At 18.6% G+C, this 57,671-nt stretch carries 47 protein-coding genes, 3 tRNA genes, 3 rRNA genes and 1 pseudogene (1 of these 54 running past the window's edge); 24 read left to right on the top strand and 30 right to left on the bottom strand.

What is annotated here, in order from left to right; genetic code table 11:
* Positions 1-684 carry the 3' portion of a PCRF domain-containing protein gene (locus NARSGI1_RS00270; protein ID WP_130616831.1) on the top strand. 414 nt of this gene lie to the left of the window's left edge, so only the last 684 of its 1,098 coding nucleotides appear in the window; the start codon falls outside the window, past its left edge; the stop codon is at positions 682-684.
* Entirely contained in the window at positions 671-1,507 is an 837-nt protein-coding gene (locus tag NARSGI1_RS00265; RefSeq protein WP_130616830.1) for a peptide chain release factor N(5)-glutamine methyltransferase, read from the top strand. The genes NARSGI1_RS00270 and NARSGI1_RS00265 overlap by 14 nt, the downstream gene beginning before the upstream one ends.
* 6 nt (positions 1,508-1,513) lie before the next feature.
* On the opposite strand, the gene aspS is transcribed toward NARSGI1_RS00265, so the two are convergent.
* The 4 genes and pseudogenes from aspS to NARSGI1_RS00245 all read right to left on the bottom strand — a co-directional run bounded on the left by aspS (position 1,514) and on the right by NARSGI1_RS00245 (position 6,490).
* A complete protein-coding gene (aspS, locus tag NARSGI1_RS00260; RefSeq protein WP_130616829.1) occupies positions 1,514-3,214 on the bottom strand; it encodes an aspartate--tRNA ligase in 1,701 nt (566 codons plus the stop codon).
* Complete coding sequence (gene rnc / locus NARSGI1_RS00255; protein ID WP_130616828.1) at positions 3,201-3,911, bottom strand: ribonuclease III; 711 nt, start codon at positions 3,909-3,911, stop codon at positions 3,201-3,203. The genes aspS and rnc overlap by 14 nt, the downstream gene beginning before the upstream one ends.
* A gap of 10 nt (positions 3,912-3,921) precedes the next feature.
* Positions 3,922-4,602, bottom strand: a pseudogene (gene lepB / locus NARSGI1_RS00250) (signal peptidase I); the annotation flags it as partial.
* Positions 4,603-4,717: 115 nt separating this feature from the next.
* On the bottom strand, positions 4,718-6,490 hold the full coding sequence (locus NARSGI1_RS00245; protein WP_130616826.1) for a GTP-binding protein: 1,773 nt from the start codon (positions 6,488-6,490) through the stop codon (positions 4,718-4,720).
* 20 nt (positions 6,491-6,510) lie between these two features.
* Between NARSGI1_RS00245 and ung the strand changes: the two genes are divergently transcribed.
* Positions 6,511-7,170, top strand: a complete 660-nt coding sequence (ung, locus tag NARSGI1_RS00240; RefSeq protein WP_130616824.1) for a uracil-DNA glycosylase — start codon at positions 6,511-6,513, stop codon at positions 7,168-7,170.
* A 1-nt stretch (position 7,171) separates the two neighbouring features.
* On the opposite strand, the gene grpE is transcribed toward ung, so the two are convergent.
* Positions 7,172-7,825: a nucleotide exchange factor GrpE gene (grpE, locus tag NARSGI1_RS00235; RefSeq protein WP_130616822.1), complete on the bottom strand. Its 654-nt coding sequence runs from the start codon at positions 7,823-7,825 to the stop codon at positions 7,172-7,174.
* Positions 7,826-7,932: 107 nt separating this feature from the next.
* On the opposite strand from grpE, the gene bamE reads away from it, so the two are divergent.
* From bamE to metG, 3 genes are all read left to right on the top strand, one after another.
* Positions 7,933-8,283, top strand: a complete 351-nt coding sequence (gene bamE / locus NARSGI1_RS00230) for an outer membrane protein assembly factor BamE domain-containing protein (RefSeq protein WP_130616820.1) — start codon at positions 7,933-7,935, stop codon at positions 8,281-8,283.
* A complete protein-coding gene (gene smpB / locus NARSGI1_RS00225; RefSeq protein WP_130616818.1) occupies positions 8,270-8,746 on the top strand; it encodes an SsrA-binding protein SmpB in 477 nt (158 codons plus the stop codon). Before bamE ends, smpB begins: the two co-directional genes overlap by 14 nt.
* A 315-nt stretch (positions 8,747-9,061) precedes the next feature.
* The gene (gene metG / locus NARSGI1_RS00220) at positions 9,062-10,684 is read left to right on the top strand and encodes a methionine--tRNA ligase (protein ID WP_130616816.1); all 1,623 of its coding nucleotides are present in this window, start codon (positions 9,062-9,064) and stop codon (positions 10,682-10,684) included.
* On the opposite strand, the gene NARSGI1_RS00215 is transcribed toward metG, so the two are convergent.
* Together NARSGI1_RS00215 and NARSGI1_RS00210 are read right to left on the bottom strand one after the other, a co-directional pair.
* Positions 10,676-11,764: an ATP-dependent helicase gene (locus NARSGI1_RS00215; protein WP_269771057.1), complete on the bottom strand. Its 1,089-nt coding sequence runs from the start codon at positions 11,762-11,764 to the stop codon at positions 10,676-10,678. The two genes, metG and NARSGI1_RS00215, sit on opposite strands and share 9 nt — an antisense overlap.
* Before the next feature lie 32 nt (positions 11,765-11,796).
* On the bottom strand, positions 11,797-12,591 hold the full coding sequence (locus tag NARSGI1_RS00210; RefSeq protein ID WP_130616812.1) for a UvrD-helicase domain-containing protein: 795 nt from the start codon (positions 12,589-12,591) through the stop codon (positions 11,797-11,799).
* A 73-nt stretch (positions 12,592-12,664) separates the two neighbouring features.
* Between NARSGI1_RS00210 and NARSGI1_RS00205 the strand changes: the two genes are divergently transcribed.
* The 7 genes from NARSGI1_RS00205 (at position 12,665) to NARSGI1_RS00175 (ending at position 19,417) form a co-directional block, all read left to right on the top strand.
* Entirely contained in the window at positions 12,665-13,018 is a 354-nt protein-coding gene (locus tag NARSGI1_RS00205; protein WP_130616810.1) for a MaoP family protein, read from the top strand.
* A 54-nt stretch (positions 13,019-13,072) separates the two neighbouring features.
* The gene (rho, locus tag NARSGI1_RS00200) at positions 13,073-14,335 is read left to right on the top strand and encodes a transcription termination factor Rho (RefSeq protein WP_130616808.1); all 1,263 of its coding nucleotides are present in this window, start codon (positions 13,073-13,075) and stop codon (positions 14,333-14,335) included.
* Between the two features lie 155 nt (positions 14,336-14,490).
* Positions 14,491-16,089 (top strand): 16S ribosomal RNA (locus tag NARSGI1_RS00195).
* A 66-nt stretch (positions 16,090-16,155) separates the two neighbouring features.
* Positions 16,156-16,228, top strand: a tRNA-Glu gene (locus NARSGI1_RS00190).
* 9 nt (positions 16,229-16,237) lie between these two features.
* Positions 16,238-19,171, top strand: a 23S ribosomal RNA gene (locus NARSGI1_RS00185).
* Between the two features lie 21 nt (positions 19,172-19,192).
* Positions 19,193-19,330 (top strand): 5S ribosomal RNA (gene rrf, locus NARSGI1_RS00180).
* Together the 16S, 23S and 5S rRNA genes with 2 tRNA genes alongside form the textbook arrangement of a ribosomal RNA operon.
* Positions 19,331-19,344: 14 nt before the next feature.
* Positions 19,345-19,417: transfer RNA gene (locus NARSGI1_RS00175), tRNA-Trp, on the top strand.
* 2 nt (positions 19,418-19,419) lie between these two features.
* On the opposite strand, the gene tilS is transcribed toward NARSGI1_RS00175, so the two are convergent.
* From tilS to NARSGI1_RS00160, 3 genes are read right to left on the bottom strand one after another with little or no spacing between them, the layout of a single operon-like run.
* Entirely contained in the window at positions 19,420-20,814 is a 1,395-nt protein-coding gene (gene tilS, locus NARSGI1_RS00170; protein ID WP_130616806.1) for a tRNA lysidine(34) synthetase TilS, read from the bottom strand.
* 6 nt (positions 20,815-20,820) lie between these two features.
* Positions 20,821-21,249 (bottom strand): MarR family winged helix-turn-helix transcriptional regulator, encoded by a 429-nt coding sequence (locus NARSGI1_RS00165; RefSeq protein ID WP_130616804.1) that lies wholly within the window; start codon positions 21,247-21,249, stop codon positions 20,821-20,823.
* 4 nt (positions 21,250-21,253) lie between these two features.
* Positions 21,254-22,111: a 5'-3' exonuclease gene (locus NARSGI1_RS00160; protein ID WP_130616803.1), complete on the bottom strand. Its 858-nt coding sequence runs from the start codon at positions 22,109-22,111 to the stop codon at positions 21,254-21,256.
* 31 nt (positions 22,112-22,142) lie between these two features.
* Here NARSGI1_RS00160 and rpoH point away from each other — a divergent pair, with 31 nt between their 5' ends.
* A complete protein-coding gene (gene rpoH, locus NARSGI1_RS00155; protein WP_130616801.1) occupies positions 22,143-22,979 on the top strand; it encodes an RNA polymerase sigma factor RpoH in 837 nt (278 codons plus the stop codon).
* Here rpoH and dnaB read toward each other — a convergent pair.
* Together dnaB and NARSGI1_RS00145 are read right to left on the bottom strand one after the other, a co-directional pair.
* A complete protein-coding gene (dnaB, locus tag NARSGI1_RS00150; RefSeq protein WP_130616799.1) occupies positions 22,976-24,364 on the bottom strand; it encodes a replicative DNA helicase in 1,389 nt (462 codons plus the stop codon). The genes rpoH and dnaB overlap by 4 nt on opposite strands.
* 86 nt (positions 24,365-24,450) lie before the next feature.
* Positions 24,451-24,523, bottom strand: a tRNA-Phe gene (locus NARSGI1_RS00145).
* A gap of 133 nt (positions 24,524-24,656) precedes the next feature.
* Between NARSGI1_RS00145 and NARSGI1_RS00140 the strand changes: the two genes are divergently transcribed.
* From NARSGI1_RS00140 to NARSGI1_RS00130, 3 genes are read left to right on the top strand one after another with little or no spacing between them, the layout of a single operon-like run.
* Positions 24,657-24,947, top strand: coding sequence for a co-chaperone GroES (locus NARSGI1_RS00140; RefSeq protein ID WP_130616797.1), 291 nt, complete (start codon positions 24,657-24,659; stop codon positions 24,945-24,947).
* Positions 24,948-24,977: 30 nt separating this feature from the next.
* On the top strand, positions 24,978-26,621 hold the full coding sequence (gene groL, locus NARSGI1_RS00135) for a chaperonin GroEL (protein WP_130616795.1): 1,644 nt from the start codon (positions 24,978-24,980) through the stop codon (positions 26,619-26,621).
* A gap of 22 nt (positions 26,622-26,643) precedes the next feature.
* Positions 26,644-27,213, top strand: a complete 570-nt coding sequence (locus tag NARSGI1_RS00130; RefSeq protein WP_130617008.1) for a hypothetical protein — start codon at positions 26,644-26,646, stop codon at positions 27,211-27,213.
* On the opposite strand, the gene NARSGI1_RS00125 is transcribed toward NARSGI1_RS00130, so the two are convergent.
* Genes NARSGI1_RS00125 through infA form a run of 16 tightly spaced genes read right to left on the bottom strand, consistent with a single transcriptional unit; the run spans position 27,208 to position 46,135 of the window.
* Positions 27,208-28,623 (bottom strand): hypothetical protein, encoded by a 1,416-nt coding sequence (locus tag NARSGI1_RS00125; protein ID WP_130616793.1) that lies wholly within the window; start codon positions 28,621-28,623, stop codon positions 27,208-27,210. The two genes, NARSGI1_RS00130 and NARSGI1_RS00125, sit on opposite strands and share 6 nt — an antisense overlap.
* The gene (gene secA, locus NARSGI1_RS00120) at positions 28,616-31,036 is read right to left on the bottom strand and encodes a preprotein translocase subunit SecA (protein ID WP_130616791.1); all 2,421 of its coding nucleotides are present in this window, start codon (positions 31,034-31,036) and stop codon (positions 28,616-28,618) included. Before secA ends, NARSGI1_RS00125 begins: the two co-directional genes overlap by 8 nt.
* Before the next feature lie 7 nt (positions 31,037-31,043).
* Entirely contained in the window at positions 31,044-32,174 is a 1,131-nt protein-coding gene (gene ftsZ, locus NARSGI1_RS00115; protein WP_130616789.1) for a cell division protein FtsZ, read from the bottom strand.
* 26 nt (positions 32,175-32,200) lie between these two features.
* Positions 32,201-33,466: a cell division protein FtsA gene (gene ftsA, locus NARSGI1_RS00110; RefSeq protein WP_130616787.1), complete on the bottom strand. Its 1,266-nt coding sequence runs from the start codon at positions 33,464-33,466 to the stop codon at positions 32,201-32,203.
* Between the two features lie 38 nt (positions 33,467-33,504).
* On the bottom strand, positions 33,505-34,233 hold the full coding sequence (locus NARSGI1_RS00105) for a cell division protein FtsQ/DivIB (RefSeq protein ID WP_130616785.1): 729 nt from the start codon (positions 34,231-34,233) through the stop codon (positions 33,505-33,507).
* 8 nt (positions 34,234-34,241) lie between these two features.
* Positions 34,242-35,648, bottom strand: a complete 1,407-nt coding sequence (gene murC, locus NARSGI1_RS00100) for a UDP-N-acetylmuramate--L-alanine ligase (RefSeq protein WP_130616783.1) — start codon at positions 35,646-35,648, stop codon at positions 34,242-34,244.
* The gene (locus NARSGI1_RS00095) at positions 35,645-36,709 is read right to left on the bottom strand and encodes a UDP-N-acetylglucosamine--N-acetylmuramyl-(pentapeptide) pyrophosphoryl-undecaprenol N-acetylglucosamine transferase (protein ID WP_130616781.1); all 1,065 of its coding nucleotides are present in this window, start codon (positions 36,707-36,709) and stop codon (positions 35,645-35,647) included. Before NARSGI1_RS00095 ends, murC begins: the two co-directional genes overlap by 4 nt.
* Positions 36,681-37,844, bottom strand: coding sequence for a putative lipid II flippase FtsW (gene ftsW / locus NARSGI1_RS00090; RefSeq protein WP_130616779.1), 1,164 nt, complete (start codon positions 37,842-37,844; stop codon positions 36,681-36,683). Before ftsW ends, NARSGI1_RS00095 begins: the two co-directional genes overlap by 29 nt.
* Positions 37,845-37,849: 5 nt before the next feature.
* Entirely contained in the window at positions 37,850-39,196 is a 1,347-nt protein-coding gene (gene murD, locus NARSGI1_RS00085; RefSeq protein ID WP_130616777.1) for a UDP-N-acetylmuramoyl-L-alanine--D-glutamate ligase, read from the bottom strand.
* 1 nt (position 39,197) lies between these two features.
* Positions 39,198-40,208, bottom strand: coding sequence for a phospho-N-acetylmuramoyl-pentapeptide-transferase (mraY, locus tag NARSGI1_RS00080; RefSeq protein ID WP_232513718.1), 1,011 nt, complete (start codon positions 40,206-40,208; stop codon positions 39,198-39,200).
* Positions 40,209-40,214: 6 nt separating this feature from the next.
* Complete coding sequence (murF, locus tag NARSGI1_RS00075) at positions 40,215-41,591, bottom strand: UDP-N-acetylmuramoyl-tripeptide--D-alanyl-D-alanine ligase (RefSeq protein ID WP_130616775.1); 1,377 nt, start codon at positions 41,589-41,591, stop codon at positions 40,215-40,217.
* Positions 41,579-43,057, bottom strand: a complete 1,479-nt coding sequence (locus tag NARSGI1_RS00070; protein ID WP_130616773.1) for a UDP-N-acetylmuramoyl-L-alanyl-D-glutamate--2,6-diaminopimelate ligase — start codon at positions 43,055-43,057, stop codon at positions 41,579-41,581. The genes murF and NARSGI1_RS00070 overlap by 13 nt, the downstream gene beginning before the upstream one ends.
* Before the next feature lies 1 nt (position 43,058).
* Positions 43,059-44,690 (bottom strand): penicillin-binding transpeptidase domain-containing protein, encoded by a 1,632-nt coding sequence (locus NARSGI1_RS00065; RefSeq protein ID WP_130616771.1) that lies wholly within the window; start codon positions 44,688-44,690, stop codon positions 43,059-43,061.
* On the bottom strand, positions 44,690-44,983 hold the full coding sequence (locus NARSGI1_RS00060; protein WP_130616769.1) for a cell division protein FtsL: 294 nt from the start codon (positions 44,981-44,983) through the stop codon (positions 44,690-44,692). The genes NARSGI1_RS00065 and NARSGI1_RS00060 overlap by 1 nt, the downstream gene beginning before the upstream one ends.
* 9 nt (positions 44,984-44,992) lie before the next feature.
* A complete protein-coding gene (gene rsmH, locus NARSGI1_RS00055) occupies positions 44,993-45,925 on the bottom strand; it encodes a 16S rRNA (cytosine(1402)-N(4))-methyltransferase RsmH (protein WP_130616767.1) in 933 nt (310 codons plus the stop codon).
* Positions 45,926-46,135 (bottom strand): translation initiation factor IF-1, encoded by a 210-nt coding sequence (infA, locus tag NARSGI1_RS00050; protein WP_130616765.1) that lies wholly within the window; start codon positions 46,133-46,135, stop codon positions 45,926-45,928.
* A 73-nt stretch (positions 46,136-46,208) separates the two neighbouring features.
* Here infA and NARSGI1_RS00045 point away from each other — a divergent pair, with 73 nt between their 5' ends.
* Genes NARSGI1_RS00045 through lysS form a run of 7 tightly spaced genes read left to right on the top strand, consistent with a single transcriptional unit; the run spans position 46,209 to position 54,073 of the window.
* Positions 46,209-46,667, top strand: coding sequence for a DNA translocase FtsK 4TM domain-containing protein (locus tag NARSGI1_RS00045; protein ID WP_172596825.1), 459 nt, complete (start codon positions 46,209-46,211; stop codon positions 46,665-46,667).
* Between the two features lie 11 nt (positions 46,668-46,678).
* Positions 46,679-47,281, top strand: coding sequence for an outer-membrane lipoprotein carrier protein LolA (locus NARSGI1_RS00040; protein ID WP_130616761.1), 603 nt, complete (start codon positions 46,679-46,681; stop codon positions 47,279-47,281).
* Positions 47,282-47,297: 16 nt separating this feature from the next.
* On the top strand, positions 47,298-48,563 hold the full coding sequence (gene serS, locus NARSGI1_RS00035; RefSeq protein WP_130616758.1) for a serine--tRNA ligase: 1,266 nt from the start codon (positions 47,298-47,300) through the stop codon (positions 48,561-48,563).
* Between the two features lie 29 nt (positions 48,564-48,592).
* Positions 48,593-49,885: a 3-phosphoshikimate 1-carboxyvinyltransferase gene (aroA, locus tag NARSGI1_RS00030; RefSeq protein WP_130616756.1), complete on the top strand. Its 1,293-nt coding sequence runs from the start codon at positions 48,593-48,595 to the stop codon at positions 49,883-49,885.
* Between the two features lie 21 nt (positions 49,886-49,906).
* Complete coding sequence (locus NARSGI1_RS00025) at positions 49,907-51,508, top strand: 30S ribosomal protein S1 (RefSeq protein ID WP_130616754.1); 1,602 nt, start codon at positions 49,907-49,909, stop codon at positions 51,506-51,508.
* Positions 51,509-51,514: 6 nt separating this feature from the next.
* Positions 51,515-52,603 (top strand): peptide chain release factor-like protein, encoded by a 1,089-nt coding sequence (locus tag NARSGI1_RS00020; protein WP_130616752.1) that lies wholly within the window; start codon positions 51,515-51,517, stop codon positions 52,601-52,603.
* A gap of 12 nt (positions 52,604-52,615) precedes the next feature.
* Positions 52,616-54,073: a lysine--tRNA ligase gene (lysS, locus tag NARSGI1_RS00015; protein ID WP_130616750.1), complete on the top strand. Its 1,458-nt coding sequence runs from the start codon at positions 52,616-52,618 to the stop codon at positions 54,071-54,073.
* A 2-nt stretch (positions 54,074-54,075) separates the two neighbouring features.
* On the opposite strand, the gene NARSGI1_RS00010 is transcribed toward lysS, so the two are convergent.
* A complete protein-coding gene (locus NARSGI1_RS00010; protein ID WP_130616748.1) occupies positions 54,076-56,493 on the bottom strand; it encodes a DNA gyrase subunit B in 2,418 nt (805 codons plus the stop codon).
* A gap of 7 nt (positions 56,494-56,500) precedes the next feature.
* Positions 56,501-57,622 carry a DNA polymerase III subunit beta gene (gene dnaN, locus NARSGI1_RS00005; protein ID WP_130616746.1) on the bottom strand — a complete coding sequence of 374 codons (1,122 nt, stop codon included), beginning with the start codon at positions 57,620-57,622 and terminating at the stop codon, positions 56,501-56,503.
* Positions 57,623-57,671 lie beyond the last annotated feature (49 nt).

Below are 57,671 nucleotides of genomic sequence, written 5' to 3'. Positions count from 1 at the left end.
AAATATTTTAATAGAAATTTATGGAAATTTGATATACTTAATAAAGTAGAAAATGAAAATGGAGGTATAAAAGAAATTTTTATAAAAATTAATAATAATCTATCTTATGATAAACTTAAATTCGAATCTGGAGGTCATAGGGTTCAAAGAATACCAAAAACAGAATCTCAAGAAAAAATACATACATCTACTTGTATAGTAGCTGTAACTCCAATAGACAGTGATGTAGATAATTTTAGTTTAAATATATCTGATTTAAGAATTGATACATTTAAATCTTCTGGAGCTGGAGGTCAACATGTTAATACTACAAATTCTGCAGTTAGAGTAATACATTTACCTACTGGGATAAATGTAGAATGTCAAGATGAAAGATCACAACATAAAAATAAATCTAAAGCATTAAATATATTAAAAGAAAAAATAATTTCATTTAATTTAAAAAAAAAAAAAGATAATGAATCTATATTAAAAAAAAAATTATTTGGATCTGGATATAGAAATGATAGAATAAGAACTTATAATTATATTAATAATATGATAATTGATCATAGAATCTCTTTAAGATTAAATAAACTAGAAGAAATATTAAACAGTGGTAATTTAGATATAATAATAAATTTTATAGAAGATAAATATATATCTAATAAATTTGAAATGTTTTTAAAAAATGTTAACTTATAATGATTGGTTATGTATATCAAAAAATATATTAATTAAATTTAATATATCAAACTATAATTACTATTTATATAGTATATTAAGTTATGTTAATAATATACCATTAGATAATTTATTTTTATATAAATATAATTATTTATTAAATAAGAATTTGTTAATTATGAATAATTTATTATCTAAAGTAATAAGAAATATACCAATAGAATTTTATATTAATAAAATATATTTTTGGTCATATTTTTTTGAAATTAATAATAATTCATTTATACCAAGAATAGAAACAGAATGTTTAATTGATTTTATATTAAATTATATAGATAATAATAAATTTTATAATATTTTAGATTTAGGTACTGGAGTTGGAAATATAGCTATATGTTTATCTAAAAATATAAAAAAATCTTACACTATAGGTATAGATATAAATTTAAATTCTATAGAATTAGCTAGAAAAAATTCATTAAACTTAAATTCAAAAAATATACATTTTATATTATGTGACTGGTTTAATTTTAATTCAAAAATAAAATTTGATATAATAGTTAGTAACCCTCCTTATATATCTTTAAATGAATTGAATTTATGTAATAAAAGTATTTTATATGAACCTAAAAAATCACTTATATCTAATAATTCAGGTTTATATGATATTAAATATTTAATAAATAAATTTTATAATTTTTTAAAAGATAATGGATTAATAATATTTGAACATGGATTTAATCAAGATTATTTAATAAAGTTATTATTATCATCAAAATTTAAAATTTTTAATAAGTTAAAAGATAATAATAATATTAAAAGATTTTCTTATGGTATAAAGTAATTATATTTAAAATATTTTATTAGGAGAATCAGTCATTATATCTTTAAATGATGATGTTTTAGGAAAAGGAATAATTTCTTTTATATTATCTAAATTATTTAGTAACATTATTAATCTATCTAATCCAAAAGCTATCCCTGAATGATTTGGAGTTCCATATTTTAGAGCTTCTAAAAAAAAATTAAACTCATTATTTTTATTTACATTTATTATATCAAATATAGTATTTTGTATATTTTTATTATTTATTCTTTCTGATCCACTTGCTATCTCAAATCCATTTAATACTAAGTCATATGAATTAGATAATATTGATAATATTTTTTTTTTATTATTTATATTATATATATTATTAATAGTTTTTGGTAATGTAAATGGATGATGATTGCATTCTATTTTATTATTTACTTCTTTAAACATAGGAAAATTTGTTATCCATATTAAAGATGTTTTTACATTATTTATATACATTTTAATTTCTTTAAATAAAGAATTTCTTATATTTAATAAATTTTTATATATTTCATCTTTATCTCCAATTAATATAATAAATATATCATATTTTGTATTATTATTTATTTTTAATAAATTTAGTTTAAATAAATTATTAAAAATTTTATTTAAAAATTTTGATATTTTGTTTTTATTAGTTATAAAAAAATTTATATTTTTAAAATTAAAATTTTCTAAAATTTTATAATAATTTATATTAATATTAGGTAAATTAAAAAAAGAAATTATTTTATTTTTTTTATTAAATATTTTTTTATTTATAAATTTGTTTATATCTTTATTTATTCTAAATATTTCATTTATATAAAATAATTCTATAAAATTTCTTAAATCTGGTTTATCTGTTCCATATTTTATAATAGAATCTTTAAATTTTATTTTTTTTATTTTTTCTATATTTATATTATTTATTTTTTTAAATAAAAATTTTATTAATTTTTCTGATATATATATTATATAATTTGATTTTAAAAACGAAACTTCAATATCTAATTGAGTAAATTCAGGCTGTCTATCAGATCTTAAATCTTCATTTCTAAAACATCTAGCTATTTGATAATATTTATTAACTCCAGACATCATTAAAATTTGTTTAAATATTTGAGGTGATTGAGATAATGAATAATATTTATTTTCATAAATTCTACTGTTTACTATGTAATTTCTAGCCCCTTCTGGTAAATATTTAGATAATATTGGTGTTTCTATATTAATAAATTTATTTTTATTCATAAATTTATGTATTTCATATGTTATATATGATCTTATTTTTATTAAATTTAAATTTTTTCTTAAATATAGATATCTAAATTTTAGTTTATTCTTTTCAGAAAAATTATTTATATTTATAGGTATTTCATCTGAATAATTTATTACTAATATATTTGTAGCAATTATTTCTAAATCTCCATTTAATTTTTCATAATTTATTTTATCTATTGGTCTATTTTTTAAAAAACCATATATTTTTACACAAGATTCATTTTTAATTTTTTTTAGTATATAAAAAATTGAATTATTATTTATATTTTTTTTATTGAAGTTTATTTGTATTTTTCCATAAAAATCTCTTATTTCAATAAAATAACAATTATTATTTATATATCTTTTATCATCTATCCAACCGTATATATATATATATTTATTTATATATTTATTTAAGCTATTACAATCACATTTTCTAAAATAATTCATAATTCAAATTAAATAAATTTAATATTTGTAACATTTGTTTTGCGGCTAATTGTTCTGATTTTTTTTTATTTTTATCTATACCATATGATGATATATGCAATTCTTTTATTTTACATATAATTAAAAATATATAATTATTTTTCTTATTTTCTATATTATCTAATACAATATATTTAGGCAAAGATATTTTATTTTTTTGTAATAAGTTTTGTAATAAAGACTTAAAATCCTTATTTGTATTTTTAAAATTATCTATATTTAAAAAAAAATCATAATATAAATTATCTATTATAATTTTAACCTTTTTTATATTACTATCTAAAAATATAGCTCCTATAATAGCTTCTATAGAATTTGCTAATATTGAATTTTCTATATATTTTTTTTTATTATATTCAGATTTTCCTAATAATATATAATTATATATTTCAAATTTATTTGCTATTTTTGTTAATGTAGTAGATTTTACTAATATAGATTTTAAATTACTCATTTCTCCTTCATTTAAATTAGAAAATTTTTCATATATTTTATTAGTTATTATAAAATTTAATATAGAATCACCTAAAAATTCTAATTTTTCATTATTTATATTACTAAAACTAGAATGAGATAAAGCTTGTAGTAATAAAATCTTATTTTTAAAAATATATTTTAATTTTTTTTCTAAATTTAAAATTTTTAAAAATATATTCATAATTATATATTTATTTTTTAATAAATTTTAAATTTTTAATTATTAAAATCTTATATACTTCTTTAATATTAAATAATATAAATTTTACTTTTCCAATTAATAATTTTTTTTTAACAAAACCCCAATATCTACTATCAAAACTATTATCTCTATTATCACCTAATACAAAATAAGCTCCCTCAGGGACTATCCATTCTACGGTATTTTTTTTATTAGAATTTAAATAGTAATTATATAGAAAATCTATTTGTTTTTTATATATTAAAATATCATATTCACAATTACCTATTTTTTCTTTTATTATTTTAAAATTTTTATAATCTAAATTAGAATTTAAGTTTAAATTTTTTATTTTATCTAATATAAGTGAATTTATATTATTATAATTATAATATTTTATGTAATTATTATTATTGAATTTTACTATTATTTTTTTATTTATTCTATTATATATAATTTTATCTTTAGGTAAGCCTATTATTCTCTTAATATAGTTTTTTTTATTATCAATAGGAAATTTAAATACTATTAAATCACCTCTTTTTAAATTATTTAATTTTATATATTTACTATTCTTTTTTACTAAAACTATATCTCCTGAAGATAAAGTTGGAAACATTGAATTTGATGATATATAAAATAATTCATATAAAAATTTTTTAATAAAAAAAGAAAGTATAATAATATATAATAAATATTTAAACTCATTTATTTTTTTTATTATATACGTATATAATTTTAAATTATATTTTTTATATAAAAAATAATTAAATATAAAAAAAAATAATAAAATAATATTTATCATTTTATATTTTAATAATTGAATATATATCATTACTTGTAATATTAACTAATCCAGTTTTATTCATATATTTTTTTTTTATTTTTTGATTTTTTAATAATTTTTTTTTTCTATTTATATCACCGCCATAACATTTAGATATAACATCTTTTCTAAATCTCTTTATTATGCATTTTTTTACTATATTTTTATTAATTAATATTTGTATTTTTATATCAAATTGTTTTCTGCATATATTTTTCTTTATTTTATTAATCAAATTTTCACAAAAAATATTATAATTTTTATTTACTATAAATGTTAATTCATTTATTTTTTTATTATTTATTAATACTTCTAATAAAAATAATTCAGTTTTTTTAAAATATTTAAAATTATAATTAAAAAAAACATATCCTTTAGATATTGATTTTAATTCGTCAAAGAAATTATAAATTATTTCAGACATAGGAATATCATATATTAATTCTATAAAATTAATATTTATATTTCTTGAATAAATTAATTTACCTCTTTTAATAAAACATAATTTATTTATATTATTAATATATTTATATATTGTTATTATAATACATTTACATATAGGTTCTCTAAATTCTTTTATATTAAAATTATTTATATCATTAATATTACTTAATTTTATTATTTTTTCTTCTTTAGTTAATATTTCATATAATACATTAGATTTTACTATTTTAATATTTATATTAAATTCTCTTTTTAATCTTTCTTTAAATATCTCTATATGTAAAGTTCCTGAAAATCCACATTTAAAACCATTTTTTGATATTTTTAAATTTTTATCAAAATATAATGATGTATCATTTATACTTATTTTTTTTATAGAATTATATAATATATTATATTCATTTATATTATCAACAATAATATTCGCATATATTTTAGGAAATGTATTATCTATATCTTCTATAAAATTATAATATTTTTTTGGTATATTTTTGGTTTTATTAGATATTAAAATATTATTAAAATTTATATTATCTTTTTCTTTTATAGAACAAGATATCCATCCTATATCTTCGTCTAATAATTCATCACATTCTATTTTTATATTATTATTTATAATACCTAATTTATTTACTTTATATAATTTATCATCTTTAAAAAATTTAATAGTATCCTTTTTTGTTAATTTTCCTTGTTTTATTTTTATTAATAATAATATTCCTAAATATTTATCAAACCAAGAGTCTATTATTATTGCGATAAAATCATTATATATTTTTTTAGGATAGGGTATTTTATTTATTATATTATTTAATAATTCATCTATTCCTATTGAATATTTTGCAGATACTAATATCGGTTCATTTTTTATATTTAATATATCTATTATTTCTTTTTTAGTATTATTTATATCAGAATTTATAGAATCAATTTTATTTATTACAGTAATAATCTTTACATTATATTTTATAGCATTATTATATAAGTATAATGTTTGTGATTCTATACTTTTAGTAGAATCTATTAATAGTATTGCCCCTTCACATACTAAAAAATATTTATATATTTCATTTAAAAAATCTGTATGACCTGGAGTATCTATTAAATTTAAATTATATATATAATCATTTAATTTATATTTAAAATTTATATTTTTAGATTTTATAGTTATTTCTTTTTCTTTTTCTAATTCTGTATTATCAATATTATTTTCTAAATTAGAATTAGAAAATTTTAATATACTTTTTGATAAAGTAGATTTACCATGATCTATATGTGATATAATACAAAAATTTCTTATATTTTTCATTTTAACTATTTTTCTTAAAAATGAATTTAAATTGGAAAAATTTTTTTATTAAAGAAAAAAAAAAAATATATTTTATTAATTTAAAAAAATATTTATATAATGAAATAAAAAAAAAAAAAATTATTTTACCTTCATTAAATGATATATTTAATGCATTTAAATTTACAAATTTTAATAACTTAAAAGTTGTAATAATAGGACAAGATCCATATTATAAAATAAATCAAGCTAACGGTTTAGCATTTTCTGTTAATAAAAATATAAAAATACCTCCATCATTATTAAATATATATAATGAGTTATATAGAAGTATAAGTTATTTTAAATATCCTAATCATGGATTATTATTAAATTGGTGCAATCAAGGAGTTTTATTATTAAATAGAATATTAACAGTTGAAAATAATAAACCTAAATCTCATATAAATATTGGTTGGGAAATATTTACTAATAATGCTATTAGTTTTATAAATAACAATCTTAATAGTATTATATTTATGTTATGGGGATCTTATGCCAAAAAAGTAAAAAAATTAATAAATAATAAAAAACATTATATATTAGAATCATCACATCCTTCACCTTTATCTGTTAATAAAGGTTTTATAGGATGTAATCATTTTTTTATATCTAATAATATTTTAATTAAAAATAATAAAATTATAAATTGGAATTTATAATTTATTTTTTATTAGTCGATACTTTTACCATAGCGGGTTTAATTAGTTTGTCATTTAATATATATCCTTTTTCTAATATTTCAGTAATATAATTATCTTTATATTTATCTGAAAATTCTAATACAACTGCTTGATGTATATTATGATCAAATGGAACATTTATTTTATCTATTGAAAATAATCCAAAATTGTTTATTACCTTTATTAATAATTTTAATGTTAATTCTACACCTTCTATTATATTTTCAATTTTAGAATCTTTATGTTCTAATGTTCTTTCTAAATTATCTATTATAGGTATCAAATCTAACATAAATTTTTCTAATGATAGTTTACGTATTTTATCTATTTCTATTGAGTGTCTTTTTTTTATATTTTCTATTTCAGCTTTAAAATAAAGATTATTATTAATTAATTTATTGTTTAAATTTTCTATATTTTCTTTTAATTTTAATATTTCATTAATATTATAAAAATTGTTTTTATTTTCTTCTTCTAAATTGTTTTTATTTTCTTCTTCTAAATTGTTTTTATTTTCTTCTTCTAAATTGTTTTTATTTTCTTCTTCTAAATTGTTTTTATTTTCTTCTTCTAAATTGTTTTTATTTTCTTCTTCTAAATTGTTTTTATTAGTTTTATATAAATCATTTATCATTTTTATTAACACCTATTGATTATTAATTATAATTATTTATAATTTTATTATAATATACTTTTTTTATATAAAAAAAAGTATTAAAATTTTAAATTAATAAATAGAATATGAATTATTTTTTAATATTTTTTTTAGTTATAAATATATTTAATATATCAAACTGTAATAATTTAATCGTTAATAAAAGTTCTAATGAAAAATTAATTAATAGATGTTCATATTATGGCGTTTATATAGATGATTATCATGCTAACTCTTTAAATATTGGAGATGATAAAAAAAAAGTTATAGAAAAAATTGGTTCTCCTATATTAATTAGTCCATTTGATGAAAATATATGGATATATCTATATTATAAAATAACTTTTTTTGGAAATATAAAAATAATAAAAAAAATTAAATTAATTTTTTTTAATGATGTTTTAGTTAAAATATACATAAAGGATGATAAAAAATAATACTATTTTTAATTTACTAGAGAATAATAAAATTTTATTTAATTATGATATAAAGTCAAAAATAGAATCTGGTATAGTATTACAAGGATGGGAAGTAAAATCTTTTTTTTATAAAAAAGTAGATATAAGTAATTGTTATATAAAAATAAAAAATAATGAAGCTTTTTTAATTAATTCTATTTTTAATCCAATTAGTAATATATCTAATATAGATTCATGTATTACAAACAGAAATAGAAAACTTTTGTTAAATAAGGATGAAATATATAAATTATATATAAAGTCTAAAATAAAAGGTTTTGCAATAGTTGTTTTATCTATATATTTTAAGAATTCTTTTATAAAGTTAAATATAGGTATAGCTAAAGGGATAAATAAATATGATAAAAGAGAAAATATAAAAAACAGAGAGTGGGATAGAAAAAAATTATACATTTTAAAAAAAAGTAATAAAAATTATTAATGGGGCTGAAAATAGGTGTAGACATATTTATTTTATAACATTAAAAGACATGTCAAGTTTATGAAAATCTTGTAAAAAATTCTTTAAACTTAATATTTGCAAAAAATAATATGATGTTTAATAGTTCAAATTTATCAATAGCTTAGGTTTTTGATATATTGAAAATTTAGTAATATTTTTTAAATATTAATTATTTTTCTTTATAATTAATATATTTTAATAAAAAAAAAGAAATAAGCATGTTAATAACTTTTATTTATAATTATTTATGGAAGTGAGTTCGAATCTCACCAGCTCCACCATATTGTAAATTTAATGAATTTATTTAATAAAAAAATTTTAGTAACTTGCGCTTTACCATATTCTAATGGATCTTTGCATTTAGGTCATTTATTAGAACAAATACAAGCTGATATATGGATAAGATATAAAAAAATAACTAATAATTCTATCTATTTTATATGTTCTGATGATTCACATGGGACTCCAATAATGTTAAAATCAATAGATTTAAATATTAAACCAGAATTATTAATAAACAATTTTAATAAAGAACATATAAAAAATTTTAAAGATTTTTCAATATATCATGATTATTACTATTTAACTAATAATCATGAAAATAAAAGATTAATAAATAAATTTTATTTTATACTTAAAAAAAATAATTTAATAAATTATAAATATATATATCAGTTTTATGATGTTTACAATAATATATTTTTACCTGATAGGTTTATACTTGGTAAATGTCCTAAATGTTATTCTAAAGATCAATTTGGAGATCATTGTAATAAATGTAATTCAGTATATAATTCCATTAATTTAATAAATCCTAAATCTACATTAAGTAATTCTATTCCTATATTAAAAAAAACTAAACATATATTTATTAATTTAAATAATTTTAAAAATAAAAATAATGTTTTAATAAAAAAATTATTTTGTCAAAAAGAAATTATAAATAAAATTAATGAATTTATTATATGTGATATGGAATCATATAATATATCAAGAGATTATCCTTATTTTGGATTTAAAATCCCTAATGAAATAAATAAGTATTTTTATGTATGGGTAGATGCTCTTATTTCATATATAAGCACATTTAAAAGATTTTGTCATAATATTAATGATATAGAATTATTTGATAAATTTTGGAATTTAAATTCTAATTATGATATTTATCAATTTATAGGAAAAGATATTATTTTTTTTCATAGTATAATTTGGCCATATATTTTAGATTTATTAAATTTAAGAAAACCTACTAAAATTATAGTGCATGGACATTTAACAATTAATGGATATAAAATGTCTAAATCTACCAATAATTTTATAACTGTTGATTCTTATATAAAAACATTTAATTCTGATTATTTAAGATATTATTTTGCATCAAAATTATCATTAAATATAAATGATATAGATTTTAATATTAAAGATTTTTATATAAAAGTAAATTATATTTTAATAGATAAAATAATAAATATACCATATAGGATAAAAAATTTTTTAAATAATATATTCCAAAATAAACTTTCTGATGAAATAGATACTAATTTATATAATGATTTTATTTTTAGATCAGATTATATATGGAAATTATATGAAGATTTTAATTTTTTAGAAGTAGTAAATATAGTTATTGATCTTTCTAATATTTTAAATAAATATATATCAAATAATGAACCTTGGAATTGTAATAATATAAATAAATTACATAAAATATGTTCTACAAGTATAAATTTGTTTAAAATAATAGTTTTATATATTAAACCTATAATACCTACTATATCATATGATTTAGAAAAATTTTTAGGTATATCATTGACTAAAAATAGTTTGAAATTTATTTTAAAATATAATAAAATAAATTTTTTAAATAAAAATATATTAAAAAAAATAAATATTTTAGATCTTAATAAATTAATTTAATACTTTAATACATTCAATTGGAATTTCATATATAAATCTTGATGGTTTATTTGTTATTAATTTACCGCAATTTAATCTGAATTTAGAATAAGTTAATATTAAATTTTTCATAGCTCTTGTTATACCAACATATGCTAATCTTCTTTCTTCTTCAATATTTGAATTATCTATTGACTTATTAGATGGGAAAATGCCTTCTTCCATACCTATTATAAATACACATTTAAATTCTAAACCTTTAGAAGAATGTATTGTCATAAGTTTAACTTTATTTTCAATATTACTAATATTAGTATCTTCATATTGAATTATCATGTTAGATATAAATTCTTCTAATATATTTTTATTATATATATTTTTTTTTTCAAATCTATATGCTGAATTTATTAATTCATTTAAATTATCTAATTTAGAAGAATTAAAATTATCCTTTTTATATAAATCAAATAATTTTGTATATTCTAATATTTTGTGTATTTTTTTATGTAATGGTATATCTAATATAATTTTATCTAAATTGTTTATTATATCTATAAAATTTTTTAATTTTTTTGTATGTAATTTATACTTATCATTATATACTAAGTAATTAATAACATCCCAATAAGATTTGTTTGTTAAAGATGATTCTTTTTTTATTATATCAATAGATTTTTTACCTATTTTTCTTGATGGAGTATTTATTATTCTTTCTAATGAAATATTATCATTTCTATTTAATATTAACATTAAATATGATAATATATCTTTTATTTCCTTTCTATTTATAAATTTTAATCCTCCATATATTATATATGGTATTTTATTATTTATTAAAAATTCTTCTATTATTCTAGATTGATAATTATTTCTATATAAAATAGCAAAATTATTTATATTATTAATATTTTTTTTTATATATTCTGATATAAATTTTGCTTCATTTATTTCATTTTCGGCTTTATATAAATAAATAAAATCTCCAATTTCATTTTTAGTCCATAATTTTTTTTTTAATCTGCTTTTATTATATGAAATTAAATTATTAGCTGCTTTTATTATATTATTAGTAGATCTATAATTTTGATCTAGATAAAATATTTTAGAATTAGAAAAATCATTTATAAACTTATTCAGAGATTCTCTATTTTAGCTCCTCTCCATTCATATATTAATTGATCACTATCACCTACTATCATTATATTTATATCATTATTATGTAACAATAATTTAATAATTAAATATTGAATTTCATTAGTATCTTGAAATTCATCTATTAGTATATTAGTTATTTTTTTTTTATATAAATTTAATATATTAATATTTTTATTTAATAATTCATATGTTCTTATTAATATTTCAGAAAAATCTATTATGTTTAATTTATTACATTCACTCTGATATAATATATATATCTTTTTAAAAATAAAATTTTCTTCATATAAATTTTTATAGTTTTCATTTATTCTTATTCCTTTATTTTTGCTTATATTTATATATTTTAATATTTTTTCTATATTTAATTTATTTTTTAATTTTAATGATTTAATTATATTTTTTATTATTCTCAATTGATAATTATCATCTATAATTTGAAAATTATTTTTTAATCCAGCTTCTTTATAATGTATCTTTAACATCCTATATAAAATAGAATGAAAAGTTCCTATTATAATATTATTATATTTATCTGATAATATATTTTTAATTCTATATTTTATTTCATTGACAGCTTTATTACTAAATGTTACTATCATTATAGAATTTGGATTTATTTTTTTTTTATTTATTAACCAAATAATTCTATATATTAGAATTTTTGTTTTTCCGCTTCCAGCTCCAGCTATAACTACTATATTTTTATCTTTTGATAAAACTATATTTTTTTGATTTTTATTTAAATTTAAAAAATATGATATATATTTCATTATTTTAATTAAATGATTTATTTGAATATTTTAATAAAATCATTTTAAACTTTTCTTAAAACATAATATTTAAATGAATAATAGTTTTTTTTCTAAAAAACGTTTTTTTGATAAAAAAAATTATCCCTATGGATTTTCTAGATGTGGTTATTTTACCATAAAGGAATCTTTATTACTTGAAAAATTTGGTAATGCATATATGGATCTTTCTAATGGTATTAGAAAACCTATAAATGATGAAGAAAAAAGATTTATAGATGTTTTTAAAGGAAAAATTAATGCTATTAGTGAACATGAAATAGTATGGCAAAAATATATAAATGTAATAAATTATTCTAAAAGGTTTTATTCTTTATCAGAAAATTATCAAAATGAATCATCATTTTTAAATGATGATGAATATAGTAATGATATTCTAAATTTATAAAAATTAATAACTAAAAATAATTTATAGTTATTTAACAATTATAAAAGAGTAATTATGAATTTAACAGAATTAAAAAATATAAAAATATCTGATTTAATATCTATAGGAGAAAAAATGGATTTAATAAATTTAGCTAGAATGAGAAAACAAGATATTATATTTAATATTTTAAAACAACATGCAAGAATAGGTGAAGATATATTTGGAGATGGAGTATTAGAAATATTGCAAGATGGATTTGGTTTTCTTAGATCAGTAAATAGTTCTTATCTAGCCGGTCCTGATGATATATATGTTTCTCCAAGTCAAATAAAAAAATTTAATTTAAGAACTGGAGATACTATATCAGGAAAGATTAGACCTCCAAAAGATAATGAAAAATATTTTGCTTTATTAAAAATAAATCAAATAAATTTTGATAGTCCTGAAAATTCAAAAAATAAAATATTATTTGAAAATTTAACTCCATTACATGCTAATATTAGATTAAAAATGGAAAAGGGTAATGGAACTATCGATGATTTAACATCAAGAGTTTTAGATTTAACTTCTCCTATAGGAAAAGGTCAAAGAGGATTAATAGTAGCTCCACCTAAAGCTGGAAAAACTGTATTACTACAAAATATAGCTAAAAGTATATATAGTAATTATCCAGAATGTGTTTTAATAATATTACTTATAGATGAAAGACCAGAAGAAGTTACTGAAATGAAATATTTAATAAATAGTATAGATGTTATCGCTTCTACTTTTGACGAACCGTATTCTAGACATATTCAAATATCTGAAATGGTTATTGAAAAAGCTAAAAGATTAGTTGAACATAAAAAAGATGTAATAATATTATTAGATTCTATAACTAGATTAACTAGAGCATATAATTCAGTTATGCCTTCATCGGGTAAAATATTAACTGGAGGTATAGATTCTAATGCTTTAAATAGACCTAAAAGGTTTTTTGGAGCAGCTAGAAATATTCAAGAAGGAGGAAGTTTAACAATTATAGCTACAGCTTTAATAGATACTGGGTCAAAAATGGATGAAGTTATATATGAAGAATTTAAAGGGACTGGTAATATGGAGCTTCATTTATCAAGAAAAATATCAGAAAAAAAAATATTTCCAGCAATAGATTATAATAAATCTGGAACAAGAAAAGAAGAATTACTTATAAGTAATGAAGAATTGTCTAAAATATGGATATTAAGAAAAATAATTAATTCAATGAATGAAATAGATGCTATAGAATTTTTAATAAATAAATTATCTATAACTAAAAATAATAGTGAATTTTTTAATCTTATGAAAAAAAAATAATATATATTATATTTACTTAATTAAATATATATATTATATTATATATATATTTATTAATTATTTTTCTATTAAATAATAGAATGATTATATAAAATTTAAATATATTTTAGTTTACTATAATATGTTTTTATTTTTATATAGTATTTTATTATTTATTTATTAAGAGTTTGATCATGGCTCAGATTGAACGCTAGCGGCAAGCTTAACACATGCAAGTCGAGCGGCTAACATAATATAATTGTAATTTATTATTATTATATTGATGGCAAGCGGCGTACGGGTGAGTAATATCTGGGAATCTGCCTTATGATGGGGGACAACTATTGGAAACGATAGCTAATACCGCATAATATCTTTATATCTTAAAAGATTTTAGATTAAAGTAGGGGATCTTTTAAAAGACCTTATGTCATTAGATGAGCCCAGACGAGATTAGCTTGTAGGTGAGGTAAAAGCTACACCTAGGCAATGATCTCTAGCTGGTCTGAGAGGATGGTCAGCCACATTGGAACTGAGATACGGTCCAAACTCCTATGGGAGGCAGCAGTGGGGAATATTGCACAATGGGGGAAACCCTGATGCAGCTATGTCGCGTGTGCGATGAAGGTCTTTTGATTGTAAAGCACTTTCAGCATAGGAAGAAGTTAATATAACTAATAATTATTATTAATTGACATTACTTGCAGAAGAAGTACCGGCTAACTCCGTGCCAGCAGCCGCGGTAATACGGAGGGTGCAAGCGTTAATCGGAATTATTGGGCGTAAAGGGTGCGTAGGTGGTTTATTAAGTCAAATGTGAAATTTTTAAGCTTAACTTAAAAACTGCATTTGAAACTAATATACTAGAGTTTTATAGAGGGGAGTAGAATTTCAAGTGTAGCGGTGAAATGCGTAGATATTTGAAAGAATACCAGAGGCGAAGGCGACTCCCTGGGTAATAACTGACACTGAGGCACGAAAGCTTGGGTAGCAAACAGGATTAGATACCCTGGTAGTCCATGCTGTAAACGATGTCAATTTGAAGAATGTAAATATTTTTTAAATTTATATTTTTCGTAGCTAACGCGTTAAATTGACCGCCTGGGAAGTACGACCGCAAGGTTAAAACTCAAATGAATTGACGGGGGCCCGCACAAGCGGTGGAGCATGTGGTTTAATTCGATGCAACGCGAAAAACCTTACCTACTCTTGACATTTAAAGTAATAAAATAGAGATATTTTAGTGCCTTGAAAAAGGAATCTTTAAACAGGTGCTGCATGGCTGTCGTCAGCTCGTGTTGTGAAATGTTGGGTTAAGTCCTTTAACGAGCGCAACCCTTATTCTTTGTTGCCAGCGTAAAGTCGGGAACTCAAAGAAAACTGCCAGTGATTTAAAACTGGAGGAAGGTGAGGACGACGTCAAGTCATCATGGCCCTTATGAGTAGGGCTACACACGTGCTACAATGGTATATACAAAGAGAAGCAACTTCGCGAGAACAAGCAAATCTCAAAAAGTATATCATAGTCCGGATTGGAGTCTGCAACTCGACTCTATGAAGTAGGAATCGCTAGTAATCGTAGATCAGCATGCTACGGTGAATATGTTCTCGGGCCTTGTACACACCGCCCGTCACACCATGGAAGTGAATTGCAAAAGAAGCGAGAAAACTTAATCAAGTAAAATTGAAAAGATCTTTCCACTTTGTGTTTCATGACTGGGGTGAAGTCGTAACAAGGTAACCGTAGGGGAACCTGTGGTTGGATCACCTCCTTGTTTATTTTATTTTAGGTGTTTTATAGAAAAAATAATTAAAAATTTTTAGTAGTAAAATGTATTAAAGTCTCTTTCGTTTAGTAGGTTAGGACATTGCTCTTTCACGGCAATAACAGGGGTTCAAATCCCCTAAGAGACAAAAAAAAGGGGTTAAGAAATTAAGCGTATATGGTGGATGCCTTGGCAAACAGAGGCTATGAAGGACGTGCTAATCTGCGAAAAGTATCGATGAGTTGATAAGAAACGTTATTAATCGGTAATATCCGAATGGGGTAACCTAAATATAATTAAAATTATATTTATTATTAAATAAATAAAATAGTTTAATAAAGCAAACCAGAAGAACTGAAACATCTTAGTATTCTGAGGAAAAGAAATCAAAAAGAGATTCCCTTAGTAGTGGCGAGCGAAAAGGGAAAAGCCAAATAAGCTATACAATATATATTTATTATAATAATAATTTTGGAAAATTTAGCTATAAAAGGTGATAGCCCTGTGTTTTAAAATTTATATATATTGGCTTATTTTAAGTAAATCGAGAAATGTTATCTTGATTGAATATGGGGGAACCATCCTCTAAGGCTAAATACTACTGTTTGACCGATAGTGAACTAGTACCGTGAGGGAAAGGTGAAAAGAACCCCGGTTAGGGGAGTGAAATAGATCCTGAAACCGTATACGTACAAGCAGTAGGAGCATTATATTTTTTTATGTGACTGCGTACCTTTTGCATAATGGGTCAGCGACTTATATTCTGTAGCAAGGTTAACTTTTAAAATAGGGAGCCGTAGGGAAACCGAGTCTTAAATGGGCATTAGTTTCAGGATATAGACCCGAAACCTGGTGATCTAACTATGAGCAGGTTGAAGAATAAGTAAATATATTTGGAGGACCGAACCGACTAATGTTGAAAAATTAGCGGATGACTTGTGGTTAGGGGTGAAAGGCCAATCAAACCAGGAGATAGCTGGTTCTCCTCGAAAGCTATTTAGGTAGCGTCTTATAATTAGTTTATAGGGGTAGAGCTCTGTTTTGTACTAGGGACTTATGTTACCAGTTCAATGCAAACTACGAATACTATAAATTTTATTATTGGAAACACACTATGGGCGATAATGTCAATAGTGGAAAGGGAAACAACCCAGATCGTAAGTTAAGGTCCTTAAGTTATGATTAAGTGTAAAACGAAGTTAGAAGTCTTAGACAACTAGGATGTTGGCTTAGAAGCAGCCATCATTTAAAGAAAGCGTAATAGCTCACTAGTCGAGTCATCTTGCGCGGAAGATTTAACGGGGCTAAAATCATACACCGAAACTACGACAATTTATTTTTAATAAATTGGGTAGAGGAGCGTTCTGTAAGTCTGTGAAGATTTATCGTAAGGTGAATTGGAGATATCAGAAGTGCGAATGCTGACATAAGTAACGATAAAACAAGTGAAAAACTTGTTCGCCGAAAGACTAAGGTTTCCTATCCAACGTTAATCGGGATAGGGTTAGTCGATCCTAAGGTGAGGTTGAAATACGTAATCGATGGATAACAGGTTAATATTCCTGTACTTATTAAAATTTGTGATGGAGTGACTGAGAAGGCTATGTTAGCTAAGTGAAGGTTATCTTAGTTTAAATATTTAGATGTAAGAAATAAGTAAATCTTTTTCTTTTTAACATTGATATATGATGATGAGTTAATAAAATAACGAAATAATTTATGCCACGCTTACAAGAAAAGCTTCTAAACTTTAAATTTTAATAAATCGTACCTTAAACCGACACAGGTAGTCAGGTAGAGAATACTAAGGCGCTTGAGAGAACTCGGGTGAAGGAACTAGGCAAAATGATGTCGTAACTTAGGGAGAAGACATACTAATATGTAAGTTATTTTATATAGCTGAAATTAGTCTAAGATAACGGCTGGCTGCAACTGTTTATTAAAAACACAGCACTGTGCTAACATGAAAATGGATGTATACAGTGTGACGCCTGCCCGGTGCCGGAAGGTTAATTAATTAAGTTATTTAATTATATTGTAAAGTATATTTAAAGAAGCTTTTGATAGAAGCCCCGGTAAACGGCGGCCGTAACTATAACGGTCCTAAGGTAGCGAAATTCCTTGTCGGGTAAGTTCCGACCTGCACGAATGGCGTAATGATGGCCAGACTGTCTCCACCCGAGACTCAGTGAAATTGAAATCGCTGTGAAGATGCAGTGTACCCGCGGCAAGACGGAAAGACCCCGTGAACCTTTACTATAACTTGATATTGTATATTTGATATTAATGTATAGAATAAGTGGGAGACTAAGAAATATTGACGCTAGTTAATATAGAGTCGTAATATGAAATACCACTCTTTAATATTTGATATACTAACTTTAATCCGTTATCCGGATTGAGGACAGTGTCTGGCGGGTAGTTTGACTGGGGCGGTCTCCTCCTAAAGAGTAACGGAGGAGTACAAAGGTTAGCTAATCACGGTCAGATATCGTGAGGTTAGTGCAAAGGCATAAGCTAGCTTAACTGCGAGAACTACAATTCGAGCAGATGCGAAAGCAGGTCTTAGTGATCCGATAGATCCTATATGGTAGAGGCTATCGCTTAACGGATAAAAGGTACTCCGGGGATAACAGGCTAATATCGCCCAAGAGTTCACATCGACGGCGGTGTTTGGCACCTCGATGTCGGCTCATCACATCCTGGGGCTGAAGCAGGTCCCAAGGGTATGGCTGTTCGCCATTTAAAGTGGTACGCGAGCTGGGTTTAGAACGTCGTGAGACAGTTCGGTCCCTATCTGCCGTGGGCGTTGGAAGATTGAAAGGAGCTACTCCTAGTACGAGAGGACCGGAGTGGACATACCTATGGTGTTCGGGTTGTCATGCCAATGGCATTGCCCGGTAGCTACGTATGGAAAAGATAACTGCTGAAAGCATATAAGCGGGAAGCTTACCTTAAGATTAATCTTCCCAGTAATAATTTTAATTATTACCTAAAGGGACGTTATATACTATGACGTTGATAGGTTAGGTGTGTAAGCATTGTGAAATGTTGAGCTGACTAATACTAATATCCCGTGAGACTTAACTCTTATAAAAAAAGAATATTTTTATTTGATAATTATAACGTGATAGAACCACCTGAATAAAAATAATATTTTATTTATTTTTTCCATTCCGAACTCAGAAGTGAAATGTCATAGTGCCGATGGTAGTGTATTAATTTATGTGAGAGTAGGAAATTATCAAATAAAATTTTTATAGTAGAGGAGTAACTTAAAAGGAAAAGTACTGGTCTCCAAAATCAGTAGTTGAGAGTTCAAATCTCTCCTCCTCTGTTCTATAAATTTTTTATTTTATAAATTAAAAACCATTCATTATCTATATTTCTACTAATACCTTCATATGTTATAAAATAACCTATTAAAGATATAAGTTTGTCATTAAAAAATAACATAGGTATTTTATTTCTTTTACAAATTGGTATATCAAATATACTATATATTTCCTTTAAAGTTTTTTTATTATTAAATCCTATTATTTTATATTTTATTTTACTATTAAAAAAATTTTTATTATTAAATTTTATAATTATAATCTCTTTATTATTTATTTTTCTTATTCTATGAAATAAAAAATTATAATTATCAATATAATTTTTAATTAAATTAAAATTATCTGATATTTTTATTATGCCTGAATTATATGGTAATTTTATAAATTTATTTATTTTTTCTATATATATATTTTTATAATATTTTAAATTATTATTTAAATTTTTTATACAATATATAGTATTATTATATTTATTTAAAATAATATTTTTTATTTTTAAAGTAGATAAAGGATTATCATTTAATATGATATCATTATATATCCTAATTAAATCATAATATGATATATATAAGTTATGGTATTTTTCTAACCATATTCTTATAATAATTTTAGTTAAATTAATATTTTTAATATTTAACAAAAATATATTTATAGATTTATCTTTTTTATTTATTAAATTATTTATTATTTTTTTTATGTAAATATTTAATACATTTTCATATAAATCACATATATATAAAAATTTATATGAAGAATTTAAAAATCCAGGCCATCTTTTATTTAATATATTTAATATTTTATATCTTATAAAATTCCTATCAAATTTTAAATTTTTATTACTTTTATCTTCTATCCATGATGTATTTAATATTTTTGAATAGTTAAGTATATCTAGCTTACTTAAATTAATTAATGGTCTAAATATTTTAAAATTATATATTGAAGTTAATTCTCTAATTAATATTGATTTTATTCCTTTACCTCTTTTCAATGAAAGAAAAATATTTTCTATTTGATCATTTTTATTATAACCAGTCAGTAAAATTTCATTTTTATTTATTATTTTAGATATTTCTTTATATCTTAATTTTCTTAAATTTTCTTCTATATTATTTTTTTTTTTTAATAAAATATCTTTTATATATAAAATTATTTTTTTATTATTACAGTATTTTATACAATGATTTAATATATAAGAATTTTTTATAAAATATTTATGATTTATATATATAGCTTTTATATTTAAATTACTATTTATAGTATTTTTTATATATATCATAATTTCTAATAATAAAGTTGAATCCATTCCTCCGCTAAAAGATATTAATAATGTATCAATATTAAATTTATTTATTATATAATTTAATTTTTCATTTATTCTTTTTATTACAATAAACATATAAAATTATTTTTTACTTATATTTATTAAACTACATATTTCATTAAATTTTTCTAATTGAAATTTAGTTAATGAAGAAAATATATTATTTAATATTTTTTTATTATAATTTTCAGCATTATCTAATTCTTTTATACCTTTATCTGTTATATATATATTTTTTATTCTTCTATCTCTAATATTTTGTTTTCTATATATAAAATTTTCTTTTTCTAAAAAATCTATAACAGTAACTACTGTTCTAGATGAAAATTCCATATACTTTTTTATATCTGTAGCACTTACTTTATTATTATTAATAATAAATTTTAATAATTTTATTTTTGATACAGATAAACCCTTATCATATAATTTATTATTTATATCTTTTTTTAATTTATTTATTATATTAAACAAAGAATCAATTATTAAAGACATATTAATTGTTTTTTCCATAGTATTAATAATTTAAAGTTTTTTTAATAATTTTATTTATTTCTAAAATATTATATTTATTAATTTTTAATTTTTCTATTTTACAGCCTATAAATATATTTGTGTTTATTTTAATTAATTCATATGCTAATAAAACGTCTGATTCATAATCTTTAAGTTTTTTTATAATAGAATTAATATTTTTTATATTTGAATATTTATATAAATTATTTATATTTCTATATATAAAATTAATATTTCCTATATTTTTTAATAGTATTTTAGCTGTTTTAGGTCCTATTCCTAATATACCTTTTATATTATCTGATACATCGCCTACTAATGATAAATAATCTATCATCATATTTGGGTATATACCGTATTTATTATATACAATATCTGAATCTATTATTTTATTATTATATATATCTAATATTTTAATACTATTAGAAATTAATTGATACATATCTTTATCTAATGAACTTATCAGAACATTAAAATTGTTCCTTTCGCATTGTTTAGATAAAGTTCCTATTATATCATCAGCTTCTATCCCAGGAAAAGATATTATATTTATACCTAATTCATCAACTATTATTTTTTTTATTATATTAATCTGATATATTAAATCTATAGGACATTTTTTTCTATTACTTTTATATTTATTACTTAATATTTTTCTAAAATTTGTTCCTGGAGAATCTAATGTTATTACAATATATTCAGGATTAAAATTTAACAATATTTTTTTTATTATAAAAAATGTCCCATATATCGCTTCACAATTTTTATATATATTTTTATTATTTAAAAATGCATAATAAGATCTATATATGTGAAATGTTCCATCTAATATAAATACTTTTTTTTTTTTATTTAACATATTTTTATATTAAAATTATAAATAAATTAAAATGAATGATTTTTATTTGCATAAATCAAACTTAAGATTTTATATAAAATCTATAAATTTATATCCTACATTATCTTCTAAAGAAGAAAATATATTATTAAATAACTTATATTATAAAGGAGATTTAGAATCTACTAAAAAATTAATATTATGTAATTTAAAATTTATTGTACAAATAACTAAAAAATATTCAGGATATGGATTACCTCAATTAGATTTAATTCAAGAAGGAAATATAGGTTTATTAAAAGCAGTTAAAAAATTTAATCCAAATATTGGAGTTAGATTAATATCTTTTGCTATATACTGGATAAAAGCAGAAATAAATGAATATATATTAAAAAATTGGAAAATAGTTAAAATAGCAACCACAAAATCACAAAAGAAATTATTTTTTAATCTAAGAAAAATAAAAAATAAGATAGATTGGTTAAATATAAATGAGGCTAATATTATAGCTAATAAATTACAAGTTTCACTAAAAGATGTATTTGAAATGGAATCTAGAATGTCTTATAAAGATTTATATATTGAAGAAAGAGAAGATATTAATAATAAATTAAAATACAATGTTAATAATTTATTAAATTATAATGATGAATTTAAAAAAATAGAGAATAATAATTGGAATAGTAATATAAATAACAAAATTAATAATGCATTATTAAAACTTGATAATAGAAGTAAACATATAATAAAATCAAGATGGTTAATAGAAAATAAAAAAACAACATTAAAAGAATTATCTATTATATACAATGTTTCAATAGAAAGAATAAGACAAATAGAAAAAAATGCTATAAATAAAATAAGAAAAAGTATAAAAGATATCTATTAATATTTTATGTTTATATAATTATCAAATCTTGATAATTTACTATTAAAAGTTAATTTAATTGATCCTATAGGTCCATTTCTATGTTTTCCTAATATTATTTCAGCTGTTCCTTTAAAATCACTATTTTCATTATATACTTCGTCTCTATATATAAACATTATTAAATCAGCATCTTGTTCTATTGATCCAGATTCTCTTAAATCTGAATTAACAGGTCTTTTATCAGATCTTAATTCTAAACTTCTATTTAATTGAGATAATGCTATTATAGGAATATTTAATTCTTTTGCTAATGATTTTAATGATCTTGATATTTCTGATATTTCTAAAGTTCTATTATTAGATAAAGATGGGATTTTTATTAACTGTAAATAATCTATCATTATTAAACTTAATCCATTATTTTCTCTAAATAATTTTCTTGCTTTTGATCTTAAATCATTTGGAGTTAATATTGAAGAATCATCTATATACATATTATTATTATTTATTAATATATTATATATATTATTCATTTTTACCCAATCATTTTTATCTAACTTTCCAGTTTTAATTTTATATTGATCTATTCTTGACATAGATGATAGTATTTTTATCATTATTTGTTCTCCTGACATTTCTAAACTAAATATTAAAATTGGTTTTTTTTCTATTATAGAAATATTTTCACATAAATTTATTGCAAAAGTTGTTTTACCCATAGATGGTCTTGATGCTATTATTATTAAATCAGATTTTTGTAAACCTAATGTCTTTCTATCTAAATCATGATATCCTGTAGATATTCCTATTATATCTTTTTTAGAATTAATACATATTTTTTTTATATTATTTATTGTATTTTCAAGAACTTTTTTTATATCTTTAGGATTATTATTTGTTTTTGATCTTTTATCTGATAAAAAAAATAATTTAGATTCTACTATATCAATTATATCATCTACATTTTTATCTTTAGGATTAAAACATATGTCTGAAATTTCATTTGAAATAGTTAATATACATCTCATTATAGATTTTTCTCTTATTATATAAGAATATGCTAATATATTTGCTACGCTTGGTATATTTTTTGAAATTTCAGCTAAATATGAAAATCCTCCTATTGAATTTAAAAATTTTTTTTTATTTAATGAATCTGATATTGTTATTAAATCTATAGGATTTCTTGAATCTATTAATAATTTCATTTCATCAAAAATCATTTTATGATTTATATTAAAAAAATCATCACTATCTATTATTTCTATTACAGAAAACCATTTACTATTATCTATCATTAACCCGCCTAATACAGATTGTTCTGCTTCAATAGAATATGGAAATATTTTTATATTTTTAAAATTATTTTTTTCTAAGAATAGTTTATTATTATTTTTTATCATAATTATATTTTAATAAAAATAAAATTATAAATATACCTTATATTATAAAATTAATAATATATAATTATAAAATAATAAAATAAAAATGCCTGAAGTTGGAATTGAACCAACGACACATGGATCTTCAGTCCATTGCTCTACCAACTGAGCTATTCAGGCCTTATATAAAAATTTTAATATTTAATAAATAAATTGTCAATTAAAAAAAATCACTTGAAGTATTAAAAAAATGACCTTATATTATTAATTATATTAAATTTTATTTTTAATTTTTATTTAAGAGAAAAAAAAAATGAAAATACGCCCATTATATGATAAAGTTATTATAAAAAGAAAAGACATAGAATCTAAGTCATCAGGAGGAATAGTTTTAACTGGGTCTTCTAATAAATCTAATAGAGGGGAAGTTATAGCTATAGGCAAAGGTAGAATATTAGATAATGGTGATATAAAACCATTAGATGTAAAAATAGGAGATATAATAATATTTAATGATAGTTATGGAATAAAAACAGAAAAAATAAATAATGAAGAAATTTTAATAATTTCAGAAAGTGATATTTTAGCAGTTGTAGATTTTTAAAAAAAAATTAATAATTATTAAGAGAAAAACATGATAGCTAAAGAAGTAAAATTTGGTAATGACGCTCGTATAAAAATGTTAAGAGGAGTAAACATTTTAGCGGATGCGGTTAAGGTTACATTAGGACCTAAAGGTAGAAATGTTGTATTAGATAAATCATTTGGATCACCATTAATTACAAAAGATGGAGTTTCTGTAGCAAGGGAAATAGAACTAGAAGATAAATTTGAGAATATGGGAGCTCAAATGGTAAAAGAAGTAGCTTCTAAAGCAAATGATGTTGCTGGAGATGGAACGACCACAGCTACTCTTTTAGCGCAGTCTATAGTTAATGAAGGATTGAAAGCAGTTACTGCAGGAATGAATCCTATGGATATAAAAAGAGGTATAGATAAAGCTGTTAGTTATGCTGTTATAGAATTAAAAAATATGTCAATATCATGCTCAGATTTTAAATCTATTGCTCAAGTAGGAACTATATCAGCTAATTCTGATGAAACTGTAGGTAAATTAATATCTGAAGCTATGAGTAGAGTTGGAAAAGAAGGAGTTATAACTGTGGAAGAAGGATCAGGATTACAAGATGAATTAGATGTAGTTGAAGGAATGCAATTTGATAGAGGTTATTTATCACCATATTTTATAAATAAACCTGAATCAGGAACTATAGAATTAGAAAATACTTTTATATTAATAGTTGATAAAAAAATATCAAATATAAGAGAAATTATATCTATACTAGAAAATGTTGCAAAATCTAATAAATCTATATTAATAATAGCAGAAGATGTTGAAGGAGAAGCGTTAGCAACTTTAGTTGTTAATAATATGAGAGGGATAGTTAGAACTGTTGCTGTTAAAGCTCCTGGATTTGGAGATAGAAAAAAATCTATGATGCAAGACATAGCAATATTAACTGGGGGGATATTAGTATCTGAAGAAATAGGAATAGAGTTAGAAAAAATAAATATAAAAGATTTAGGACAAGCTAAAAAAGTTATAATAAGTAAAGATACTACAACTATAATAGATGGATTTGGAGATAAATTATCTATAGATAAAAGAATAAATCAGATAAATAAACAAAAAGAGGAATCAACTTCAGATTATGATAAAGAAAAATTACAAGAAAGAATTGCTAAATTAGCTGGGGGAGTTGCTGTTATAAAAGTTGGGGCTGCAACTGAAGTTGAAATGAAAGAAAAAAAATCTAGAGTTGAAGATGCATTAAATGCTACCAGAGCTGCTGTTGAAGAAGGAGTTGTTCCTGGTGGAGGGGTAGCATTAATTAGAGTTTCTAATAGTATTAGTTCATTAAAAGGAGATAATGAAGATCAAGATGTTGGTATAAAAATTGCAATAAAAGCTATGGAATCACCTTTACGTCAAATAGTTTCTAATACTGGAGAAGAACCATCAATAATAGCAAATAAAATAAAAATGGAAAAAGGTAATTTTGGATATAATGCATATACTGAAAAATATGGAAATATGATAGATATGGGTATATTAGATCCTACTAAAGTTACTAGATCAGCTTTACAATATGCTGCATCAGTTGCTGGATTAATGATAACTACAGAATGTATGATAACAGATATGAATAAAGATGATAAATCATCTGACATAAATAATTCAAATATGCCTCAAAATATGGGAGGAGGTATGATTTAATAAAATTTTTATATAATTTCTAATGAAAAATAGTATTAGAAATATTTTAATAGATAATTTAAATATAGGAGACAAGATAATATATAATGATGAACCTTTTATAGTTATAAAAAATGAATTTATAAAATCAGGTAAAGGTTTATCATTTAACAGAATAAGAATTAAAAATATTATTTCTAATAAAATTTTAGATAAAGTATTTAAATCTAAAGATAATATAAAAAAAGCTTATATTATAGAAAAAAGTTGTTTTTTTCTATATAGAGTTAAAAATATTTTTTTTTTTATTTCATGTGAAGATGAATCTCATATAAAAATAGATATTAATTTAATAAAAAATAAATATATTTTTATATTTAAAAAAATTAATTATAAATTAATTTTTCTTAATAAAATTTTTATAAATATAATAATACCTAAAATTATAAATTTTAAAGTTATAAATATTATTTGTGTAAATAATAATTATGTATTATCTGATTTAGGAAATAACTTAATGATAAAATCTCCACTTTTTATAAAAAGTGGAGATATTATAAGAGTAAATATAGAAAAAAAAGAATATATATCAAAAGTTAAAAATAATTTATAAATTTCTATATTTTTTATAAAAATTTATTATCCCGTTCATAGAAGAGTTATATTCGACTATTTGTTTTTCTGTTATTAAATCTGAATTTATTTTTTTAGTTAATACTTTATTTAATATATTAGTATTATTAATATTATTTAATATTGTTTCTATCTTTTTTTTAATAAAAAAATATATTTTTGTTCTAAATTCATATATAGAATCTAATATACCAATATTAAAAGGATTAATATTTTTTATTATTATAATATTTAATGATTTATCAAAATAGTTTGTATTTTTTATATATTTATTATTAAAAAATGTTATATTTTCTATAATAGAAAATATTTTAGATATATATTCATCTTTTATATTATTTATATATAATAAATAATCAAATGATAAATTTTTATTAAAATAATTATTTTTTATAAAATTATTATTTTTTATTTTATAATTATATTTTTTAATAAAAAAAATACTATTTTTTATATTTGATACTATATATTTATTTTTTTTATTTAAAAAAAACACATTCCATATATCTATTATACCTAATATAAAAGATATATTAGAATTTAAATTATTATATATATAATTTCTAAAATATATAATTCCATATATAAGATCATAAAAAACATTTAAATTAGTATATATTGATATTAATAATCCAATATTTAAATAAAAATTTATATTATTTTTAATATTTTCTATATATTTAAAATTATATATTTTATATTTTAAAAAAATATTAATTATATTACTTTTATTTTTTATAAAAAATAAAGTATTATCTAATATATTAAAATTAAATTTACTATTTAATTTTAATATGTAATTTATATTAATATCTTTTTCTATAAATGCAAAAAATAATGAATTATTTAAATTTATATCATATTTATTTAATATAACATCTATATTATTAATATTAATTTTAAGTAAAATTAAATTTTTCTTTTTATATTTATTTAAAAATTTTATTATATAAAAAAAAAATAAATTATCATCATATATATTTATTAAAAATAAAATTTTTTTTTCATATAAAGAATATTCATATTTTAATTTTAATAAAATATTTATTTTTTTTTTGCTTAAAAACTTACTAAAAATATTTATCTTATCATTACTAATAAAAAATTTATAAATATCTTTATCACTTATTATTAAATTATTTTTTATATTTATTTCATTTTTTATAAATTTATCTATATTAAAATTAATAGATAATTTTATTAATAGTTTTAATATTTCTAAATTTAAAAAATTTCTAGAATAATCTATTAAAATATCATTCTTTAAAAAAGAAAATTTACTAAATCTATCATAGTCATTATTAAATAAATAATTTAAATTATTTTTATTTATTTTTTTAAGATTAATAAATAATTTGTTTATTATATAAATATGTTTTTTATTATTCATTATTAATTAAATTCATAGTTTTATATAATATTAATGTGCTTTTATATTTCCATAATTTTATCATTGATACAAACATTTCAAATGAATCATTTTTATATTCATCAAATGGATCTCTATTAGCATATGATCTTAAATATATACCTTTTTTTATAAAATCTATAAAATTAATATGTTCAGTCCATACAGAATCTAACGTATTTATAAATATAGATATTTTCATATTATCTAATTTTTTTTTATCTATTAATTTTTCAATTAATAATAATTCTTTTTTTATAAAATCAAAAATACTATCTTTTATATCTAATTTTTTATTATTTTCATTTATAATAATATCTATATTAAAATTTTTTTTAAAAAAAAGTTTTAAATCATCTATTTCATTTTTTATATTATTAAACTTATAAAGATTAATTATATATTTTATTGAATCAAATATAAAATTATTTATTATATTAATATTTTTATTAAGTAAACTATTTCTTATAAAATAAAATGTATTTCTTTGTATATTGAATATATCATCATATATAAAAATTTGTTTTCTAATTTCGAAATTATTTTTTTCTATTTTTTTCTGTATATTTGATATTATTTTTGATAATAAAATAGAATTATTTTTTAGATCATCATTTAATTTTAAATTTTTTATTATATCTAAAATATTATTAGGTAACATATTTTTAATTAAATTATCTTCTAAAGATAAATAAAATCTAGACGAGCCAGGGTCTCCCTGTCTACCAGATCTTCCTATTAGTTGATTATCTATTCTTCTAGATTCATGTCTTTCAGTTCCAATAATATGCAATCCTCCAGAATTTATAACTTTAATATTATTTATTTTCCATTCTTCTATATCATCTTTATTTAAATAACATCCTCCTAAAACTATATTAGTTCCTCTTCCAGCCATATTTGTAGCTATTGTTACACTACCAGGCCTTCCTGCGAATGATATAATTTTTGCTTCTAAATTATGATTTTTTGCATTAAGAATTTGATGATTTATATTATTTTCATTTAAATATTTAGATATTAATTCTGATTTTTCAATTGAAATGGTTCCTATTAAAACAGGTCTATTATTTTTTATACATAAAATAACATCATTAATTATTTTTTTTATTTTATCTTTTTCATTTACAAAAAATAAATCTGGTAAATCTTTTCTTATTATAGGTTTATTAGTAGGTATATTAAATATATCTAAATTATATATATATTTAAATTCATCTTTTTCAGTACTAGCTGTTCCAGTCATACCTGATATTTTATTATATAATTTAAAATAACTTTGAAAAGTTATATATGCTAAATTTTTATTTTCACATAAAATATCAACATTTTCTTTAGCTTCTATAAATTGATGTATACTATTAGATAATCTTTTACCAATAGATAATCTTCCAGTATGTTCATCTATTAATATAATTTTTTTGTTTTTTAATATATAATCTACATTTTTATTAAAAAATTTATATGATTTTATTGATGATATTATATATTCTATAAGAATTAAATTCTCATTAATATATAATAAATTACCATATTTTATAAATTTATATTTTATTAATAAATTTTCTATTAAAATAAATCCATCATCTGTAATATCTACAATTTTTTCTTTAAAATTTATTAAAAAATATTTATTATTATTTAATTTATTTATATTTATTAATTCTATAACTAAATTATTTATTTTTAAATATATACTAACATCTATTTTATTTTTTTCAGATATTATTAATGGAACTCTAGCTTCATCTATTAATATAGAATCTATTTCATCTATAATAGCGTAATTCAATTTTCTTTGAACTTTATCATTTAAATCTAAAACTAAATTATCTTTTAAATAATCAAAACAAAATTCATAATTAGTTCCATATGTTATATCTGAATAATATGCATCTTTTTTTTCATAAATAGACATATTTGAAAGATTTATACCTACTTTTAATCCAAGAAAATCAAATAATAATTTATTATATTCAGCATCTCTTTTAGCTAAATATTCATTTACGGTAACTATATGAACTCCATTCCCATCTAATGCATTTAAATATGCAGGCAAAGTTGATGTTAATGTTTTACCTTCACCTGTATACATTTCTGCTATTGCATTATTATGTAATATTAATCCTCCTAATAATTGAACATCAAAATGTTTAATTCCAAAAATTCTTTTACTAGATTCTTTTACTACAGAAAAAGAATCACTTATAAGTTTATTACTATATATATTTTCTCCATTTTTAATTCTATTTTTAAATTCATTAGTTTTATTTTTTAATTCTTTATCTGTTAATTTATTTAATATTTTTTCATTGGAATTTATTAAATTAATAATATTTTTTATATTTCTATACTTTTTAATAAAAATTAAATCAAATATTTTTTTTAAGAACATTTTAATTTTAATCAATAGGGTTTCTTAAAAATGAAGGAATATTTAAATATTCTAAATTATCTGTTAAATTATTATTTTTTAAATTTTTAAAATTATTTTCATTTTTATTTTGCTGTATAAAAGGTTTTTCATTTGAAAAAATATTTTTATTTTTATATATTATATTAATATCTGATATTTTATCTAATTGAATCCCCGTGGCGACTATAGTTACCCTTATCTCATCACTCATACTTGAGTCTAATGATGTTCCTATAACAACAGTTGCTTCTTCAGAAGCAAATTTTCTTATTGAATTTCCTATTAATTCAAATTCATCTAATTTTAAATCAAAATTTGCTGATATATTTATTAAAACTCCTTTTGCTCCAGATAAATCTACATCTTCTAATAATGGACTAGATATTGCTATTTTTGTAGCTTCTTCAGCTCTATTTTCTCCTTTAGAAGATCCTGTTCCTATCATAGCATATCCCATTTCTGACATAACAGTTCTTATATCAGCAAAATCTACATTTATTAATCCTGGTTTTGTAACTAATTCAGATATACCTTGTATTGCATTTCTTAATATATTATTAGCATAACTAAATGCATCTAATAATGAAACGCCTCTATTAAAAGTTTTTAATAATTTATCATTAGGTATAACTATCAATGAATCAACAAATTTAGATAATGATAAAACCCCTTGATTAGCATATAATGATCTTTTTTTACCTTCAAAACTAAAAGGTTTAGTAACTATTGCTACTGTTAATATACCTAAATCTTTAGCTATTTCTGCAATTATAGGAGAAGCTCCTGTACCAGTACCCCCTCCCATCCCTGCTGTTATAAATACCATATCAGATCCTTCTAATATTGATTTTAAAATTTCTTTATCTTCTTCAGCTGCATTTTTACCAATTTCTGGATTAGATCCAGCCCCTAATCCTTTAGTTATATTTTTACCTATTTGTATTTTTTTATCTATTGATATTTTTCTTAATGCCTGAGCATCAGTATTAACAGCAAAAAAATTAACTCCACTAATATATTCTTTAGACATATATTCTATAGCATTATTTCCTCCACCACCAATACCTATAACTTTTATTACAGCATCATTTAATGATTCTAAATCATTACTGCTCATAAAATCACCTTAAAATTATTACACTATTAAATTATTTTTTTTAAAAATTTCTCACATTTTTTTATTAAAATTTTAGTTATAGAATTACTATAATCAGGTTTATTTAAATTATTACATAATTTTCCATAATGCAATAAACCTACAGAAGTAGAATAATCTGGTAATTGAACATAATCAGTTAATCCAACTATATTTTGAGGATATCCTATCCTAACTTCTTTTTTAAAAATTTTATATGCACAACTTAATATACCATCTATTTTTGATGAACCACCTGTAATAACTATACCTGCACTTAAAAAATATTTATATTTTCCTCTTATTAATTTATTTTGTAAATTAATAATTTCATTATTTATTAAATTAAACAATTCTATATATCTTGATTTTATAACTTTATATAATTCTTTTTTTTTTATTGATTTCTTTATATTTAAATCATTAAAATTAGGTATATTAACTGTATCATCATTATTAGATGATAATTCTGATAAAGTACCATATTTAAATTTTAATAAATCAGCGTATGAAGATGATATATTAAATGCATATGATATATCATTAGTGACTAAATTTCCTGCATATGGTATAACTTTTATTAAACGTAATATACCATCTATATATATTATTATATCTATTGTCTCTCCACCCATATCTATTAAACATACTCCAAGTTTTTTTTCATCATTCGTTAATACTGAATAACTAGATGATAAACCAGAATATATTAACTTATCCACTTTTATATTACATCTTTCAACTATTCTAACTAAATTTTTTATAGTATCATTACTACATGTTATTAAATTAGCTATTACTTTTAATTTTATTCCAGATAACCCTATTGGGTTTATTATTCCATATTTTTTATCTATTATATATTCTTGAGGAATTATATGTATTATTTTATGATGATCTTTTAATTTAACTAAACTGGCATTTTTAATTACATTATTAATATCATTTTGTGTTATATCACTATTTTCATTTAATGTAATTAATCCAGTTTCATTTTGAAAATTTATATCTTTTCCTGATATAGATAAATATACTGAAGATATTTTATAATCAGACATTAATTCAGCTTGATTTATTGAATTTTTTATTGAATTTGTTACTGATTCTAAATCTACTATATTACCTTTATCTATTCCATTTGATTTACATCTCCCAATTCCTATTATATTTATAGTATTATCAACTAAAATTTCTCCTATTAAAGATATTATTTTTGATGAACTTATTTCTAGACTTACAACTAAATTTTTTAATTTTGAATCTTTTTTAATCATTTTTTTTAAATTTTACTTAAATTAAATTTTAATAAAATTTAAATCCATTTTATTGAAAATCCATTTTTATATCTTAAATCTATATATTCTATACTTTTATTTAATAATTTAGATTCATTAATAATTAAATTATAAAAAGTAACAAATCTATTTAATCTATTAATAATGTTTTTTTTTCCCAATTTTAAAATTATATTATTTTTAGTTTTAATAGACCATGAATTATTTTTACTAATTTTTATATAATTAATATTTAATTTAATACTAAGTAATTTATTTTCTATTTTAATAAAATTATTTATTTTTTTTATATCTATATAATTAGATATTAATATTGGTATATTATCTATATTTTTTAATATACTGAATATATTTAAATTTTTATCGATAAATAAATTACTATAATTTAATCTAATTAATGGGTTATATTCTAATATATTTACATATAATGTGTTAGGATATTTTTTTTTTATTATTATTTTTTTTATACAATAAATTTTTTCTATTTTTTTTTTTATATTTAATATATCTAAATTTATAAAATTATATTTAATATTTAAATCTAAAATATTATTTATATATGAATTTTCTATAAAATTTAAATTATTAATTTCTAGTATAAATATGTATTTTTTATTTAATAAAATATTAATTTTTTTAAAAAAAAAAAATATAATAAAAAAATTAAATATTAATAATAAAAATATACTTATTTTTCTAAAAATAATATTATTATTTTTATTTTTTATATAAAAAAAATTATCCATAAATATTATTAAATACTATTAATTATATTATTTATTGAACCCGCGCCTTGTATTAAAAATACATCATTTTTTAATAAAATTTTATTTAATATATATAAAATTTCATTATTATTTATATAATATACAATATTACTATTTTTTTTTTTTATATTTATATATAAATCATAACTACTAATATTAAATGTATTTGATTCTTCTGCTGAAAATATATCTACTAATATTAAAATATCAACTTTTAATAAAACATTAATAAAATCACTAAATAAATCATATGTTCTTGTATATCTATGAGGTTGAAAAATCATAATTAATCTTCTATTTAAAAATATATTTCTAATATTATTTATTATACTTAGTATTTCATTAGGATGATGACCATAATCACTTATTATATCTATATTATTTAAATTTTTATTATTTATTTTTTCTATTATTTTTTTATCTTTAATTATTTCAAATCTTCTATTTATACCTTTAAATTCTCTTAAAGATTTAAGTATAATATCTATATCTATATTTTCTATTAATGATAAAGATATAGCAGCTACTGAATTTAATATATTAAATTTACCAGAAATGTTATTTAATATAACTTCAATACTATAATTACATAAATTATTTTTTAATATAAATGAACTATAATTTAAATCTAATTTATTTATTTTTTCTATTTGAATATCAGATTTTTTATCAAATCCATATGTTATAAAATTAGATTTTACTTTATTTAAAATATTCTTTATATTTATATCATCTATACATAATATTGATTTTCCATAAAATGGTATATTATTTATAAATCTTAAAAATGATTTCAATATATTATTAAAATTATTTTCATAATTTCTTATATGATCATTATCAATATTAGTTACTATTAATGATATTGGATTTAAGTATAAAAATGATAAATCGCTTTCATCTGACTCTAATATAAAATAATTACTTTTTCCCAAATTTATATTTTCATTATTTTTTAAATATCCCCCATTCAAAAATGTTACATCTATTTTATTTTTAATAAAAATATCTATTAATATTGACGTTGTAGTAGTTTTACCATGAGATCCTGATATAGATATACCATGCCTATATCTCATAATTTCTTTTAAAATTTCACCTCTATTTATTATAGGTATATTTAATCTTTTTGATTCTAATATTTCAATATTATCTTGTTTTATTGAATTAGATGGTACTACTATATCTATAGTATTAGATATATTATTTTTATTATGATAATTTATATTAATTCCTAATTTTATTAACTTATCTGTTATATAATTATTTGATATATCAGAACCGCTTATATTATATCCTTCCTTATATAAAATTTCTGCTATACCTCCAATCCCTATCCCTCCTATTCCAATAAAATGTATATTTTTTATATTTTTTAAAATAGTTTTATTCATATTAGTGATTTTATCTCATTTATAATATTATTATTTGGATTTCCAATATTTATATATTTAAATTTTCTATGCATAGAAAGTAATTTATTATTTTCTATTAAATTTAATATATATTTATATATTAAATTTATATTAAAATCATTTTGATTAAAAATTTTAGCAACTCCTATCTCTTCTAATTTTAATGCATTAAAATATTGATGATTATCTTTACTATTAAGCGGTATAAATATTGCTGGTAATTTAGCATAAATTATCTCACTTACTATTAAAGCACCAGATCTACTTATTATAATATCAGCCCATTTATATGAATAATAAATGTTATATATAAATTCATCTATAGAATATAAATATTTGCATATATTTAAATATTTATATTTTTCTATTATTTTAAATTTATTACCTATACCTACTTGATGCCATATATTAACTGAATTTGATAATTTATTAATTAATAAAGGTATATTTTCATTTATAAAATTTGAACCTTTACTTCCTCCAATTACTAATATATTTATTTTTTTTTTTTTTATTAAATATTTATTATAAGAACATTTTATATTTAAAATATCATTATTTATTGGATTTCCAGTAATAATATATTTTTTATCATTATAATCAATCCCTTTTAATAATTTATTAGCAAATCCTTTTAAAATATAATTAGTAGTTCCTAATATAGAATTCTGTTCATGTATTATTATAGGTATATTAAATATATAACCTGATATACATACTGGTAATGATATATAATTACCCATACCTAATATAATATCAGGTTTTATTTTTAATATTATTAAAATTGATTCAAATATTGATATTAATAAATTTATTGGAAAAAATATTTTATTAATTATAGATAATTTTCTAAAATTTTTTATAGATATCTTTTCTTTTTTTATTTTAATATTAATATTCATATTTAAAAAAACTATTCCATCATCATTATATATCCAAAATACATCAAAATTTTGTTTTAATAACTCATTAGCTATTATTAAACCAGAAAATATATGTCCTCCACTTCCATTAGTAGTTATAATTATTTTTTTTTTCATTTTTATTTATAACTTGAAATTTACTTTTTAATTTATTTTCAAAATCTATTCTTATTAAAATAAATATAGATATAGAAGTAATTAATAAACTAGAACCTCCATAACTTATAAGTGGTAAAGTTATACCTTTAGTTGGTATTATACCTATTGCTGTTCCTATATTCATATTAGTTTGTATATTTATCCATATCCCTATAGAATAAGATATTATACTTTCAAATATATTATTAAGTCTAATTGATTCATTACCTATACGTATAGCTTTAATAGATATAAAAAATATTAATAGTATTATAGTTAATGAAAATAAATATCCGAATTCTTCAGATATTATTGAAAATATAAAATCATTATAAGATTCAGGTAAATAATTCATTTTTTGTATAGAATTACCTAAACCCCTGCCGAATATCCCACCTCTTCCATATGAAATAAAAGATTGAATTAATTGATAACCACTATTAAATGGATCTTTCCATGGATTTAAAAATGCTATTAATCTAATTAATATATATTTTTTATTTAAAATTTTTTTTATAAAAAAAGAAAATACAAGTAATATATAAAATATACGTTTTATATTTATATTCAATATTATAAGTACACTTAATATAGTTAATAATAATATTAAAAATGTACCTATATCAGGTTGAAATAATAATAATAATAATATAATAAAAAAAAATAAAAAAAAGTATTCTATTTTACATAATTTATTATCTTCACCTTTAATATAATTAGATAAACAACTGGAAAAATAATTTATTAACGTAAATTTTATTAATTCTGAAGGTTGTATTGTTAATATTCCTAATTTTATCCATCTTCTAGAGCCGTTTATTTTTTTACCTAAAATCAAAGATATTAATAATAATACTAAATTTAATAATAAAATATGAAACGAATAATAATTCCATATTTTAATAGGTAAATTTAGTATTATAGGAGATAATATAAATATTAATAATATTATTAATATAGTTTTTTTTACAAAAAATAAAATATCTTTAGATAATTTATATCCATAAGGCATAGATGATGATATTATCATTATAAATCCAAAAGATATTAAAAATAAAAATATATTAAATAGTTTTTTATCATATAAATTATTATTATTTTTTATATAAAACATATTTATTAATTAATGCTATTTACTAATGAAATGAATTCATCCCCTCTCTGTTCAAAACCTCTTTCTTTATATTGATCTAATGAAGAACAGCCAGGAGAAAATAACACTACATCTCCAGATTTAGTATTTTTTATTAAAAAATTAAATAATTCTTTTAAAGTTTCGAATAAAAATGATTTTTCAGGAATAAAATTATATATATATTCTCCATCTTTTCCAAAACAATATATTTTTATATTTTTTAAACTATCTAGATATTTCATTAAATCAGAAAAATCTAATGATTTTTTATCTCCACCTATTATAAGATGTAATGTTTTATAATTAATTATATTTTTAACTGCTATATATGTACTATCTACATTAGTAGATTTAGAATCATTTATCCATTCTATATTATTTTTATTACTTATAGTTTGAAACCTATGATTTAAACCTTTAAATTCTTTTAATACAGATATTTGAGATTCTCTACTAATACCAATTGTATCTGTTATTGATATAGAAGATAAAGAATTTATATAATTATGCATTCCATTAATTTTTATATCTGAACAATTAATTATATTTTCATCTTTATTAAATAAGAATTTATTATTATTTATATTTTTTATAAAATAATCTCCTTTATTTTGTCCAAAACTTATATATTTAGAATTATTAAATTTAATTAATGGATAAGTATTAATATCATCAATATTAAATATACAATTAGATGAATTTTCAAATATTTTTAATTTTATATTTTTATATTCTTCAAAATTATTATGTCTATCTAAATGATCTTGAGTAATATTTAATATTGATGATGTTTTTGTTTTAAATATATTACTTATATTTTCTAATTGAAAACTAGACATTTCTAAAACATAATAATCATATTTTTTATTTAATAAAGATAATACTGGAGTTCCTATATTACCTCCTAAAGCTACATTTAATCCATGTTTTTTTAACATATAATAAACTAAATTTACAACTGTACTTTTACCATTAGTACCTGTTACAGCTATTAAATTACTTAATGGACTTATTTCTTTACAAAATATATCTATATCACTTAATATTTCTATATCTAATTTTCTCGCTATATTTAATTTATCCAATTTTATATTTATACCTGGACTTATAACTAATAAATCAGAACTTTTTATTATATTATCAATCTCATTATTATTTTCTCCTAAAAATACATCTATATCTCTTGTTACAAAATCTATATATCTTGGATTATTTTTAAAATCTATAACTCTTATATTAGATTTTTTATTTTTAAAAAAATCTATTAATGATAACCCAGTTCTTCCTAATCCAAATATAGTTACTTTTTTATTTTTATATGTATTTTTCATTTTACTTTTTCATTATTGCTAATATTGATATTATAAATAATATAAATGATAATATCCAAAATCTAAATGATATTTTAGATTCATGAATACCTTTTAATTCAAAATGATGATGTATAGGTGACATAAGAAATATTCTTTTTTTGTTAAAATATTTATAAGTAAATACTTGTATTATCACAGATAAAGATTCTATTATTAATAATAAACCTGATATTAATAATAAAAGCTCTTTTCTAAATATTATATGTATTAATCCTATTAAATATCCTATAGATAACGATCCAACATCACCTAAAAAAATTTCAGAAGGGTATGAATTATACCATAAAAATCCTATTATTGACCCTATAGTTATTGAACATATAGTATATATGTTATTATTAGGTATATGTATTATATTAAAATATTTAGATAAATATAAATTTTCTGATATAAATGATATTATAATTAATAATGTTAATATAAATATTGATATTACAGATATTAATCCATCTAATCCATCTGTTAAATTTACTGAATTTATACTTCCTAGTAATGTAAAAAAAGATATTAAATAATATATGAATTTATTTATATTTACATATTTTTTTTTATAGAAAGGTATAAATATTACTTTTTTATTTATTTTTAATTTATTTATTATTATATAATATAATACTATTTGAAATAGTAATTTATATCTAGGATAAATACCATCTTTTTTATTTAAAATCTTTATAACATCATCTATTAATCCTAAAATCGAGTTTAATAAACAACTTATTATAATATATAATATATTTTTATTAATTTTAGTATAAAATAATAAATTTATTAAAATAGATGTAATTATAGATATCCCTCCCATAGTTGGGGTATTTTTTTTTATATAATGACTTTTTGGTCCTTCATATCTTATATATTGAAAAAATTTTTTTTTATTTAATATAAATTTAATAAATTTAACTAATATTAAAGATGTAAAAAAAGAAGTTAAAATACTAAATAATATTTTAGTTATATTCTTATACATTTTATTTTATTTAAATAAAAATAATATATTATTTACTAATTCATCTAAGAGATTAGTTCTTGATCCTTTTATTAAAATTGATATATATTTATGTTCATTAAATATATTTTTTATACTATTAAATAGATCTTTTTTATCATAGAAATGATTTTTACCATTAGTTATAAATTTAGACAATTTACCAAAACTAAAAATTTTATTTATATTATAATTATTATTTTTAATATTTAATTTTATATCTATATGATATTTAATTTCATCACATCCTAGTTCATTTAAATCACCTATAACAAAAATTTTATATCCAGGCATTTTTTCTAATACTTTTATAGCAGTATATATAGATCCCATATTTGCGTTATAACTATCATCTATTAATATTATCTCATTATTTCTTAAAAAATATGGATATAATCTTCCTATAACACCATTAAAATTTTTTATTCCATTATATATACATTCTAAATTTATTCCAGAAATTATAGATAATGAACTTGCTGCTAATATATTATATATATTATGGATTCCTAATATATTAAATTCAATTATTTTATTTCCAATAGGAGTATTTAAAACAAAATTTGATTTAAATTTATTTAAATTTATATTACTTGCATAAAAATCTACATTCTTATTATAATTTAATGAAAAAAATAATGGTGATTTACCTATATTAATATTTAGATATTTCCAATTATCCCAATTATTATTATCATAATTAAGTAATATTCTTCCATTATTTTTTAATCCATAAAAAATTTCTCCTTTTGAGTTTGATAGAATTTCAAATGTTTTAAAAAATTTTAAGTGTGATATATATAAATTATTTATTAATATTAAATCTGGATTTATTATTTTTATTGATTCATAAATTTCATATGGAGTATTAGCTCCTACTTCTATAATTACATATTTATCAGTTTTTTTAATATTTAATATTGTTAATATAACACCTATATTATTATTATTATTTTTATATGTATAAGTTATATTATTTGAATAATTATTTATTATATTATATAAAATTTCTTTAACAGTAGTTTTGCCACAAGATCCAGTTATAGATATAAAAAATGATTTTGAAATTTTCCTTATATAAGATGCAATATTTTTTAATGCTAAATATGTATCTTTAACTATTATTTGAGGAATATTTATATTTTTTACAAATTTAGATACTATTATTGATTTAGCGCCATTTTTTATTGAATCTTGTATAAATTCATGACCATCAAAATTTTTACCTTTAAAAGCTATAAATATACAATTATTTTTTATTTCTCTAGAATTAATTGAATATGTTAATATTAATATATTTTTATTACAATTTAATAATTCACCATTCACTATTTCAGATATTTTATATAAATTTAATTCAAACATTTTACTATTTTTTTAACTAAATGAATATCAGAATAAAATATTTTTTTATTTTTTATTATTTGATAATCTTCATGACCTTTTCCTAATATTAAAATAATATCATTTTTATAAGAATTTTTTATTGAATATCTTATAGCATCTTCTCTATCTAATATAACTTTGTAATTAGATTTATTAAATCCTTTTTTTATATCATTAACTATATTATTAATTTCTTCATTTCTTGGATTATCAGTAGTTATAATAGAAAAATTTGAGTATTTATTTACTATTTTAGCCATTATTTTTCTTTTTTTTTTATCTTTTTCTCCCCCGCATCCAAATATGCACCATAAATTATTTATACATCTATTTTTAATTGATTTTAAAACTTTATTAAAAGAATCTGGAGTATGTGCATAATCTACTATAATTTCTACATCATTATATTTTGTAGAGTTTAATCTTCCACATGGAAGTTTTAAAAAATTTACTAATTTTAATGTATTTTCCATTGGGAATTTAAAAAAATTTAGTATAAGTAATGAAATTAGTAAATTATTTATATTAAAGATTTCACAAAATTTACTATCTAGTTTATAAATATTAGAATCTTTTTCAAATATAATTATACTATTTTCTTTAAAAATTTTTATATTAATAATTTTTAATACTTTTTCTTTAAATACATTTTTATTATATGTTAATATATAACATTTATCTTTAAGTAAATTATATAAATATTTTCCAAATTCATTATCATAATTTATTATAGAAAAATTTACATTATGATCTTTAAATAATTTAAGTTTGGATTCTTTATAATTTTTCATATTTTTATGAAAATCCAAATGTTCATGTGATATATTTGTAAATACAGCTAATTTTATATTTAAATTTTTTATTCTGTTTTGATATAAACTATGAGATGAAGCTTCTATTAATATAAATTCATTTTTTTCTTTTACTTTATTATATATTTCTTTATATATATCAAATGGAGAATCTGTTGTACATTCAGTTTTTATTAAATTATCATATTTTCCATTCCCTAATGTTCCTATTAATGAACAATTTTTATTTAAAAGTTTTAATAACTGTGATGTTAAAAATGTTATAGTGGTTTTTCCATTTGTGCCAGTTATACATATTATATTAGTTTTTTTACATGGATTATTATAAAACAATCCAGCTATTTCAGATAAATTATTTCTTAATAAATAAAATAAAACTATACATATATTATTAATAAAATTTATTTTATTATGTAAATTTATATCATCAGTTTCTGATATTATTATAGATGCTCCTTTTGATATAGCTTTATTTATATATTTTCTACCATCATTTTTATACCCTATAACAGCAAAAAATGCACAATTAAAATTAACTAATCTACTATCTAACACTATATTTGATATTAAAATGTCAGGAATTCTATTATCTATCCATTTACTTAGTAATTTTCTTATTCTAAAATTTTTCATATTAAATATTTAATCTTAAAGCTTCTTTCATTATTTCTTTAAATATAGGAGCTGCAACTAATCCTCCATAATATTCTTTAAATCCTGGATCATCTAACATTACTAATAAAGAAAATTTTGGATCATCAATTGGAGCAATACCTGCAATATATGAAATATATTTATTAACATATTTTTTATTAACTATTTTTTTAACAGTTCCTGTTTTTACAGCTATTTTATATCCTTCAATTAAAGCCCTAGTTGCGCTTCCTCCTTTATACGTTGTTTTTTCCATCATATTTATTATTTTTTTAACTATTTTTTTTTCAAAAATTGGTTTTTCTTTTATATTATTATTATTTCTTTTTAATATAGTAATAGGTTTATAATTTCCAAAATTACCTATAATAGAATAAATTTTAGATATTTGTATTGGTGTTAACATTAATCCATATCCATATGATAATATTATTTTTTCTATTTTACTAAAATTTCTTTTTTTGGGTAAAAATCCTTTATTTTCTCCTATTAGCTCTATATTTGTTAATTGACCTACTCCAAAATTTTTATAACAATCAACTATTAATTTAAAAGGTATAGATAATGCTATTCTAGATATACCTGTATTACTAGATTTTGAAAGTATATTAGACATTGATAATTCATTACTTTTAAAAGAATCTTTTATTTCATAACCATTTACATTGTATGGAGTTGTATCAATTTTTATATTTTCATTAATTCCATATTTTAATGCAGTTAATAATACTAATGGTTTTATTATAGACCCAGGTTCAAATAAATCAGTTATTGATCTATTTCTTACAAAATTAGTATTAAATTTTCTATTATTGGGATCAAAAGATGGATAGTTAACCATTGCCAATATTTCACCAGTTTTAATATTAGTTAATATTATAATTCCATATTTAGATTTATTTGATAATATATATTCATGCATTTTATTAAATGCAAATGATTGTATTTTTTCATCTATACTTAATACTATATCTTTATTTATGAAATTATTATATTTATTTTTATATTCTATAATATTTCCAAATTTGTCTTTATGAAAAAAATTTTTATTATAGTTATTTAATATATTATTAAATTTTTTTTCAATCCCTTCTATTCCTATATTATCTATATCAGTTAATCCAACTATGTTTGATGTAAATTCTTTATATGGATAATATCTTATATATTCATTTTTTATATATAATTCCTTTATATTTAATTTTATTATAGATTGTATTAACTTATCATTATTTACATTTTTTAGTAAACATAAAAATTTTTTATTTGAATTTTTATTTATTATTCTAATTAATTTATTAAAATTCAATGATAATAAATTTGAAAGTTTAAATATTTTTTTTTTTAATGCATCTGTTTTAATATTTTTATTTAATAAATATGAATTAATATATATAGATTTAGTTAATACGCTTACCGCTAATACTTTATTATTTCTATCATATATTATTCCTCTTGGTAATATTTTTTCATATTTTCTATATGAAATAGAATTTCCTTTATTATTTAAAAATTTATTATTAAATATTTGTAAGAATGTTATTCTAGAAATAATAATAATTAAATTAACTATTATTATCAATAAAATTATAATTTTATTATCTTCATTCATTATTTTAATATTTTAATATTATTATTGTTAATATAGTTCATATTTAGTATATTTATAGATATCTTTTCTATTCTATTTCTATTTAAAAGTATAGACTTTTTTGTTTTTAATTTATTAAAATTTATTATTAAATTAAAATTTTTATCTATCAATTCTTTTTTTATATTATTTAATTTTTTTACTTTTAAATTAGTATTTAAAATTAAAACAGATATAAATATAAAATATATTATTAATAATATTGTTTTGTTACATAAATCTTTAAGAATTATTAAAAATAAATTATTTTTCATATTATGAAATTAAATTTTTTTAAAAATTCTTAATATTGCGCTTCTAGACGAAATATTATTATTAATTTCTTCTTTTGAAGGTTTTATTTTTTTTATCATTTTAATATTATTAAATTTTTTATTAAATATATTATATTCATTATTATTAAATGGAATTTTTTTTAAAAAATCATTTTCTATATTTTTAAATTTATTTTTTATTATTCTACCTTCTAATGAATTAAAACTTATTATTAATAAAATCCCATTTTTTGATAAAAAATTATTAATATTGTTTAATATATTATTTAATTCATAAAATTCATTATTTATATATATCCTTATAGCTTGAAATGATTTTGTAGCAGGATGAATTCTAGTTCTTTTATTTCTTTTAATATAAGAAATTATATTAGCTAAATCTTTTGTGCTATTAAAAAAAATATTTTTATTTCTTCTTTTTATTATTTCTGTTGCTATTTTTTTTGCATATTTCTCTTCACCAAAATTTTTTAATACATATGTTATATTATTAATTGATGCCTTTTTTAACCATGAATAAGCACTTATTCCATAAGAATCATTTATTCTCATATCTATTTTTTCATCTTTCATAAAAGAAAATCCTTTTCCTGAATTTTTTATTTGATACATAGATAATCCAAGATCTATTAGTATACAATTTATTTTTCCTAAAATTTTTTTTTTGTAAAGAATATTATATAATTCTGAAAAGCTACAATTTATAAATTCAAATCTATTATCATTAATTTTTTTTGATAATTTTAATGACATATAATCTTTATCTATTGATATCAATTTACTATCATTGCTTATATTTTTTAATATTTCATTTGTATGACCTCCTGTTCCAAATGTTGCGTCTAAATATATACTATTATTTTTTATATTTAAATTATCTATTACTTCATTAACCATTACTGGATTATGTAATTTATTCATTTAATTTCTAAATATTATTCTTCCTTTGCTTAAATCATATGGAGTTATTTCTACAGTAACTTTATCTCCTATTAATATTTTTATAAAATTTTTTCTTATTTTTCCTGATATATAAGCTATTATTATATTTCCATTTTCTAATTTAACTTTAAATTTCATATTAGGTAATGTATTTATAACTATTCCTTTCATTTCTATATTATTCTTCATTCTTTTACTGTTATTTATTTAATAAATAATATATAATATTTTATATATTTTATTAATTTTTTTTTATATTATAGTGTTAAATTTTATATATAAATTATTTATTTTATATTTATTTTTAATAATATTTAGTTATAATTATAATGATTCTAGTTTATTAACATTTAATAATAATAAAATACTAAATTTTGGAGGAAAAATAGGATCAAATATTTCAGATATATTATTTTTAATATTTGGTTTTCCTATGTATATTATACCTTTAATATTATTTTTTTATCCAAAGTATAATAATAATAAATTTGATTTTTTTTATAAATTATTAATTAAAATTTTTGGTAATATTTTATTATTAATTTCTTCTTGTTTATTATCTGAAATTTTATTTAGTTCATATAATAAAATTAGATCAGGAGGGATTATAGGATATATGATATTAGATTTACATAAAAAATATTATTTTAATAATATTTTTTATATTTCTGAATTATATATAATATTATTAATAATTAGTATTAAATTAACATTTAAATAATTTTAATTAAAATGAAAAGTATAAAAATTACTGTAGTTACTTTATTAATTTTAGTACTTCTTAATGATATTTATGTTGCCTATGCATCAGATGATGCTATTTTAAGAAATAGAATATTTAAAATAGATAATTTTAAATCTGAATTTAATCAATTTATAAACAAAAATAATAATGATATAAATATAGGAAGTGGTTACTTATATATAAAAAGACCAAATATGTTTAAATTTCATGTAATTAGACCAATTGAAAGTATAGTAGTAACTGATGGAGTAGAAATATTATTTTATAATCCTTCTATGAATATAGCAATAAAAAGAGAATTATTTGATATAAATAATGTAATTTTAGAAATACTATTAAATAGTAGTTCTAATTTTTGGAAAAATTTTAGAATTTTTAGAGATAAGGATACATTTTTTATATTTCCTAAAAATAAAATAAAATATAATAATTTTATTATAAATATAGATAAAGAAGGCGTTATAAATGAATTTAAAATTTTTTTAAGTAAAAAAAAATATATTAATTTTGTTTTAAAAAATCATGATTATGATGAATTATCAGATAAATTGTTTGATTTATCATTACCAGAGAATGTTATAATTGATTAATATTTAAGAATTTTGAATGATAGATTATAAATTAATTTTAAATAGTTGTAATTATATTTTAGAAAATTTAAAAAAAAGAAATTTTAATTTAAATATAAAATTTTTTAAAAATTTTTTTTTAAATAAAAAAAATATACAAATTAATATAGAAAATTTAAGAAAAAAAAAAAATATTCTTTCAGAAGAAATAAGAATATTAAAAAATGAAAATAAAAATATAGAATTTTTAATAAAAAAATCTATAGAAATAGGAAAAATATTATCTAAATTAAAAATTAAGTTTATAGAAATTAATAATAAATTAAATGAATTTTTACTTAAAATACCTAATTTAATAGATAATGATGTTCCAATAGATATATATGGAAATAAAAATGTTGAAATATATAAATATGGATATATAAAAAATTTTAATTTTGTTATAAAAGATCATATTTCTTTAGGATATATTAATAATGGTTTAGATTTTAAATCATCTTTAAATATATCAGGATTAAAAACTGTAGTATTAAAAGATAATATTGCTCTAATGAATAGAGCTTTAATTAACTTTATGTTAGATGTTCATAATAAAAATGGATATAAAGAAATATATGTTCCATTAATTTCTAATATTAAATCATTATATGGATCTGGTCAACTTCCTAAATTTAATAAAGATATTTTTTATATAAAAAATAACTCAGAATCAGATAAAGCTTTAATACCTACATCAGAAGTGCAATTAATTAATTTATTTAGAAATAAAAATATAAATTTTAAAGATTTGCCTATCAAATTAGTATCATATAGTCAATGTTTTAGATCAGAATATGGATATTATGGTAAAAATAAAAAAGGATTAATAAGATTAAATCAATTTGACAAAGTAGAATTAATACAAATAGTTGATCCTAACAATTCTGATAATGCATTAGAAGAAATAACTAATGATGCAGAAAATATACTAAAATTACTAGAAATTCCATATAGAAGAATATTATTATGTTCAGGTGATACTCCATTTAATTCATGTAAAACATATGATATTGAAGCGTGGTTTCCTTATAATAATTCATATATAGAAGTTTCTTCTTGTTCAAATACAAAAGATTTTCAATCTAGAAGAATATCATTAAAATATAAAAAAAATAATAAAAAAGAATTTTTACATATTTTAAATGCATCTGGATTAGCAGTAAATAGAACTTTAGCTTCTATTATAGAAAATTATCAAGAAAATAATAATAAAATTAGAATTCCAAATGTATTAATACCATATCTTAATAAGATATATATATAATTATAAAATTTTAAATAAAATGTAATATTATGAATAATATTTTAACTATTAATCCTATTAATGAAATTTATGGTTCTGTAAACTTACCAGGATCAAAAAGTATATCAAATAGAGCATTGTTAATATCAGCTCTTACAAATGAAAAAACAATATTATCTAATATATTAGATAGCGATGATGTTAATTATATGATTTCATCATTAAAAATATTAGGAATAAAAATAAATAAAGTAAGTAGTAATAAAATTGAGATATATGGAAATAAAGAATCTATTATAAATAAAAAAAATGTAGAATTATTTATAGGTAATTCAGGAACTACAATTAGATTTTTAACATCTATATTATCTTTAGGAATAAATAATAATATAACTATAACTGGGAATAATAGAATGAAAGAAAGACCAATAGGAGATTTGGTTGAATCATTACGAATGGGGGGGGCGAATATAAAATTTTTAGAAAATAAAAATTTTCCTCCAATTAATATAAATGGTGGATATTCAGGAGGTTTAATAACTATAAATGGTAATATATCTAGTCAATTTTTAACATCATTATTAATAGTTTCTCCATTAGCTTATAATGATAGTTTAATAAAAATAAATAATAATTTAGTTTCTAAACCATATATTAATATAACTTTATCTATAATGAAATCTTTTGGAATAAATATTATAAATAAAGATTATAAAGAATTTTACATAAAAGGAAAATCTAACTATATATCACCAAAAGAATATTATATAGAAGGAGATGCAACAAGTGCATCTTATTTTTTAGCAGCTGGTGCTATAAAATCAGGACCTGTTAAAGTTTTTGGTGTAGGATCAAAAAGTATACAAGGTGATATAAATTTTACTAATTTAATAAGTAAAATGGGAGGTGATATAAAATTTGGTGATAATTTTATAGAATCTTATAATAGTTCTAAACTATTAAAAAATATAGATGCAGATGTAAATGATATACCTGATTCTGCTATGACAGCAGTTATTTTATCTTTATTTGTTAATGATAAAAAAATATCTATTTTTAGAAATATTTATAATTGGAGATTAAAAGAAACAGATAGATTATCTGCTATGTCCAATGAATTAAAAAAAATAGGCGCTGAAATTATAGAAGGTAAAGATTTTATATCTATAAAACCTCCTAATAAATTTAGATATGCAAATATAGATACATATGATGATCATAGAATAGCAATGTGTTTTTCTTTAATACCTTTATCTGGCATTAAAATTGATATAATGAATCCTGATTGTGTAAATAAAACATTTCCTAATTATTTTGAATGTTTAAAATCAATTATACATTAAAAATTAAAATTAAATAATAAAATGAAAGAATCTTTTATTTCTATATTTAATAAATATAAAAGTAATAATAAATTTAAATGTGGAGATTTAATTAAATGTAAAATATTATCTATAAATAAAAATTATATAATGGTTGATTCTAATTTAAAATCTGAATCTTTTATAGATATAAAAGAATTTTATGATGAAGATGATAATATAGAAGTTAATTTAAATGATGAAGTTAATTTTCTATTAGAAAGTATAGATAATGGAAAGGGAGAAACTGTTCTATCAAGATCTAAAGCAAAATTACACGAAACATGGTTATTATTAGATAATATATATAAAAATAATTTATCAATAAAAGGATATGTAAATGAAAAAGTTAGAGGAGGTTTTACAGTAAAAATATTTAATAAAGATATAAATGCGTTTTTACCTGGATCATTAGTAGGAATAAATTTCTTTAAAGAATTTGAATTTAATAAAAATAATAAAGTAGAATTTAAATTAATCAAAATAGACAAAAGTAATAGTAATATAGTTCTTTCTAGAAAAGCTATATTAGATTTAGAAAATAATAATGAAAGATTAAATGTAATAAAATCATTAAAAATAAATGATATATTAAAAGGAGTTGTTAAAAATATAACTGATTATGGAGCTTTTATAGATTTAGGTAAAATAGATGGATTATTACATATAACTGATATATCATGGAAAAGAATTAAACATCCATCTGATGTATTAAAAATTGGAGAAGAGATAAGTATTAAAATATTAAAATTTGATTTTGAAAAATTAAGAATATCTTTAGGATTAAAACAATTAACAGAAGATCCATGGGATAACTTATTAAATAAATACCCTGTTGGATATAAATTTAAAGGTAATGTTACTAATTTAGTAGATTATGGATGCTTTGTTGAAATAGAGGATGGGATAGAAGGATTAGTTCATACTTCAGAAATGAGTTGGAAAAATAAAAATTTAAATCCTTATAAATTTGTAAAAATAGGAGATAAAGTAGATGTAACTATATTAAATATTGATACTAAATTAAGAAGAATATCTATGGGTATGAAACAATGTAGTATAAATCCATGGGAAACATTTATTAATAAATATAAAATATCTGATAAAGTATATTGTATAATAAAATCTATAACAGATTTTGGAATATTTGTAGAAGTTTGTGATGATAAAATAGATGGTTTAATACATATAACAGATATTTCATGGAATGATGTATCTATAGATTATATAAATAATAAGTACAAAAAAGGAGATAAAATAATATCTTATATAATTAATTTAGATAAAGAAAAAGAAAGAGTTTCATTAGGACTAAAACAATTAGAAGATCCTTTTGATAAGTTTATTTTAAATAATAAAAAAGGTAATATATTAAATGGAAAGGTAATAAGTATAAAAGATAATATAGTATTAGTAAAATTAAATAATAATATAAATGGAAGTTTAAAACTTGAAAATAATAAATTAAAAGAAAATGATATTATAAACGTAAAAATAATTAATTTTGATAAAAAAAATAGAAATGTAGATTTATGCATTTATAATAAAAATTCTAATTTTTCTAATGTAATGACAGAAGCATTTAAATTAGCTAAAAAAAAATAATTATTAATGAGTTATAAAATTAATGAACTAAATAATAAATTTAATAAATTAATAGAAGATATAGATATTATATTAAAAAAAATAGATATTAAAAAATTAGAATATTTATATAAAGAAGTAATTGATAAATTAAAAAATAAAAATAATATTAGTTTTTTTGAACTAAATGAAGAAAAAAAAATATTAAAAAAAAAAATTTCATTTTATAAAAACTATATAAATTATATAAATAATATAAATAATTTATTTGATATATATAAAAAAGATAATAAAAATAATTATTTATTAATAATAGAAAAAAATATAAAAAATATTATTATAGAATTTAATGAAATTGAAATATATTTTTTATTTAAAAATAATGATAATTTACCATGTCTGATGAATATTAAATCAGGATCAGGAGGGGATGAATCACAAGAATGGTCTAATATATTATTTAAAATGTATATAAAATTTTTTGAAAATAAAAATTTAAAATATAAAATAATAAATGAATCTTTAGGGAACATAAATAATAGTATAAAATTAAAATCTATAGAAATATATGGATATTATCCATATGGATGGTTAAAAACAGAAAATGGAATACATAGATTAATAAAAAAAAATTTACTTAATTCTAATAAAAGACATACTTCATTTAGCTCTATATTTGTATATCCTAAAATAAATATTAATAAAAATTTATATATTGATATAAAAGATGTTAAAGTTGATTTTTATAAATCATCTGGTTCAGGTGGTCAGCATGTTAATAAAACAGAATCTGCAGTTAGATTAACACATATTCCTACAGGAATAGTAGTTCAATGTCAAAATTATAGATCTCAACATATAAATAAAGAACATGCTTTAAATCAATTAAAAAAAAAAGTAAAATCATTTAATGATAATCAAATAAATATAAAAAATAAAAATATTGAAAAATCAAAATTTGATATAAGTTGGAGTAATCAAATAAGATCATATTATTTAGATAATTCTTTAATAAAGGATATAAGAACTGGTATTAAAACAAATAATATAAATTCTATATTAAATGGTAAATTAGATATATTTATAATTCCAAATTTAAAATTATTATATAGATAATTATTTTAAAATATGAAAAATGAATTATTAATAAGAAAAAATAAATTATTAAATAGTAAAAATAAAAATTTATTTCCTAATAATTTTAAATCTAAAGATTTAAAATTATTAATTAGTAAATATAAAGATAAAAGTAAAGAAATATTAAAAATAATTAATTTAACAGTTAATGTTTCTGGAAGAATAATATATAGAAGAAAAATAGGAAAGTTAACTTTTATAAAAATACAAGATATAAATGAATCTATACAAATATATATTTCTGTTTCTGAAATAAATCATAAAGAATATGTATATCAAGACAAATTATTAGATATAGGAGATATAATATGGATAAAAGGAATATTATTTAGAACCAAAACTGATGAATTATCTATAAAAGCTAAAAAAATAATATTATTAGTAAAATGTTTAAAATCTCTTCCAGATAAATTTCATGGATTAAAAAAAAATGAGATTTTATATAAAAAAAGATATTTAGATTTAATTTCAAATAAAGAATCTAGATATATTTTTTTAAAAAGATTTGAAATAATAAATGAAATAAGAATTTTTTTAATTAAAAAAAAATTTATAGAAGTTGAAACTCCTATATTACAATCAATACCAGGAGGTGCTGATGCAAGACCATTTTGTACAAAAATAAATTTTAGTAAAAAAAAATTATATTTAAGAATATCACCTGAATTATATTTAAAAAAATTAATTATAGGTGGATTTAATAAAATATTTGAAATAAGTAAAAATTTTAGAAATGAAGGTATATCTAAAAATCATAATCCTGAATTTACTATGATTGAATTATATATGTCATATTCTAAATATGATCATTTAATTAAATTAATACAAGATTTATTTAAATATTTATGTAAAAAAATTTTTAACAAGTATACAATAAAATATAAAAATAATATAATAGATTTTAGTAAATCATTCAATAAATTAGATTTAATAGAATCTATATGTATATTTACTAATATAAGTAAAAAAAATATTAATAATATTAATACTTGTATTGAATTTGCAAAATCAATTGGGTTAAATATTTGTAATGATATAAATAACATTTCATTAGGAAAAATTCAATTAGAAATATTTAAAAAATGCGTTGAAAATAAATTAATAAATCCTACATTTATTTTAAATTATCCAATAGAAGTATCTCCTTTATCAAGAAGAAAAAATTCAAATAAAAAAATAGCAGATAGATTTGAACTATTTATATGTGGTGTAGAAATAGGTAATGGTTTTTCAGAATTAAATGATTCCGAAGATCAATTAAACAGGTTTAAAGATCAATTAAAATATAAAAAAAATAAAAAATACGATTTTAATTATATAGAAGCATTAGAATACGGATTACCTCCAACAGCAGGATTAGGATTAGGTATAGATAGAATAATAATGTTATTAACTAATTCAGATGATATAAAAGATGTGATATTGTTTCCAACAATACATTATAAATAATTTTATATATCTATATTATCAGCAAATACATAATATTTTTCTATAAAATTTTTTCTTGGTTCAACTAAATCTCCCATTAATATAGAAAATAATTCATTTACTGTTTTATTATCTTTTATAATAACTTTTAACATATGTCTATTATCTGGATTCATAGTTGTATTCCATAATTGTTTAGGATTCATTTCCCCTAACCCTTTATATCTTTGTATATATATTTCTTCATATGATTTTTCAATTATCCAATTTAATAAATAATTTATTGTTTTAAAATAAATCTTATCATTTAAATTTTTAACTATTATTTCTCCTTTTATAATTTTATTATAAATTTTTTTATTAAATAAAGTAAATAAATTATACTCATTACTATTTAAAAATATATGATTTATTATATATTTATTTGAAATATTATTAATATTTTCTACTATAATTATTTCATAATTATTTAATGTTAAATTTTTTTTTATATAATAATTATAATATTTACTGTTACTTTTTAAATTTATAAATTTAATAAATTTATCTGACCATTCATTTAATTTTTCATATTCGTCTAATGATTTTATATCTAATATATATTCAAAATATAGTAAACATTCTAAAATAAAATTAGAAAATTTATATAATAATTTTTTTATTATATTTATTATTTTATAAAAATCTAATAATATATTTTCTACATATTCTTTATCTAATATTTCATTATTTATATTTATAAATAATAAATTTTTAATTGATAACTTTATTTGATAATAAACTAATTCATCATTATTAATTAAATATTTTTCAAATTTATTTTTTTTTATTTTATATAATGGAGGTTGAGCAATATATATATGACCTTTATTTATTAAGTCAGGCATATATCTGTAAAAAAATGTTAATAGTAATGTTCTTATATGAGCGCCATCAATATCAGCATCAGTCATTATTATAATTTTATGATATTTTAATTTTTCTATATTAAATTCATTTTTATTTATACCACATCCTAAAGCAGTTATTAATGATAATATTTCTTTAGAAGAAATTAATTTATCAAAACTAGCCTTTTCTACATTTAATATTTTCCCTTTTAAAGGAAGGATTGCTTGATTTTTTCTATTTCTTCCTTGTTTAGCAGACCCTCCAGCCGAATCTCCTTCTACTAAATATAATTCAGATAAAATAGGATTTTTTTCCTGACAATTTGATAATTTTCCTACTAAATTAAATAATTCATTATTATTTTGTATATTTTTTCTTATTATATCTTTAGTTCTTTTTGTAGATTCTCTTATTCTTGCTGATTGTATTATTTTATTTAATATATGTTTTGCATCATCTATATTTTCTAATAAAAATTCCATTAAATTTTCTGATATAATAGATTCTATTATAGATCTTATTTCTGATGATATTAATTTATCTTTAGTTTGAGATGAAAATTTTGGATTAGAAAATTTTAATGATATTATTCCTAATATACCTTCTCTAGTATCTTCTCCTATAATACTTATATTTTTTACTTTATTTATTAATTCTTTATTTATATAAGAATTTATTGTTTTTGTTATTGATGATTTTAATCCTGATAAATGAGTACCACCATCTTTTTGTTTTATATTATTAGTAAAACAATATATAGTTTCATTTGTACCATTTATCCATTGTAATGCAACTTCAATACTTATATCATTTTTATTTGATTTAAAATAAAATATCTTTTGATTTATTAATACTTTATTTTTTGATAATTCATTTATAAAAGATTTTATACCATCTTTATTATTAAAATTATATTTTAAATCTTTTTTTTCATAATATAAATTTATATTTAAATTAGGATTTAAAAAAGATAATTCATTTAATTTTTCAAAAATTATATTATATTGAAACTTATTATTATTTAAAAAAATATTATTATCAGGTAAAAATTTTATAAATGTTCCTATTTTATTAGTTTTTCCTATTATATTTAATTTATCTTCAGGATTTCCAAAAATATAATTTTGTTCATATATATTATTATTTCTATATACTTGCAATTTTAATTTTTTTGATAATGCATTAACTACAGAAATACCTACTCCATGTAATCCTCCAGAAATTTTATATGACAAATTATCAAATTTTCCACCAGAATGCAATGTGGTCATAATTAATTCTGCAGATGATATATTTTCATCTTTATATATATCAATAGGTATACCTCTACCATTATCTTCTACTGATATTGAATTATCATCATATAATATTACATTTATTTCTGTACAATATCCTGATAATACTTCATCAATTGAATTATCTATAACTTCAAAAAACATATGATGTAATCCAGTTCCGTCATAAGTATTTCCTATATACATACCTGGACGTTTTCTTACTGCTTCTAAACCTTTTAATATTTTAATACTTGATGAATCATAATTATTCATTTTAATTTTATAATTTTATTGGCATGATAATATTATTACTATTAATATCATTTATATCTTCTATTCTTATAGAAGATAAATTATCAGAAAAATGTATTTTTATTTTATCACTTTCTAATATATGTAAAACATCTAATATATATTTTGAATTAAAACCAAATTCATAATCACTTTTAATATTACTAGAATCATTTATATTTATAATTTCTTTTGCTTTCTCTTTATAAGAATTAGATAATTTTATAATTAAATTATTTTTATTTATTTTTAACTTTATACAACAAAATTTATTATCAGATATAGATAAAACTCTTAATATTGAATTTTTTAAATTTTCTTTATTTATTATTATAAAATTATTTTTATTTTCTAATATTATATTAATATAATTAGGAAAAGTATTATTCATAATTAATGATAAAAATTTAATATTATTAATTATAATACATATATTAGTTTCACATATATATATATTTATATTATCATATAAATTATCTAAATTATTTAATAATTTATATATTTCAATTACAACTTTTCTAGATAAAAGAATACTAATTTTTTTTTCAGGTCCGTTATTTATATTTACCTTGTAAGAAGATAATCTATGACCATCAGTAGCAACAGAAATTATTTTATTATTATAAATTTCAAAAAATATACTATTTAAATATCTTCTTATATCATTATTACCCATTGCAAATTGAGTTTTTTTTATTAATAAAATTAATGTATTTTTTGATATACATATTTCTAATTTTATTTTGCTTTCATTAAATATAGGAAAATTTATACTACTTAATGTTAAAATATTAAAATTAGATCTATTAAAATTTATTAATAAAAAATTATCTTCTTTATTTATATATATAAATGTTTTAGGTTTTGTAACTTTACATATATTTAATAATTTTTTAATAGAAACTAAAAACTTATCATTTTTATTACATTCTAATAAAGGAATATTAATACTTATTTCAATTTCTAAATTAGTACCAATTATTTTTAAATTTTTATCTTTTATTATTAATAATATATTTTTAATTATATCTAAATTTTGAGTATAATATATTATACTACTTATATATTTTAGTGATCTTATAAGAATATCTCTATCTACACATAGTTTCATTTTTTTTTACTAAAATTAATATAATATTTAATTTTATGATATTATTATT

The organism is endosymbiont of Sipalinus gigas (genome assembly GCF_004296475.1).
Lineage (GTDB): Bacteria > Pseudomonadota > Gammaproteobacteria > Enterobacterales > Enterobacteriaceae > Nardonella.
Note: the sequence above shows the minus strand (reverse complement) of the source record. Positions and strands in the feature narration are given on the sequence as shown.

Bases quoted from the DNA above. Each gene is read 5' to 3' on its own strand.
- metG (WP_130616816.1), top strand. From the start codon at position 9,062: ATGAATTTATTTAATAAAAAAATTTTAGTAACTTGCGCTTTACCATAT.
- murC (WP_130616783.1), bottom strand. From the start codon at position 35,648: ATGAATAAAACTATTTTAAAAAATATAAAAAATATACATTTTATTGGA.
- aroA (WP_130616756.1), top strand. From the start codon at position 48,593: ATGAATAATATTTTAACTATTAATCCTATTAATGAAATTTATGGTTCT.
- rsmH (WP_130616767.1), bottom strand. From the start codon at position 45,925: ATGAATAAATTACATAATCCAGTAATGGTTAATGAAGTAATAGATAAT.
- dnaB (WP_130616799.1), bottom strand. From the start codon at position 24,364: ATGATAAAAAATAATAATAAACTATTCTTAGAAAAAAATAATTTTAAA.
- groL (WP_130616795.1), top strand. From the start codon at position 24,978: ATGATAGCTAAAGAAGTAAAATTTGGTAATGACGCTCGTATAAAAATG.
- mraY (WP_232513718.1), bottom strand. From the start codon at position 40,208: ATGTATAAGAATATAACTAAAATATTATTTAGTATTTTAACTTCTTTT.
- NARSGI1_RS00205 (WP_130616810.1), top strand. From the start codon at position 12,665: ATGAATAATAGTTTTTTTTCTAAAAAACGTTTTTTTGATAAAAAAAAT.
- tilS (WP_130616806.1), bottom strand. From the start codon at position 20,814: ATGTTTATTGTAATAAAAAGAATAAATGAAAAATTAAATTATATAATA.
- NARSGI1_RS00130 (WP_130617008.1), top strand. From the start codon at position 26,644: ATGAAAAATAGTATTAGAAATATTTTAATAGATAATTTAAATATAGGA.
- ftsA (WP_130616787.1), bottom strand. From the start codon at position 33,466: ATGATTAAAAAAGATTCAAAATTAAAAAATTTAGTTGTAAGTCTAGAA.
- NARSGI1_RS00165 (WP_130616804.1), bottom strand. From the start codon at position 21,249: ATGGAAAAAACAATTAATATGTCTTTAATAATTGATTCTTTGTTTAAT.
- ftsW (WP_130616779.1), bottom strand. From the start codon at position 37,844: ATGTTTTATATAAAAAATAATAATAATTTATATGATAAAAAACTATTT.
- smpB (WP_130616818.1), top strand. From the start codon at position 8,270: ATGATAAAAAATAATACTATTTTTAATTTACTAGAGAATAATAAAATT.
- NARSGI1_RS00095 (WP_130616781.1), bottom strand. From the start codon at position 36,709: ATGAAAAAAAAAATAATTATAACTACTAATGGAAGTGGAGGACATATA.
- NARSGI1_RS00140 (WP_130616797.1), top strand. From the start codon at position 24,657: ATGAAAATACGCCCATTATATGATAAAGTTATTATAAAAAGAAAAGAC.
- secA (WP_130616791.1), bottom strand. From the start codon at position 31,036: ATGTTCTTAAAAAAAATATTTGATTTAATTTTTATTAAAAAGTATAGA.
- ung (WP_130616824.1), top strand. From the start codon at position 6,511: ATGAATTTAAATTGGAAAAATTTTTTTATTAAAGAAAAAAAAAAAATA.
- bamE (WP_130616820.1), top strand. From the start codon at position 7,933: ATGAATTATTTTTTAATATTTTTTTTAGTTATAAATATATTTAATATA.
- NARSGI1_RS00060 (WP_130616769.1), bottom strand. From the start codon at position 44,983: ATGAAAAATAATTTATTTTTAATAATTCTTAAAGATTTATGTAACAAA.
- NARSGI1_RS00105 (WP_130616785.1), bottom strand. From the start codon at position 34,233: ATGGATAATTTTTTTTATATAAAAAATAAAAATAATAATATTATTTTT.
- NARSGI1_RS00265 (WP_130616830.1), top strand. From the start codon at position 671: ATGTTAACTTATAATGATTGGTTATGTATATCAAAAAATATATTAATT.
- NARSGI1_RS00125 (WP_130616793.1), bottom strand. From the start codon at position 28,623: ATGAATAATAAAAAACATATTTATATAATAAACAAATTATTTATTAAT.
- NARSGI1_RS00025 (WP_130616754.1), top strand. From the start codon at position 49,907: ATGAAAGAATCTTTTATTTCTATATTTAATAAATATAAAAGTAATAAT.
- NARSGI1_RS00065 (WP_130616771.1), bottom strand. From the start codon at position 44,690: ATGAATGAAGATAATAAAATTATAATTTTATTGATAATAATAGTTAAT.
- ftsZ (WP_130616789.1), bottom strand. From the start codon at position 32,174: ATGAGCAGTAATGATTTAGAATCATTAAATGATGCTGTAATAAAAGTT.
- rpoH (WP_130616801.1), top strand. From the start codon at position 22,143: ATGAATGATTTTTATTTGCATAAATCAAACTTAAGATTTTATATAAAA.
- dnaN (WP_130616746.1), bottom strand. From the start codon at position 57,622: ATGAAACTATGTGTAGATAGAGATATTCTTATAAGATCACTAAAATAT.
- aspS (WP_130616829.1), bottom strand. From the start codon at position 3,214: ATGAATTATTTTAGAAAATGTGATTGTAATAGCTTAAATAAATATATA.
- NARSGI1_RS00040 (WP_130616761.1), top strand. From the start codon at position 46,679: ATGAAAAGTATAAAAATTACTGTAGTTACTTTATTAATTTTAGTACTT.
- NARSGI1_RS00020 (WP_130616752.1), top strand. From the start codon at position 51,515: ATGAGTTATAAAATTAATGAACTAAATAATAAATTTAATAAATTAATA.
- infA (WP_130616765.1), bottom strand. From the start codon at position 46,135: ATGAAGAATAATATAGAAATGAAAGGAATAGTTATAAATACATTACCT.
- lysS (WP_130616750.1), top strand. From the start codon at position 52,616: ATGAAAAATGAATTATTAATAAGAAAAAATAAATTATTAAATAGTAAA.
- rnc (WP_130616828.1), bottom strand. From the start codon at position 3,911: ATGAATATATTTTTAAAAATTTTAAATTTAGAAAAAAAATTAAAATAT.
- murD (WP_130616777.1), bottom strand. From the start codon at position 39,196: ATGAAAAATACATATAAAAATAAAAAAGTAACTATATTTGGATTAGGA.
- rho (WP_130616808.1), top strand. From the start codon at position 13,073: ATGAATTTAACAGAATTAAAAAATATAAAAATATCTGATTTAATATCT.
- NARSGI1_RS00070 (WP_130616773.1), bottom strand. From the start codon at position 43,057: ATGAAAAATTTTAGAATAAGAAAATTACTAAGTAAATGGATAGATAAT.
- NARSGI1_RS00160 (WP_130616803.1), bottom strand. From the start codon at position 22,111: ATGTTAAATAAAAAAAAAAAAGTATTTATATTAGATGGAACATTTCAC.
- NARSGI1_RS00210 (WP_130616812.1), bottom strand. From the start codon at position 12,591: ATGAAATATATATCATATTTTTTAAATTTAAATAAAAATCAAAAAAAT.
- NARSGI1_RS00245 (WP_130616826.1), bottom strand. From the start codon at position 6,490: ATGAAAAATATAAGAAATTTTTGTATTATATCACATATAGATCATGGT.
- serS (WP_130616758.1), top strand. From the start codon at position 47,298: ATGATAGATTATAAATTAATTTTAAATAGTTGTAATTATATTTTAGAA.
- murF (WP_130616775.1), bottom strand. From the start codon at position 41,591: ATGTTTGAATTAAATTTATATAAAATATCTGAAATAGTGAATGGTGAA.
- NARSGI1_RS00010 (WP_130616748.1), bottom strand. From the start codon at position 56,493: ATGAATAATTATGATTCATCAAGTATTAAAATATTAAAAGGTTTAGAA.
- grpE (WP_130616822.1), bottom strand. From the start codon at position 7,825: ATGATAAATGATTTATATAAAACTAATAAAAACAATTTAGAAGAAGAA.